The organism is Bartonella sp. AA97HXZ (genome assembly GCF_042196985.1).
Lineage (GTDB): Bacteria > Pseudomonadota > Alphaproteobacteria > Rhizobiales > Rhizobiaceae > Bartonella.
In genome coordinates this window covers 293,482-344,314 of the sequence record NZ_JBHIRC010000002.1, presented here as the reverse complement: position 1 = coordinate 344,314, position 50,833 = coordinate 293,482, and the positions used below count along the sequence as shown (strand labels likewise).

The window sequence follows — 50,833 nt, the reverse complement described above, 5'->3', positions numbered from 1 at the left end:
TCGATCATTCTTATAATTTTGATTGCAAACCTTTTATCGGCTTGTGCATTAGCACCAAAGCTAAAACAGCCCAATGACAGGAACCGCGTGCCTATTAATAAAACAATCCCTGCCGAAATCAAGCGAGGAGACAGATGAAAACAAAACAAGCAAAACCAGTGAAAGCCGAACAACTTAGAAGTTATTATGAAGAAAGCCGTGGCTTAGAACGTGATCTTATCAATGAATTTATAAGGTCGCGCAGAACGGCATGGCGTGTTGCGAGTACTGTGGGTCTTTTTGGCTTATTCGGTATGATATGTGGAGTTGTTGGATTTTCTCAACCAGCTCCAACTCCCTTAGTATTGCGCGTTGATAATACGACGGGTGCAGTTGATGTTATCTCAATCATGCGTGAACACGAAGAAAGCTATGGTGAAGTTGTAGATAGATATTGGCTAAACCAATATGTACTTAACCGCGAAACTTACGACTACGATACTATTCAACTGAACTATGACACAACAGCACTTTTAAGTGCGGCATCTGTTCAACAAGAATATTATAAAATCTATGATGGAGAAAATGCACGGGACAAAGTGCTTTCCAACAAAGCACGTATTACAGTTAAAGTACGATCAATCCAGCCTAATGGACTCGGTCAAGCAACTGTACGTTTTACGACTCAGCAACTTGACAGCAACGGTGCTGCTACTGGACCAAAACAGCACCAAATTGCAACAATTGGTTACACCTATGTTGGTGCACCCATGAAATCATCTGATCGATTGCTTAACCCCCTTGGTTTTCAAGTAACAAGTTACCGTTCTGACCCAGAAATACTGTTGAATGATTAAGGAATTGATTGTTATGAAAAAACTTGCGTTCGTTGTTCTATTGTCTTCGTTTTCTTCTCTTTATACGGTACCTGTGCAGGCGCTCAAAAGTCCATCAAATTCACAATATGATCACCGCATTCGCTATATAACATATAACGAAGCCGATGTGGTTCAAATTGAAACAGTTCTTGGTGTGGCAACACATATTATTCTTGAAGAAGGTGAACAGTACATAACTCATGCCTTTGGTGATTCTGAAGCCTATGCCTTTGCTCATAAAGGGCGGCATATTTTTATTAAACCAAAAGCAGAACTTGCCAATACCAATCTCATCGTTGTAACCGACAAACGGAGTTATAAATTCCGACTACAATTTCGGAATGACCGTGCGGGATCAACATATGAATTGGCTTTCCATTATCCCGATTCAAACGATGAAAAGTCAGAAGAAAACAATCGACGCCTTGCGATTGAACGTGGTTTTCACCAAAGCGTCAACGGCTATAATCTCAGTTATACCATGAGTGGTCACCAAGATATTGCTCCGATAAATGCTTGGGACAATGGGCGTATTACTTACTTTAAATTTCCCGCTAACATGGATATGCCATCGATTTATGTCGTAGATGCTGAAGGTAATGAAAGCTTAATACCACGCACCGTTATCGGCAGTTCTAATGATATTATCGCCGTTCATAAGGTCAATCCTAAATGGCTTATACGGCTTGGTAAACGCGCTCTAGCTGTTTTTAATGAAGCCTATGACCCCAATGGCGTACCAAACACAACAGGGACAGTATCTTCGGTGGTTTATCGTATCAATAAAGGAGGAAAATGATGTTTGACAATAAGGAAGGAGAGGGAAAAGGTACAAAACTGGACAACGTCGAACAAAAACATATTGAAGGTACCTATGGAGGGTCCGAACTAGGTTCTGAACGTCGTCCAACAATTCCAGGTACCCGTGCATTGTTAATGGTAGGACTTATTGTCATAGTAGCGATACCGATTGCCTTGACTTGGAAAGCTTTTAAAATGCGTAATACCGTGGAGGTTGAGGAAGAAAAACCACAACAAATAGTACAGCAAATTATACCAAACTATGTCCCTCGGATTATAGAAGAGCCAAAGATTGTAGAAGAAGCAGAAAAATCAACACAAACAGAAGATTCAAACTTGGATATTCCACCGGCCTTGAGTAAGCTTCTTCAAACAGCCATTCCTCCACATATGCTCCAAGATTCTGAAGAATTAGCACGCAAACGTATGCTCAGTTCTAGCCTTAACAACGGTGGTAGCGAAGGATCTACAGATACAAATAATAAAGCATCGAATAATGATAGAGGTAATGGCGTATTATTTGATAACCTTCAGCCTGTGCGTTTAGGTCAATCACATGCGATGCAACTTCGTAACCGTGACTTTTTGATTACACAAGGAACGCAAATAGATTGTACATTAGAAACAAAAATCATTACATCACAACCCGGAATGACGACGTGTCATTTAACACGCGATATTTATTCCACGAGTGGACGTGTTGTTTTGCTTGACCGTGGTTCTAAAGTCGTTGGTTTTTACCAAAGTGGCATACAACAAGGACAAACGCGCGTGTTTGTGCAATGGTTACGCATTGAAACGCCTTCTGGTGTTGTTGTCAATCTTGACTCACCAGGCACAGGTCCTCTGGGTGAAGCGGGTATTGGTGGCTGGGTTGACAGACATTTTTGGGAACGATTTGGTAGTGCAATTATGGTAAGCATTATCGGTGATTTAGGAGAATGGGTAAGAGGAAAAGTTGGTAAAAGCAGCAAAGAAAATAAAGATAACTCACAAAATAAAGGAGCTCAGAATGCTGAATCTATAGCAATCGATGTTCTTCAAAATTCCATCAATATCACACCAACACTTTACAAAAACCAAGGCGAACGAGTAAATATTTTTGTTGCTCGTGATCTGGATTTCAGCGATGTCTACAGTCTCGTCACACGTTAACCCGATACAAAAAGATCAAGCAGTTTTTCAGCTTCTGCAACCGCTTGATTGTTTTTTAGAAGATCCCACGATCACTGAATTATCGATTTGCCGCCCCTGTGAAGTATGGACGAAAAGCTTTAAGGGTTGGCAAGTACATAGCGTACCAGAGTTAACAACCACTTTTTTGCAAACGCTTATTACAGCTATTATCGTTTATAACGGTATGGCTCCCAGAAGTATTAATTATGTGCTCTTGCCTGGTGGACAACGTGGTACAATTATACAAACACCAGCTGTTGTTGATGGTGCTCTTTCCTTTGTAATTCGTAAACATTCTCTCATAGTTAAAACGTTAGAAGAACTCAAAGAAGAAGGGGCATTTGACGATTTTTCTGATGTAAGTTTTAATAAGCCTTCAGCAAAAGAAGCCAATAACTTGTTATCGAGGCAAGACTTCACACGGTTGGAACCATTTGAAGTTCAACTCTTACAAAGTAAACGTGAGGGAAAAATTCTTGAATTTTTGGAAGAATGCGTCCTTCACAAACGCAACATTATTATTGCAGGCAAAACAGGATCTGGTAAAACAACATTTGCTCGCTCTTTAATTGAAAAGGTCCCTGTAGAGGAGCGTATTATCACAATTGAAGATGTTCATGAGCTTTTTCTACCCAATCATCCCAATCATGTACATATGATTTATGGTAACAATGTAGGTCGTGTTTCAGCTGAAGAATGCCTAGATGCGTGTATGCGTCAGTCGCCTGACAGAATTTTTCTCGCTGAATTGCGAGGCAATGAAGCATGGGAATATCTCAATTCGCTCAACACTGGTCATCCCGGATCGATTACAACAACGCATGCTAACAGCGCTTTGCAGACATTTGAGCGATGTGCCACCTTGATTAAAAGATCAGAAATTGGCCGGCAACTCGAGTTAGAAATGATAAAAATCGTTCTCTATACAACAGTTGACGTAGTGTTGTTCTTTAAAGATAGAAAACTCTCTGAAGTCTTTTACGACCCGATTTTTGCTAAATCAAAAATCGCTTAAGGGGAGCTTCCTCTCTCGGTAATATGAAGCAAACAAAAATAGCCGTAACTAATTGTTACGGCTATTTATTTAACTTTTCCTATTCTCTTTGCTTCTCCGATGGATTTTCTACACTCTTCATGAAGAAAAAAGTTAATAGACAACAACTCTACGAGAAAACCAAATTATACATAAGGCTCTCTTTATTCTCTTGCCTTTGATCATTCTTTCCATTTACCTTTTGAAAAGTATCTTTGATGCAAAAAAGAAAAAATAGCTGCAAAATAAATATTTAAACAAAAGAAAAGAATAAATTTTGATTCGCCTATCAATGAAAGCTTCGTAAAATAGGTACTTTCGATCATCACAAATAATTATCGTCATCAAGACCAAAACTTATCGTTTAAAAATTCTAAGCGCTATTTTCAAGTGATTAATAAATATGTTTTTTAACCAAACAATCTCCAAATACGGAAAACCTCATACGAAATAAATTATCATTTCGATTTAGCATCCATAAACTACATTCTATTTGGTAATAAAAAGTATAGTGGTATATAGACGTCTTCTTCGGACGAAGAAAGATTCTTAACCTCCAATTGTTCGTAAACAACCAAATTTCTCTTAAGCAAGCTTTGCTAACCATATCACGTGGCTTATGTCCCTCTCCTAAAGACGATATCCATAGATTCCATAAGGTAAGCTCTACTCTGAATATTCCTGCTCTCTTCTCTGCACCACAAAAAGCAAAAATTCCTAAAAGAACAGACCTACAATCACTCTTCTTAAGCCACGTCACATTGACTTATAAAGAGTGTTCATTATTTTGCGTGTTGGATAAGAGATCTTAGTACCGTAGGATTCTCTCATTTCAAAGCTGTTTATTAACCAAAACCATGTCTCTTGCACATTATAAGTAAATAAAGCCGTATAGAATGAAACTGTACAAAAAAGCACTAAAAATGCCTTTTATAAACCATCCAAAATGCCAAAAATTGTCACAACATTGGGAGTTTGCAAAGTGTCTAATGGCGCCCAACTTGCTCTTTTATGAAGTGTAAAAATGGAGATGCTCTATAAATTTTATATTATTCATCGAGGCTTTACCATTATACCATCCACGAGCTCTTTAGTGAAATAAGCTTAGGCACCTTAAAGAAAGGTTTCTTAAAAACAAGCTTGCAAATTGACAAGCAAAGTGTATTTGGCTCGGGGCGTTCTGTTTTACATAAGGGTTTTGATCTTATTAAAGAACGAGAGAAACAAAAGCGTGAAGCAATGCGTAATCTCTATTATTTAAAAGACATTACTCTAGATGCTTTTGAAAGTCGTAAAGCAGAATTAAAAAATGATGCTAAAAATGGAAACTGGTTTGCACCTTTACAGCTTCATATTCTCCTCAAATTAGGCGGCTGTATAGCAACTTTCAAAGATTACGCCAACAGAGATACATAATACTCTTAACTCCCATTTGATAAGTAAAAGCTGCAACAGCAAAAGCTCTTTTAGAAAAACAACGCCATAAAGTCATTAATAAACCGGCAATGAATTGGAGAAATGTTCCAGATTTTTATCAAACACTCTGCAAAGCAACAATAATGATACAACTGGCTTTGCGTCTGCTTATTCTTACAGGTGTTCGTACCCATCTCTTGCATCAATTCGTGAAGATCAGATTGAAGAGGATATATGGACAACTCTTGGCTCGAGAATACGAACGGTCTGCGTGATACTACAGGAGATTTCGCATGTCACTATGATCACAAATATTAAAAATTTTAAAACAAGCACGCTTGTTTTTTCGCAATGATTTCTGTTTTCTGTAACCGGTCGTAGTCCTTATTAAGGTGAATTTCCTATCACAATATATAAGAGAGGTTAGGTTAAAAACCTGTCCACGTAGATTTCGCTCTAGTTTACGTAATTGGCTAACAGACTCCACCTATTACACCTCAAAGGACGAAGCCTCTTAACACGCCACTGATCTGCAAACAATCCGCCCCCTCACCTAGCAGATTTCACCTTCTAACCACTCTAATTACCACATCCTAAATAAGATAGTGTTTTACAGCACAACAGAATAAATACCAAAACAATGGCTGATTATACCGTTAATACTTGGACACCTCTCTTTCATGTTAAGAAATATCTTTATGCTAAAAAATAAAATAAAAAACACTTTTACCGCTTAAATAACTTTCTTCAGCATATATACAAGAAAAAATGAAATCCCCTAACATTATAAATAAGACCTAAACCTAGAAATCTCTATTTTTTATAGATAAAAACATATAAAATAAAAACCTACGAAACTCATAAAAATACAACATGTTTTCTTTGATGATTGAATTCATTCAACTCAAACGAACCTATAAACATCCCTATTCCACATTCGCAACATGTGTTCTTAGAATTCTCACTAGTGTTTTCTAAATTTTTAGAAAAAACTATAAATTTGATATTTTTTAAAAACGTCTTATTTGCTCTTTAGTGAATTTAAATCTATGATGTTACAATATTTTTAAATTACTACCCCCTTAACTATATATCTATCTCTACAATAGAGAGGGATTTTACGTTCTCCATTTTTTAAGAACTATAAATTTTGCTTTTTAATGCGATTAACAATCCAATCTTTAAAACAAAAAATATGACCTTTATATATATAATGATATTATCAAAAATTCCTAATCCTTGAATATTAGCAATGTTTTCGATATTACAATAAATGTGTCGTAAAATGACGAATTGTCATAATGATCACTCCTTTGTATTTCATTTAGATAATTTACATGCGTTATAATATTTGTATCAGCATTTATTTTTTGTGCTCTATTTATACAGAGTAATCATTTTTTATAAAAAATGATTACTTGAATCTGCATCAAATTATAAATTATGATGCGAATTTAATAAAAATAAAAACACATGGCATATTGATTTTATTGTTTTTACATAGAACGCTATTTAAAGTATAGTTTACTCGAAAGACTAATGCCTTTTAAAGGCAATAATAACTATACTAACCGCCTCATAGAAGCCAATAAATTTTTAGATATTAAGCCTCAAAGAGGCACAAAAACACGCACAATTTTCTATTTTTCTTTTTACTGTTCGTTAATCGGTCAATTTTCAAAGATAATATTCAACTATGAGTTTTCTGCTCAGCCATTGCAAGGATTGCTTCTACAAGGATTGCTTAAATTTTTAGGGATTACTTCACTTTTAGAATGATTATAGCTACTGCGCCCCCATAAGCAGCCGATCTTCTTTTAGAGATTTAATTGCTAAAAGGAGATACAATTTTCCACCTTGCGCTTTATTTTGATCAATCAGTAAATTTTCAGAGGCGGCGTTCAACCATGAGTTTTTTAATTTCAGCAATTGCTTTCGCTGGATTTAATCCCTTTGGACAAGTTTGCGCACAATTCATAATCGTATGGCAACGATAAAGGCGGAAAGGATCTTCTAAATTATCAAGACGTTCACCACACATCTCATCACGTGAATCCGCAATCCAGCGATAAGCTTGAAGCAAAACAGCGGGCCCCAAATAACGATCACCGTTCCACCAATAACTTGGACATGAAGTCTGACAACACGCACACAAAATACATTCATAAAGGCCATCGATTTTTTGGCGATCGGAGTGACTTTGTAACCATTCTTTTGCAGGTTCAGGAGAAACTGTTTGCAACCAAGGCTCAATGACTCGGTGTTGTGCATAAAAACGCTTTAAATCAGGAACCAAATCTTTAACAACCGGCATGGAAGGCAACGGATAGACCTTAATGGGATGTTTTACATCATCCATCCCTTTGGTACAAGCTAATGTATTGGTTCCATCAATATTCATCGCACATGAACCACAGATGCCTTCACGGCATGATCGACGAAGTGTCAAAGTTGGATCAATATGGTTTTTAATAAACAAAAGCCCATCAAGAATCATAGGACCACAAGCAGAACGATCCACATAATAAGTATCTAAATGAGGATTTTCCTCATCATCAGGCGACCAACGATACACGTGAAATTCCGTCAGCTTTGTAGCGCCTTCAGGTTTAGGCCAAACCTTTCCCGGTTTTACTTGAGAATTTTTGGGAAGCTTAATTTGTACCATATTTTATTCTCCCCTTAATAAACCCGTTTTTTAGGTGCAATGCGCTTTAAATCGATCCCACCATCAGCTTCAGATGTTAACGGGTCCACATGGACAGGTCGATATGATAATGTCACCTTACCCTCTTTTGACAAATGTGAAATCGTATGTTTACGCCAGTTTTTATCATCACGCTCTGGATAATCTTCACGAGCGTGAGCACCACGGCTTTCTGAACGTGCTTCGGCAGAATGAACAGTCATGATTGCATTCGCCATAAGATTTTCAAGCTCTAATGTTTCAACCAAATCAGAATTCCATATCAGAGAACGATCTGTGACTTTGAGATCCGACAATTCCCCCCAGATTTTATTCATCCGTTGACATCCCTGTTTCAAAGAATCTTCTGTACGGAAGACTGCTGCGTCTTCTTGCATCGTGCGTTGCATTTTTTCACGCAATACAGCTGTTGGTATTGCCCCTTGTGCAAAACGTAAACGATCAAAACGCGCTATAATTTCGTCAACAGCTTCTTCATTGATGGGTGGAATTTCTGCATTCCGATCAATAACTTCACCCGCGCGAATGGCAGCAGCACGACCAAACACCACAAGATCAATTAATGAATTTGACCCCAAGCGGTTAGCACCATGAACAGAAGCACATCCTGCTTCTCCTACCGCCATCAGCCCTGGTTGAATACGATCAGGCGAATCAGCCGTTGGATTGAGAACTTCCCCGTAGTAATTGGTAGGAATCCCACCCATATTATAATGAACCGTTGGCAAGATGGGGATAGGCTCTTTTGTTACATCCACCCCTGCAAATATCCGTGCTGATTCTGAAATCCCTGGTAACCGCTCATGCAAGATTGCAGGATCAATATGATTGAGAACCAAATGAATATGGTCCTTCTTAGGTCCAACGCCACGTCCTTCACGAATTTCAAGTGTGATACAACGTGAAACCAAATCACGTGAAGCCAAATCCTTAAAGGAAGGTGCATAGCGCTCCATAAAGCGTTCACCTTCAGAATTGATTAAATAGCCTCCTTCACCACGAGCTCCTTCTGTAATTAAGCAGCCAGAACCGTAAATCCCTGTCGGATGGAATTGCACAAACTCCATATCCTGAAGTGGCAATCCAGCACGTGCGATCATTCCACCACCATCACCCGTACAGGTATGCGCCGATGTCGCAGAAAAATAAGCGCGTCCATAACCACCGGTTGCAAGAACAACCATTTTGGCAGAAAAACGATGTATTGTACCATCATCGAGATTCCATGCCACAACCCCCGTACAAACCCCATCCGTCATGATGAGATCGAGTGCAAAATATTCAATAAAAAATTGCGCATTATGCTTTAAGCTTTGTCCATAAAGCGTATGCAAAATGGCATGGCCTGTACGGTCAGCTGCTGCGCAAGTACGCTGAACAGGTGGACCTTCACCAAATTGTGTCGTATGTCCACCAAAAGGACGCTGATAAATTTTGCCTTCTTGCGTTCGCGAAAAAGGAACGCCATAATGTTCTAATTCATACACAGCAGCAGGAGCATTACGCACCAAATATTCCATTGCATCGGTATCGCCCAACCAATCAGAACCTTTCACGGTATCATATAAATGCCACTGCCAATTGTCAGGTCCCATATTTGAAAGCGATGCAGCAATTCCCCCTTGTGCTGCAACCGTATGTGAGCGCGTTGGAAAAACCTTCGTAATACAAGCTGTCTTTAATCCTTGTTCTGCCATACCCAGTGTCGCACGTAATCCTGCACCACCTGCCCCAACAACAACAACATCAAATTTATGATCCACAGTGCGATAAGGGGCGTTACCTGCTTTAGCACCCAGAGATGATCCTGTACCCGCCATACTTGTTTAACCCCCTAATGCAATTTTCAAAAGAGAAAAAATAATGATACCACCTATGAGAAAACAAAATAAAATATTTAACGTCAAAAAGAATATCCGAAAACCTTCACGTGGAATATAATCTTCAATCACCACCTGCATACCAAGTTTCATATGATAAAGGACCGAAAAAGTCATCAACCCCATCAAAATAGCAACAATAGGATGTGCAAGTCTTGCACGCACAATACTATAATCCTTGCCCACAAGCGAAAGAATAAGAACAATAAAAAATATCAAAAGTGGTAGATTGATAAACCCCGTCAAACGTTCTAGCCAAAAATGCTCTGTTCCTTCATGAGCACTGCCACGCCCCCGTACTTTTCCAAGTTCCGTTCGAAAATCTTTTTTCATGTCTCTTTTCACCCCCAGCTAAACAACGGTATATCCAATAATCCAAATCGCAAAAGTAACAATAAGAGAAATAAACACTGTCGCCCAAGCAGTGACTGTTGCCTTTTCTTTTGCCAAAAGGCAAGGCTTCAGATCCCAAACAATGTGGCGAACACCACCAACCATGTGATGAACCCCTGCCAAAGTATAAAGAAACAAAATACACAATCCAAACCAAGAACTATAAATTTCGTAAACTGTTTTAAATGTCTCCTCGCCACACGCAATAGCAATTAACCAAACAGCAAGAAAAACCGTTCCAACATAAAGCGCCATACCCGTAATTCGGTGTGCAATGGACATGGCCATAGTAATTGTCCAACGATAAATACTTATATGAGGGGAACGAGGGCGCTCTTTTATCCTAGTTGTCTCTATCATAAAATATCCTGACCTGGTTTATCATAAAATATCCTGACCTGGTTTTTGCAACCGCAATGAACGAGAAAGTCGCGCAAAACGACTAAACATACTCTCTCGTTTTTACTTGTTTGGCATCTCAAGATACCGATATTACAGGTCGGTTGTCTCAAATAACGGATTAAAGGTCACGCATAAAAAACCGATTACTCCCTGGATATGATCCGCAAAACTCGCCTTAATCTAATACACTTTTATCTTCACGTCAAAGGTCTAAAATCGTTTCCAAATATAAACAGACATTTTTTCAGATTAAACTTATCCTTTTGAGTATTCACGATATATGCAATAGTCTCTTAAACTGCACCCATAATTAAGAATAAAAAGAGGAAAAATTGATAGATTGAACATTTTTATGTCCACTCCAAGCCTTTTAAAAGGCAAAACGAATCAAGAAAGACACAAATAAGCGGCATAAAAGCCGCTTTTGCATAAAGTTTAGCCGATATAATCTTTACTCAGAAACTTGCTTTTCAACATCTGTGCTGACAGATGCTGCTTCTACTTTCTCAACAACCTTTTCAGCTTTTTTCCGATAATCTCTCTTTTCAGCGATACGTGCAGCTTTACCTCTCAAGCCACGTAGATAATAGAGTTTTGCACGGCGCACTTTACCACGGCGCACCAGCTCAACACCTTCAATCAAAGGAGAATAAACAGGAAATACCCTCTCCACCCCTTCACCATAAGAAATCTTGCGTACTGTAAAGGTCTCATTCAACCCACCGCCTGAACGCGCAATACAGACACCTTCATAAGCCTGAACACGCGTCCGTGTACCTTCTGTCACACGCACCATAACACGGACTGTATCTCCTGGCTGAAATGCTGGAAATTGGCGCTTTTCTTCAATTTTTGCACATTGTTCAGCTTCAAGCTGTGCGATAATATTCATTTCTTTTATCCTTCATGTTCTTTATCGAACAGTCAGAGCGCTCAACTCTTACCAAAAAAGCCTTTATTAAGAATAAGGAGCTCTTTAGGCTATGTCTTACACAGGAGCGAATACACCATTCCTTCATTTTAATTTTGGAACTACAGAAAACCTTTTATAAAAAACTCTCTAAAAAGAGAGCCATGCAATACACCACCTTATCATATGAATCAAGTTTTCTGATGATTTTTATTATAACGTGCATAAAGATCAGGGCGACGTTGACGTGTTAACAATTCGGCTTGGCTTTGACGCCAATCTGCGATCGCTTTGTGATGACCTGAGAGCAATACAGGCGGAATACCCCGCCCTTCGAAAAGAGAAGGGCGGGTATATTGCGGATGTTCCAGCAAGTCATTTTCAAAACTTTCACACCTTGCAGAAGCTGCATTCCCCATCACTCCAGGCAGAAGACGTATAATAGCATCTAAGATAACCAATGCAGCTGTTTCACCCCCTGAAAGAATATAATCACCAATAGAAACTTCTTCTAATTCTCGTGCTTCTATGACTCGCTCATCAACCCCTTCAAAACGTCCACAAACTAACGTTACACCCGTATCACGAGCCAAGCTATGCGCGTAAGCTTGGTCAAAAGGGCGTCCACGTGGACTCATCAACAATCTTGGCGAATCCTGTGGACAGCAATCAAGAGCAGCCGCCAATACATCCGCCCGCATTACCATACCAGCTCCCCCACCAGCAGGTTTATCATCAACGCTATGGTGTTTGTCTAAAGCAAAATCCCTAATCTGTACCGTCTCCAGTGACCAAATTCCACGCTCTAAAGCTTGCCCTGCTAAAGAATACCCTAAAAAACCAGGAAACATTTCAGGATAAAGGGTTAAAACGCGCGCCTGAAATTTCATTTTATTTCTTATCCTTATTTTCTTAAACAGACTCTTAATAGCAAAAATAGCACAAACAAGACTTTTAACGCTATAGCGTTAATCTGAGTCTTCTTGATCTGCGCCATATTCAATACGATCCTTCTAAATACTTGCACTAAAAAAGACTCTAAAAATTCAGGACTATTTCGAGATAAAGTGCTTACAATATCTGCTCAAAAGAGCATTTTTAATATTTTCACACATTCCACTTTTTATTGACGAAATTCATCTGTTGTTTTTTACCTTCATCTTTATTTTTAGATTCAAGCTATTTCCTTTTTATCATTGTCTCCCCCATCAATTAAACCAGCGGCCATGGGATCAACAACAAGAAAACCAGAATCCATACAAATTTCTGGTACCGCCGCCTTACTAAAGGGAATAAGAACTCTTTTACCTGTATTCAAACGTATTTCAAGCAAATCACCAGCCCCGAAATTAAAAAAACCACACACTTCACCTAAGATTTTCCCCCCACAATCTTGGACACACAAGCCTATTAAATCGACTTGATAAAACTCATCCTCCATCAAATCATCAATTAATTGATCACGCGTCACATAAAGGCGAATACCTTTTAAAGACTCAGCCGCATTACGATTTTCTACCCCTTTAAAACGTACAATCGCCTTATTTTTTTGTATGCGAAGAGTTACAATTTCATAAGAACGCCCCATATCATCATAAAGAGTGCTGTAAAACTTGAAACGCTGTGGCTCAGCACTTAGAATTTTAACAAAAACATCTCCCTTTATACCATGAGGCATACCAATAATGGCAAGATAGACTTTATTTTTAAGCTTTTCTTTATTATACTTCATGCAAAAATATTATCTCTCAAAAATGAACCCTTCAATCTTATAGTTTTCTATTCAATCTTGTTGCCATATGAGACAATCTTCTAAAAGACCTTTCTTGGTAACAAAAACAAATTAATAAAGGAGAAAGTCTTATGGCAAATATTATGCTATTTTACAAAGATATCACACCAATCAACAAAATTTCCCATAAAAATCTAAAATTTGCTCCTCCAAGTGATATGTCTTTTGCCAAGGATACTCATTGGGTTCCTTTAGCAAGTACTGAATATTTTCAAGCAGCGCTAGACTATCCTATTTTATTTATGTGCGCTGAAGATGAACAAAAAAAACGGCACTACACATCCGCAGCTCTTGTCGGTCTTTCTAATGACGAAAATGACTATATCGCTTCTGATAAAAGTTGGAAAAACAATACTTATGTTCCAGCTTTTGTCCGTCGCTATCCTTTTGTTTTGGCACAAATTAGCAATGAAAAAGAACTTTCTGTCTGCTTTGATCAACAGTCCGGTATGTTTAATGAAGTTGCAGGAACAGAACTTTTTAATTCCGATGGCTCTATTTCTCCTTTTATGGAAGAACGTATTCGCTTTCTTGAAAGTTTTAAAATCGCTATGGAGAAAACCTCTGAGTTTATTGATGCTCTTGTAGAAATGGATCTCCTAAGCCAAAAATCCATCAATGTGAAAAACGATAAAGGTCTCTCAGCGCAATTGGAACATTTTTGGGTTGTTGATGAAGAAAAATTGAATAAATTATCAGCAAGCCAACTTGCCAAACTTCATAAAAATGGCTTTTTAGGATTAATTTTTGCGCATTTGATGTCAACACACAATCTTGTGAAAATACTCTCTCTCAAAGGTGAAAAGCAACTTATCAATCGTGAAGAGCAACCCCAAAACAAGAATGGTCATTCTAACGATGAAAAATCTAAAAAGAAAGAAACTCTCAACTAGATAATGCCCATCAAAAACGACAAGAGAAAAGATGAAAACATTCCTCTCATTCCAGCAGACCATGCAATTTTAAACGCAAGGAAAAATTGGTTAGAGTGTCTTACCCAAACACGTCGTATGTCAGCACAAACAGTGCAAGCCTATGAACGTGATACGCGGCAATTTTTGTCTTTTCTCTGTCAACACTTAAGCCATACACCAACTCTTACAGATCTTGCTCATTTACGCGTTAGTGACTTGCGTGCTTATCTTGCTTATCGGCGAACAAATAATGTAAGTGCTCGTTCTTTAAGCCGCGGAGTAGCAGGCATCCGTTCTTTTTTCAAATACTTATCACGTGAAGGAATCGTCAATGTTCCCGCAGCTCAACTTATCCGAAGCCCCAAACACCCCAAATTGCTCCCAAAACCTTTAGCGATAAAATCAGCACTTCACATAGTCAAACAAGAAAATCAACTGGAAAATGAACCTTGGATTACCGCGCGTAATGCTGCTGTCCTCATGCTTCTTTATGGCTGTGGAATGCGAATATCAGAAGCCTTAAGCCTCACACCAGAACAATTTTCTGATCCTGAAAAAACAAGTTTATTTATAACAGGAAAAGGCGGCAAAACACGCCTTGTTCCTCTCATCAAAATTGTTTACGAAGCTGTACAAAATTATCTCAAATGTTGCCCATATCCTTTATTGGATAACCAACCCATATTTCGTGGGGCGCGAGGCGGTCCCCTACAGCCCGCCATTATTCAGAAAACTGTACGCAACTTACGAACAAGCCTTGGTTTACCAGAAACTGCAACGCCTCATACACTGCGCCATTCTTTTGCCACCCATCTTTTATCACGGGGGGGAGATTTGCGCACGATTCAAGAACTTCTTGGGCACGCTAGTCTTTCCACCACACAAATCTATACCCACGTCGATACAGACCATTTGTTAAAAATCTATCAAAAGGCCCATCCCCGTTCCTAAAAACGTCTCATCAAAAAATTAGAGTGTTTCAACCTCAAGTGCCAAAGCATGAACACAAGTAGCTAACTCTTCTTGTAAAACTTTATAAATCGCTCGATGTATTTCTACGCGTGTCATATTAGAAAAAGAAGAAGATAAAATTTTCACTCGAAAATGTGTTTCTCCTTTACCATCAAAAGCATGTTCATTATGAGGATGCCCCTCATGAAGATGACTTTCGTTAATCACTTCAAGCTTTTGCGGATGAAAAGCATCCTGAAGCTTTCTCTGAATTATTGTTTCTATAAACATTTTTCATTCCTCAAACAAAATGAACGTGCAAAAATAACCTTTTTCATAATAGAATAAGTGTGAAAACAAATTTTTCAAAAGTCAATTCTTGTAAAATTAATCAATTTTGCATAAACCAATAATATGACAATAACATCTAAATTATTCGATTCAATTCGCATAAGCTCAAATAAAAAACAAAAAGCTGAGCCAGAAGCACAACAGTGTCAGTGGGAAGGTTGTGAAAAAACAGGGTCCCATAAAGCACCAGCAGGTCGAAATCACGAAGGACAATATTTATATTTTTGTATTGAACACGTACGCGCCTACAATAAAAATTTTAATTACTTCTCTGGTCTTAGCAATAAAGATATCGCAAAATTTCAAAAGGATGCTCTCACAGGACATCGTCCGACATGGCCTACAGATCTGAGCAATGGTACATCGAAAAAAACAGCCGCGAATTATGCAAAGATTCGCTCTGGAACAGCTGCCTATCAAAATCGCATGCGCGATCCCTTCACGCTTTTTACTGGGCAGCATTCAAACAATAAGTTCTCACGAAAATTAAAGCCCTTAGAAGCAAAAGCTTTTGATACACTGGGACTACAGGCAAACGCTTCAGCAGAAGACATCAAAATGAAATATAAAGAGTTGGTAAAAAAGCACCATCCTGATTCCAATGGTGGTAATCGTGCTTCAGAAGAGCGCTTTCGTGATGTTTTACATGCTTACAATTTGCTAAAAAAGTCTGGTTTGTGCTGAAAACATGCGCTTATATGAGTCTATTTTCATTTAGACCATCATTATTTGCGCAAAATGTTACTTTTTTTGCAAAACATTATAGAATACGTAAAAAAATCTTTCTTCAATATCTAAGGCTCTCATTATAGAGCATTGCATAAATACTTTAACTCTTGTATCGTTTCTAATGAATAAATAGCGTCCTCTCCCTTCCAGAAACATAATGACAAATCTTACCGTTGAAAATTTGCCCGATATTACACTTTGTGCTCGCGATCTATTTCATATTGAAACAGATCTGAAAGTCCCTGCTTTTAGCACAAAAAGTCCCCATGTTCCTGATATCGATCCTGATTATCTTTTTGATCAGCAAACAACTTTAGCGATTCTCGCAGGTTTTACCTTTAACCGCCGTGTAATGGTTTCTGGCTATCACGGTACAGGGAAATCAACGCATATTGAACAAGTTGCTGCACGTCTTAACTGGCCTTGTCTTCGCATTAATCTCGATAGTCATGTAAGTCGTATCGATCTTGTAGGAAAAGATGCTATCGTTTTAAAAGATGGCTTACAAATCACTGAATTTAAAGAGGGCATTTTGCCATGGGCTTATCAAAATAATATTGCTCTTGTTTTCGACGAATATGATGCGGGGCGTCCCGATGTTATGTTTGTCATCCAACGCGTTCTTGAAACCTCTGGAAAACTAAGCTTACTTGATCAAAGCCGTGTCATCTCTCCACACCCAGCATTTCGTCTTTTTGCAACAGCAAACACCATTGGTCTTGGTGATACAACCGGTCTCTATCATGGTACCCAACAGATCAATCAAGCTCAAATGGACCGCTGGTCTATTGTTACGATACTCAATTATTTACCCCATGATAAAGAGGTTAATATCATTTGTTCAAAGGTCAAATCTTTTCAAACGGCTGAGGGAAAAAAGACAATTTCACAAATGGTTCATGTTGCTGATATGGTACGCCAATCTTTTATCAATGGAGATCTTTCAACTGTCATGAGTCCACGTACCGTCATTACTTGGGCAGAAAATACAACAATTTTTCAAGATGTCGGCTTTGCCTTCCGATTAACCTTTCTCAATAAATGTGATGAACTCGAACGTGCCACTGTTGCAGAATTTTATCAACGCGCCTTTGGACAAGAGCTTCCCGAATCACTCATTCATGGTGTTTCGCCTTAAGGAATCTATCACTCATGGCTACCGATATTGGCGACAACAAAAATCCGGCAAAAGACTCTTCAAACAACACTCTTAATACTGAAGCTTTTAAAAAAGCACTTTCCACCTGTATGCGTGCAATTGCAGGCACAAACAACCTTGAAGTTTCCTTTAGTCATAACCGACCATCTTTAAGCGAAAGTTGTGCGCGTTTACCAGAATTACCTCAATACGCAACGAATAAAGACATCACCATTACCCGCGGATTAGGTGATTCCATGGCTCTGCGCAAAGCATGGCATGACAACCGCATTCACATGCAATTTGCTCCACTAGAATCAGAAGCGCGTGCTATCTTTGAAGTCCTCGAACAAACACGTGTTGAATCAATTGGTACTTTAGCCATGGAGGGACTTGCAAAAAATCTTGATGTCATGCTCGCCGATAAATACAAAAGAGCCCATTATCATAAAATTAGCAACCAAAGTGAAGCCCCCATCCAAGAAGCGATTGCACTTTTATTGCGTGAAAAAATAACAAAGCGCGCAGCTCCAAGAGAAGCGGGTTCTGTCTTAGAATTGTGGCGTAAAGAACTCGAACAAAAAGCAGCATCACAACTCAATGAACTCCCACAACATATTTACAACCAAAAGGCTTTTGCACAGATTGTTCGCCAAATGCTTGTTACACTCAAAATGACAGTGCAACAAGCTGAAGCTTCTAACAGTGAAAACAATAAAAAATTAAAAAATGCGTGTGAACCTCAAGACCAAGCAGAAGAAGAGAGTAAAAACAAAAAACACGCTCAAAGTGAAGAACAAACCAGCACTGAACAAGAAAGTGATGTGCAAGATGATGGAAAAACACAAGCGACACAATCAAACAACAATGATCAAGCTGACGGCGAACAAAAAAATGGACCTTGGCAAGAAAAGCCGAGCAAACCCAAACACCTTTTTTCTGATTCGGAACAAATGGAAAGACTTGGCAATTATAAAATCTTCACCCGTCAATTTGATGAAATTTTGGAAGCAACAGATTTTTGTTCTGAAAACGAGTTAGATCACTTACGCCGTTATCTTGATAAGCAAATCAATCATCTCCAAAACATCGTTGGACGTTTAGCAAACCGTCTCCAGCGCCGCTTGATGGCGCAACAAAATCGCAACTGGAACTTTGACCTTGAAGAAGGATATCTTGATACAACACGGCTTCCACGTCTAATTATTGACCCCATGCAACCCCTTTCTTTTAAAATGGAAAGCAACACCCAATTTCGGGACACAGTTGTTTCACTCCTCATTGATAATTCTGGCTCAATGCGCGGACGCCCCATTAGCGTTGCTGCAAGTTGTGCTGATATTTTGGCACAAACTCTTGAGCGTTGTGGTGTCAAAGTTGAAATTTTAGGTTTTACCACCAAAACTTGGAAAGGGGGAAAATCGCGCGAACAATGGCTTACCCAAAACAAACTCCATAATCCTGGACGCCTCAATGATTTATGCCATATCATCTATAAAAGTGCTGATACCCCATGGCGTCGCGCACGACGCAATTTAGGTTTGATGATGCAAGAAGGATTATTAAAAGAAAATATCGACGGAGAAGCTTTGATTTGGGCTCATCAACGCCTTTTATCACGGCGTGAACAACGTCGCATCCTCATGGTCATTTCTGATGGTGCTCCTGTTGACGATTCGACACTATCGGTCAACTCCAGCAATTATTTAGAAAAACACTTACGCGCAGTGATTCAAGAAATCCAAACACACTCCCCTATCGAACTCATTGCCATTGGAATTGGTCATGACGTCACACGTTATTATCAACGTGCTGTAACAATTATGAATGCTGAAGAACTCGCCGACGCCATAACAAAACAATTAGAAATACTTTTTAGTGATAAAAGAACTCATATTCATAAGAAATAAACCTGCCTTGAATCAGCAACGATTACATTTTAAAAAATTATCTCTATCATTAAACCATCGGAATTTGATGACTAACAACCTGAGAAGATAATCCCACAAATTGAATATCGAACTTTAAGGAAGCTTCTACTTTACTGGATGCATTATGAATCCTAAAAGAAATGCTCCAACCATCTTCAAAAATTATAATGAGTTTGTTTTTACTTTCTGGTTTTAGTGCAACGGATAAAATTTTGCTTGGAATTTTCCATTTACGACCATATCCTAGAGTGCCATTCAAATTAAAAGACTGAATAATAACCCGTTTTTGTTTAGATCTTGTATCTATCATAATCTTATAAAAATCATAAGAACCTATAACATACTGAAACAATAGCTTCACAAATTTATCTTGATAATCTAAACAAAGCCTTTGAAGTTCTTTAGAAAAAGCTTCTAGGATTGGAAGATAAACTCTGCTGTCTTTATCCTCTATATCTCTAAAGAACATCTTCTTATCTCTAAGCTCTGCTAAATAATCAAAAATAGGCCTAACCTCATTGAAATAAACGCTGCTACAAGAATAACCTGTCCATTCTTTACCAAAATCTATTTTACTGGAAAGGCGAGGATGTTTGATAGCGCTATGATTATGTTTTGCAGAAATACCAATAGGATTTTCAGGAACTTTTAAAATAATATCACGGACATCTCCTTTGATCCCAACAAAATCTTCCTGAAGAACAATAGTTTTCGTGTTTCTAATATTTTTATCATGTAACTGTAAAAAAACGGCTGCTTCAATAGAAGCAAGATTTAAAAGCCTTTTTTCAGTATCATTAAATAAATTATAAAAAGACTCCGCTATTTGAAAAGACGAATTAAACTCTATAGAAGCCTTTGTTGCTTTTTTAAAACCCATAGCCAAAGCATATTCAAAGGCTTTTCCATTTTCTACCTGATTCATGCAATTTCCTAAAGATCCTTACTCAAAATTACGAGTTCATTTGATTTTTTATTGTTTCCCATACCGTAAGTCCATTCAGGATTAAGTATTGTATGTCCTTTATAAAGTTCTCTAACTTCCACACAATCATTATAAGATAAAACCCATCCTTGACGCTTTCTCAAAAGTTCAGCAAGAGCTTGATGATCAAAAGAATTATGTTTATCGCCTTTGTGACCGTAAAGTTTTTGATTAATAAGGTACGGAGGATCACAATAAAGAAAATCGTTAGAGTGTTTAGGAATACTTTCTGTAAAATCTCTGTGTTCCACTATGAAGTTTTCAATCTTAAAATCTTTAAGCCGTTCAATAGAACGATAATTGAATCGGGGATGTCCTGGAGACATACCACCAGAAAGTGTCGTTCCGGAAAAAGAAGAACGATTAAGAACAAAAAAAACGGCAGCAATCTCTAATTGATTTTTAATATTCCCAAAAGTTTTTTGGAGATTATAAAACATTACGGGAGTCATATCTTCATATTCTCTCACTTTTTCTGCAAGAGCTGAAGCATCTTTCAAAAGCATCTGCCAAAAAATAACAAGCGGCTTAAAAGCATCATAAGCATAAACCCTTGTTCCTCTTTTTGCTAAGGTTAATTCAATTGAACCGCCTCCCACAAAAGGAGAACATAAAGTTTTCTGTTTCCTTATATAGTTATTAATAATCATAGGAACAGCACGACTTTTCCCTCCCGGATAACGAAGAGGTGATTTTACAATAGGCAACTCCCTAGTCTCTCTCTGTTTTTTCAAGGAAGTTAATACAAAATTATCAAATAAAGCCTCTGTATGATCTGTTTGATTTATCATTTTATTCATACTATCAGCTCCAAGTATCGCATTTCTAACCTACAATTATCTAAAATAAACACTCGAAGCGTTTGCCAAATTCTACAGAGATCGCATTATAACAAATTGTAAATTCATTAACATATCTGCACAAACATTTGTTACTAAAATAATGATAAATATCAGTATAACCAAATTTTAAAACTGTCAAAAAAGACTTGATACCATTGGTATTTATTTTTCTATTTATATACTACCCAAATGTATATCGAAATGTTTTTTCCTTTATAAGAACCAAGTTTCTTATAGCTCAAATAATCATAAGTAAGACATCACAACTCTTAACAAAACATTTTTGATCCTTTATAAGAGCTTTATTATCTGTTTTTAATGCTGATAAGATGCTCTTATCCCATACTGAATCAGTCAAAACCATTTCCTTACACATCGTAAGCATAGATGATGTATGGATAAATACAACTTGAGAAAAGAATCAAAATACCTCTTATAAATCCGCTTAAATTCTGCCCTTATAGGACATAACTCCCCTCCCCTCTTCATTTAGCAAAACAAAAGAACAAAGACCATTATTTGTTACAAACAAAAGAAGAATCATCCTTTGAAGGACTTTGATAAAGAGGAAGCTTTACAATATTAAGAATTGTTCCATAAGGAATCAACATAAACAGGCTCATAATAATTTTTACCGAAAAATCACCAAAAGTAAGCGATAGCCAAACTGGCATGCCTATCCCTCCCAAAACAGTACTCTCCACCAGTGAACTATCTGCATACCCTGTTATCTTATCAAAAACAGCAAACGAGCTAGAAAAAGCAAGAGCAAAAAACAGCACTGTATCCAAAGCTGAACCAACCAACGCTGCTGCTAAAGGTGCTTTCCACCATGTTTTACGTCGCAAAGGAGTAAAAACCACAATATCAAGGAGTTGCCCAAATAAAAATGCAAAACTAGAAGCAAGTGCAAGCCGTGGTGTCGCCAATATCCAAGAAACAAAGACACCCGTAAAAAAACCAGCATAAACCACACGCCGCGCAGCAAATGGACCATAAAAACGATTGGTCAAATCATTGATTAGAAAAGCAAATGGATAGGTAAAAGCCCCATAAGTCAACAGCGCATTCAAATCAAACCAATAGACAGGATATTGAACTAAAATATTAGAAGCCGTGACAGCAAGGCACATTGCAAAAATAGAAAAAACAACATACCTTTTCTTTTGCTGTTCTAATAAAAGACCGCTTGAAGACATTTTTTTTAACCTGGGATATGGAACCAATAAAATGAAACGATCAACCTGCAAAAAACTTAACTTCTAGAAAAGAAAACCGAAATCAAAGCGTTAATAAACCAAAAAGAATGGCGGCGTTGATAAACCAAAAAGGATGGCGCTAACAATTATGCTGCCTGTTCAGCCTTTTGCTCACCTTCTTGCTCAGCTTTTTTCTTAATGATTTGGCGTTTTAGCAAACGCGCACGTTGCGACAACTCTTTATCGTCTGCTTTAATCAAAAAACCATCAAGACCACCGCGGTGCTCAACAGAACGCAATGCATTTGCTGAAATACGCAAGCGATAACTTTGCTGTAACACCTCTGAAATCAATGTCACATTGCAAAGATTTGGTAAAAAACGACGCCGAGTCTTATTATTCGCATGGCTAACATTATTACCATACAGAACCGTCTTCCCTGTCAATTCACATGCACGAGACATAAACTTCACCCTTAAACTCTAAGAAACTTTCAAATCCCCATACCCAAAGGACACAATGAACGCAAAACACGCGCAATGCAACCTTGAACGGGCATCATTGGGAAGTTTCTTTCTAATAGGGGGTCGACAACAAAAGGTCAAGTCTTTTATAAAACCTTTTTCATCTCTTGTTGGCTCATTTTTCATCTTTTTCCTCAATAAGGCGTGCAAATTCTGCCAAAAAGCGTACAAAATGTTTCTTTTAATATATACCATGTTAGAATAAAAGCCTATTGTCCCGAAAGGAAGCACAAATCATGAGCAAAAAAGACCCCCCCATGACAAAGCTTCAGGGAAATTCTTGCCGTTTTTCTTCTTTTTTATTTGGAACTTTATGTATTTGTTTTTTTCTTCTCTTCAGTGCATTAGGTATATGGCAAGTACAACGGTTAAACTGGAAAACAAATCTTATCACCAGTACCAATCAGCGCATTCATTTGCCCCCCATAAAAGCCCCTCCAAAAAATCAATGGTCAGATGTTACTTTTGAAAAATATGAATATCAACCTGTTATTATCACAGGAAAATTTTTAACAGATAAAAATATTTTAGTCACTGCTGCCGCTCAAAATACTACAGGCTATTGGGTTTTGACTCCCTTACAAACTGCTGATAATACACTGATCTTTATCAACCGTGGCTTTATCCCCATGGATGAACGTAACAATTTTCAAAACACAGAGCAATCGCATACAAATGCCTTATCTCAGCAAAATTCTACCACAGACACAGAACAAACAACGATTATAGGTTTATTACGCATGAGTGAAAAAAATGGATTTTTCCCGCGTAAAAATAATCCTGACAAAAATTTATGGTATACGCGCGATCTCCCCGCCATGGCACAAAAACTTGGTTTGTCCACTGTTGCCCCTTATTTCATTGATGCCAGAAAAACATCTCCACAAGCAAAACTTCCCGTCGTTGGTCTTACGATTATCCATTTTCGAAATAATCATCTCGTTTATGCAATCACGTGGTTTATTTTAGCTGCTGGTGTGTTAGGAGGTTTTCTTTTTCTGCTACGGCAAAAAAACTAAAAAAATACCTCTTCCATCTCAAGTAACAAAAATTTTTAGAATCTTGAAAACTGATAAAGAGAATAAAATCTACCAACTTGCGCCTTTGTTAAATTAAAGATCATAGGCATACAATGAACTTTATACCATCCACAAAAGATTTACGCGACACTCTTAAAAAAACATCATAAAATAGGGTTGATTCATTAAAAAAGATGTAATGCCCTAAAATGTGAAGAAATGCATTATCTTCACTCTTAAAAAGAATTGTCATAAACGCTTTTGAAAAACATAAAGTCAAATTTAAAAATAATAGGAAAGATGAGCACTCATTTTTGCCTTTATAATTTTATATCCTTGCTTCATTAGATTGGTTCCCATTTCAGAGATTACTCCAATTCATATACGCAATACTTTCGCCTTCATCTAGTATAAAGGCTAATATAGCAGAGAACATACGGATGCATTTTTTGTTTCAAAACTGCTATGAAGATGAGATATTGAGTTATAAGCAACAAAAAACATTTAATGTCTCAATGAGACTTTTATACCTATCACCACACCTCAAATGAGAGGTTTTTACAGGATAATAGAAAAAGGTGAATCATCCTATATTCTAAAAAGACAGTTTATCCTTTCAGTGTATTTTGCTAAAGGCTTATGCTATAAATGTATAAGCTTGTTTTACTAGAATTTTAACTCTTTCATTTTTAAGGCTGCTGTTATGGGTGTTGTTGCCAAAAATTTTCCCATACCTGATCTTCATCGGGTTCGTCGTGTTCTCTTTTCTGTGTCTGATAAAACGGGTGTGGTTGCTTTTGCACAAGCTCTTAACGCTACTTACAATGTTGAATTAATTTCAACAGGAGGAACAGCAAAAACCCTCATAGCGACTGGTTTACCCGTAAAAGATGTTGCTGAAGTTACTGGATTTCCTGAGATAATGGATGGGCGTGTAAAAACACTCCATCCTTTGATTCATGGTGCTTTGTTGGGGGTAAGAGAAGATCCTAGCCATAGGGAAGCTATGGAAAAGAACAGCATTTATGGAATTGATCTTTTGGTGGTGAATCTTTACCCTTTTGAAGAGACGATCCTTTCTGGAGCTGATGGACAAACGATTCTTGAAAATATTGATATCGGTGGACCGGCGATGATTCGCGCCGCGGCAAAAAATTATGCTTATACCGGTGTTGTAACAGCGATAAAAGATTATGATTCGATTCTAGCTGAATTAAAGCAGCATAATGGATGTTTAAGCTTATCTATGCGTCATCAGCTAGCAATGCGCGCTTATGCACACACCGCTGCTTATGATACGGCAATAGCATCGTGGTTTGCAAGGGATTTAGAAATTGAAACTCCATCGTGGCAGAGTTTTTCTGGTCATCTTGAAAGTGTTATGCGCTATGGAGAAAATCCACATCAACAGGCAGCATTTTATCGCAATAATGAAAAACGTTTTGGTATTGCAACAGCAAAACTTTTACAAGGCAAAGCGCTTTCTTATAACAATCTGAATGATACAGATGCAGCCTTTGAACTTGTGGCAGAATTTGATCCGCAAAAAACCGCTGCTGTCGCTCTTATTAAACATGCCAATCCTTGTGGTGTTGCGGAAGGAGAAAATTTGAAAGAAGCTTATTTGAAAGCTCTTATGTGTGATAATGTATCGGCATTTGGTGGAATTGTTGCTTTAAATCAAACCCTTGATGAGGAATGTGCTGAAGAGATTGTTAAAATTTTTACAGAAGTGATTATTGCTCCTGATGCCACAATGGCGGCACGTGAAATTATTGCCAAGAAAAAAAATCTTCGTTTGCTCATTACAGGTGGAGTTCCTGATCCACGCTGTGGAGGACTTCTTGCGAAAACACTTGCAGGAGGCATTTTAGTGCAATCACGTGATAACGTGGTAGTCGATGATCTTAAATTGCAAGTAGTGACAAAGCGGGCCCCAACTCAAGATGAAATGCGTGATCTTCAATTTGCTTTTCGTGTAGCAAAGCACGTTAAATCAAATGCTATTGTGTACGCGAAAAATAGTGCAACAGTTGGAATTGGAGCTGGACAAATGAGCCGCATCGATTCAGCCAAAATTGCTGCAAGTAAAGCAGCAGAAAGTGCGCAAAGAGCAGGCTTAACAGAAACTCTCACAAAAGGATCTGTTGTTGCATCAGATGCATTTTTTCCTTTTGCAGATGGTTTATTAGCAGCAGCTGAAGCAGGGGCAACAGCAGTTATTCAACCAGGAGGCTCCATGCGTGATGAAGAAGTTATCGCCGCTGCTGATGCACAGGGGTTAGCGATGGTTTTTACAGGAACACGTCACTTCCGCCATTAATAATTTTGCTGCTTTTCTTTTCGTATGAGACAAATGTTTCAAGGAATTTTTCATAATTATCGTATGACTATTGATAAATGTTGAAATGGAAGCAGTTATTCAATCCAAAGAAGCTACACGTGAAAAAGTTTATCACCGCAGAAAATGCACATAATTTAGCCATTGGTTAGGGATAAGATGTTCTTGTTGATGTTTTTAATGGTTACCCTTTCGCATGAGAAAAATGTTAAAGGGACATTATCTTGTATTAGATGCATACCTGCTATGATATTATAACACAACTCTTTTTAGTAATATACTCTATTCTTAAACTAAAGAGTGTAATGAAAAGTTTGAGTAGGGGATATGAATATTCTACGTTTTTATAGTAATTGGCGCCGTTATCGTCGAACCGTTAATGCGTTAAGTCGTCTTTCAACATATGAACTCAGCGATCTTGGAATTTGTCGAGGTGATATTGATTCAATTGCACGACGTTATTCGCGTAAATCTTTATGAAAGTTGTTTGAAATATTTGAGAGAATGCTTTGCTATGAAAAAGCATGCATTTTGTGGTTTGTTATTATAACTTCATTTTTAGTATAATAACAAAGAGCAGAAGAGTTGTTTTTCTCGACCATTGTAATGTATTGTTTCTCAAATTTTCAGTGCTTCTGTAATGTACAACATTTGATTTATAATGATAATTTAGCGTTATTCATATTAAATTAGAACCCCGAACACCGTAAGATTCTTCCATTTCAAATCTATGTATGTTGAATCAACCAAAACCATTCGCCTGCACGTTACAAGCGGGGGAGCTGTATGGATAAAAGCTATTAAGAAAAAGCTAAAAATGCCTCTTATGAACCATCTCTAGTGCCAAGAACTGTTACAAACATTGGCACTGATCAATAGTGTGATAGTGCCGAACTGCTCCTTCATAAGCATAAAGATGGGGGGCTTAATGGATTTACCGTTATACCCATCACGGGCATCGTCGCAAAATAGCTTGGAAGCGTTAAGGAATTTTTCTTTAAAATAAGTTCGTGAATATACAATACAATAGCGCTCTGTTTTTCGTGAAGAACGTAATCCTATTAATGCAACTCTCTCAGAGAGAAATATTGATCCCAACAGCACACTTAAAAATTTATCGAAGATAAGAACGACTTAATTTTCTCTCTATATCTTTAAAGGATCAAAATCCTTAACTAGTACTCATCTGTCAACAATGGTCTTTCAAAAACCTTTTTTTCTGAAGCCAATTCCTTTAGCATCACCTCATGAGATTCTATGAGCAAACCTTGCCTAAAAACATCCAACCCATACTCCCAAAAAATGCTTCGTGTATAAAATTGATATGATCTTCAAATTTTGAGAATATTACCACAATAAACAATAATGTTTTGCGACACGCAAAATAAAACGCAATATACTATGGGTTGGAACAATGTTCTAATTTTTTATCAAACGCTTTACGGATAAAACGCCAACGAACTTTTTCCTGAAATGCAGGACGAAAATATAAAACAATCTGTTGTGTCCGTTGTGGACCTGTTAATTCTGCAAAATCAATCGAATCTTCAAGACAAATATCTGCGTCAGGCGATATAAAATACCATATTTGTTCACTCTTCACGTTCTCGTTCTTTACGGCTAAACACACACGTTTGCCATCATAGTTAACTTCAACTTGTGGATGAAGATGAAACCGAACAGCAACATGATTTTGTTCATTTTGCACACTCTTGTGTCTCTTTCCCCCTTTATTTGGCATAAAAAAGCGATCAAAACCTTCAATCGTATCTCCATTTGTCGCCAAAATAAGACCACGCTCATGAATAAGATTAAAGGGTCGCATATAACCATTATGACTCGCAATAAAACCCGTCTTCTCTGAATCCTCTATACGGCACACTTGAACGTCTGTTGGTCCATCAAACAAAAATGGCGCGCCATTTTTGTTTTTATGATAAAAAGCACCCACTGAACAATCATTAAGCGTAGCTGTTGAATGTGCTGCAGTAACACGCCCTAAATGTCGATACTCTTCCCGCCCATCAGGATTAACACCGGCATTGATAATAAAACGGTGCCCTTGTGAAGACATTTCAAAAGACAAACACCCCGAACAAGCCTGCTGTGCTACAGAGCGGGGTGGAAACTTTCCTGTATCTGCAAGCACTGTTGTTTGATTGGCTTTTAAGCGCTGAAATCCTGAATAACGGGCATAACTAAAAGGATGTCCTCCTGTTTCATCAAGCTCCAAAAGTGATGATAATCGTTCCGATACAAGGGGACCAACCCCATTAAAATGGGCCAACGTTTGATCCTCATGGATAAAGAATCGTAAAGCTGGCAACATACGCTCAACAGAATCAATCAAAATACGGGGTGCTGTTTCATTGCTACGCATAAAAAGATGCCGTAACGACAATAAATCCGATAACAAATTCAGCAAAATAACAGGACTACGGGAAATATGCCCACCATCAACTAAGATTTGACGGGAAAGCTCCTCTATAAGTGTGGTTTGTACCTTTTTTTTCACTGCCGCAGAAACAGGCAAAGCAAGAGATGCGAATGTCAAAGCTACTGCTGCTTGTAAACGTTGATCATTGTGCTCCATACTACAAATTGTTACGCGCAAATAACGAAATTGCAAACCAAGTGCACGCAAAAAGCGTTTTTCAAACCGCTCACTTGCCCCTTCTAACAACATTTTCGAATGACAAATCCATGAAATCAAGCGCCGCGCCACAACAGGACTACTCCAAGCAAGCCCTTTTACCTTCTTGCCAGCATGGTCAAACCAGTCTTCTAAAAGAGAGCGTGCATGTGCAGAAGCTAAATCACTTCCTGCTGCCTCCATATGGCGCAACCAATGAAAATCATGTAGAGCCGCTTCCCATTCTAGCGTTGGTGGAACCAATGAAAACGGCGAAACAGCACCAGAATGAACAATGTGACCAGCAAAAGCAAAACGACCATGATAAAATTCATGCGCCATCATCGGATCAGCTACATGCAAATCCATGGGATGCGCTAAAATTTTATGAGGACGAAACCCTGAAAATCGCCAACGAAACAATGGTCCAACCCATAAACGCCGCATAACATTCTGTATCGTATCGATACAGGCTGCCACTTTTACCTGAGGAGCTTTTACCGCAACCGCCAAAATTTCATCTCCATTTATGCTGAATCAAATACAATTTCGACCATTTTTGTAAATGAAGCGTTAATTAAGCAATTTTTCGTAAGCGCGCAGCAAAAAAACCATCCATTCCTAAAAATACGGTTTTCTCAGCATCAAAATTTTTATGACAAAAATCCGCAGGCGTTGTCCGTAACATCCCCCCACAAAGCAAATGTTCCAGTGCTCCCATTTCCTCTGGATAAATAGGGTCTAAAACAATGTCATTGCGTGTCGATAAAATTTTCTCAATAAGATCTTCACCTTCTTCTCTTGCCAATGAACAATTGGAAAAAACAATCCGTCCCCCCTCCTTTACCAAAGAAATTGCTGCGACAAGCAAATCATATTGCAACGCCGCTAACTTGACGATATCTTCCCTCGATTTCGTCCATAAAATATCTGGATGACGACGGATTGTTCCTGTAGAAGAACAAGGAGCATCAAGAAGAACCGCATCAAAAAGCTGTGTGGGATAGAAATTTCTCACATCGCCCTGCCAAATGTGAACTAAAAAATGAAGCCGTTCCATATTTTCTTTTAAACGCTTTATACGGTTAGCAGAAAGCTCAATTGCTGTCACTTCTGCCCCTTGCAAAGCCAATTGTGCTGTTTTTCCTCCAGGGCTCGCACAAAGATCAGCAACGCGTTTACCCTCAATACTCCCAAGTAAACAAGCAGGCAAAGCTGCTGCAAAATCTTGAACCCACCAAGACCCTTCACGATAGCCTGGTAAATCAGAAACAGAGCACTCCAGACGCTTCAATCGAACAGAACCATTGGGCAATACCACACCGCCAAGCCTTTCAGCCCATCCACCACTATCAGATTTCACTGTCAAATCGAAAGGAGGTTCCACACTTTGAATTGCGATAATCTGATATGCCTTTTCTGTTCCATAAGCTGATATTAAAAGCTGTCCAAACCACGCTGGCACACCTTCAATGGTAGGAACTTGTTGGCATAAAAGCTCTGCCTCACGTGCAACATTGCGCAAAAGAGCATTCACCATCCCTGAAAAACGGCGCATTCGAGGATCAAGTTTCGCCACACGCACAGCTAAATCAATAGCCGCATGATCGGGAATATCAAGATAAAGAATTTGTGCAACACTGATATGCAAAAGATGCTGAAGTGAAAGTGCTTGTGAAGGCAAAGGACGCGCCAAAAAGCGTGAGAGAGCCGCCATAATCTGCCCTCGATGACGCAATGAAGCTGTTAAAATAGCCCGACACAACAAACGATCTCGTTGTGAAAGCTTCAAATATTGTGGATGTCCGTGTTCATTATCCGTCAAACCAGACAGAGGCGTGTACTTATCAACTACCGCCCCCAAAAGACGCACACAAACCTGTCGAACAGCTAATCCTGGAACATTTTTTTCAGACACATGCCCCGCTTTTTTGTGTTTCAAAACACCACCTTTATATCACAGTTTTCTCAAAATCTCCCTCAATAACTCTATGAACGAGATCTTTTTGAATTTTCATAACGAAGCCAAGAAGGACGTTTTGTAACACGCTGAAAAGAACTGTTTTCTTGTTCACCTAATACATGAGCCTGACCACTATGAAAATCTCCATAGTTCATCCCGCTGCTTTTTTCATGTATAGCGTCCTCTTTATTCCATCCCACACTTTTGGCAAGAGCCCCTTTCATCTCTTCTGCTTGCCGATAAAGAGCAGCGATACGATTTGCAGTTGCTGGATGTGTCGAAAAAAGACTATCCGCTCCCTCACCGCTCAAAGGATTAATAATAAACAGATGCGCGGTTGCTGGATTATGCTCTGCTTCTTCATTATATACCCCACGTCCCCCATCAGCAATCTTATGCAATGCCGAAGCCAACCATAAAGGATTACCACATATTTCAGCCCCTCTACGATCCGCAGCATATTCCCGTGTACGGCTAATCGCCATTTGCACCAGCATCGCTGCAAAAGGCGCCACGAGCAATGCAATAAATCCTCCAATTGCCCCAGCGCCATGAGAATCTTCTGAAGAATTACGCTGTCCTCCCATAAAGAAAGCAAAATTACCAAGCATTGAAATTGCCCCTGCAATCGTTGCGGTTAGAGTCATTGTTAACGTATCGCGATGCTCAATATGTGCGAGCTCATGCGCCATAACGCCGGCAATTTCCTCAGCGCTTAACCGCTCTAACAACCCAGTACTTGCAGCAACAGCTGCATTTTGCGGATTACGTCCCGTTGCAAAAGCATTTGGCTGTGCATTCTCAATAACATAAATTTTTGGTTGAGGAAGAGAAGCTTTTTTAGCTAAATCGCTTACAATCTTATAATAAACTGGTGCTGAATGCTGATCAACTTCACGCGCCCCGTACATGCGTAAAACGATTTTATCTGAATTCCAATAAGAAAAAAAGTTTAAACCACTTGCCATTAAAAGAGCAATGACCATGCCACCACCCCCTCCAACAAGATAACCAACTCCCATAAAGAGAGCAGTTAAAAAAGCCAAAAGCATAGCTGTACGCATTATATTCATTACTCAAAAAACTCCATGATAAAAGTCAATCAATACTATATGATGGTGTTTTCTTTCTACTTCTTCAATGGAATAGGTGTAAAATGAATAAAAAAGATGAGAAAACAAGCAAAAAAAATACAACTGTCATTAAACAGCAATCTCTTTCTCCCGCAGCACAACGCGCCCTTAAAGAAGCTGAAGAAAGACGAAAACGCGCAACAAAAAAAGAACAACCTTTAGAAAACGGCGGACGCGGCGGCAAAGACCCTTCCCGCTATGGAGACTGGGAAATTAAAGGCCGCGCCATTGATTTTTAAAACCATTGATTAAAAAAAACAGCGCGGATTTAAACAAGCAGCTTTTTAAAGAAAATCCGTTTTTGATAGACAAAAACGGATAATATTTATTTTTCTAAAGCTTTTAAAAACACGTTGATTAAACAATCATGCTTCTTATGCTGTAGCAGATTCTGCTTCAGCCGCTGCTGCTGCTTCTTCTGCCGCTTGCTTTGCTGCTGCTATACGTTCTTGTGCTTTTTTACCCGGTTCACCTTTATGTGGATTATTACGAGTTGGACGCTTTTTCAAGCCAGCTGCATCTAAAAACCGTAAAACGCGATCTGTTGGTTGAGCCCCTTGCCCAAGCCAATATTGGATACGTTCTTCATTAAGTTTCACCCTCGGTCCATCTTTAGGCAACATTGGATCCCATGCACCAACACGTTCAAGAAACCGCCCATCGCGCGGACTACGAACATCTGCAACGACGATATGATAGTAAGGACGTTTTTTTGAACCTCCACGGGACAAACGAATTTTCAATGCCATATTTTATCTCCTATTGTCAGCTCTGGCTTTCGTTTAAATTGACTTTTTTGTTTTTTGCTCTTCAGCAATAACTTCATGATGACTCACAACTTCTTTAATAATAAATTTTAAAAATCTTTCAGCAAAATCAGGATCAAGATGACTATCTATAGCCAATTGCCGCAAACGCGCTACCTGATATTGCTCACGCAGAGGATCTACTTTAGGCAAATCATAACGGGCTTTTAAGCGCCCAACAGCTTTCGTACAACGAAACCGCTCTGCTAAGATATGAATCAAGGTTGCATCAAAATTATCAATGGATGCTCGTAAATGTGCTAATTCGTTTAATACTGTTTCCTGCATTATATCCCTTTCCCTCTTTACATCTTATTTTTTCTTAGGATGCTGAGGAAAATTTCCCCCATCGACAATGCCATTGGAAAGACCAGGAAATGTAGGTCCACGCTTAGGAAGTCCGGGCAAGAGCTTCCCTCCATTACCATTTTCAATTTGCTTTTGAAGCATTGAGAATTGCTTTGGATCCAATCCCGACAAATCCGGTATAGCTGGAGAATCCCCTCCCAAGTTTCCCATACCACCAAAACCCATTTTGGAACCAAGGCCTCCCAACATTTTTCCCATAAAACCACTTTTTCCTTTACCACCCATGGCTTTCATCATATCAGCCATTTGGCGATACATTTTCAAAAGTTTATTAATATCAGCCGCTGTCGTACCAGACCCCTTAGCAATTCGTTGTTTGCGGCTATGTTTTAAAAGCTCTGGATTCGCCCGCTCTTTGGGTGTCATAGATGAAATAATGGCCAATTGACGATCAAACAAACGATCATCAAACCCCGCAGCCGCAATCTGCTCTTTGACCTTCCCCATTCCTGGCAACATGCCCATAATACCGCCCATTCCACCCAGTTTTTTCATTTTCTGCAACTGTTCTGCAAGATCATTCAGATCAAATTTTCCGGCTTGCATTTTTTTTGCAAAAGCAGCAGCTTTCTCGTGATCCATTGTTTCAGCAGCTTTTTCAACCAAAGAAACAATATCCCCCATTCCGAGAATACGATCAGCAATACGACTGGGATGAAATTCTTCTAAAGCATCTATTTTTTCACCAGTTCCAATTGCTTTAATTGGTTTACCTGTAACAGCACGCATAGAAAGAGCAGCGCCACCACGCCCATCACTATCCATCCGTGTTAAAATAATCCCCGTAATCCCTACACGCTCATCAAAAGAACGAGCAAGATGAACGGCATCTTGCCCCGTCAAACTATCAGCCACCAACATAATCTCATGAGGAAGGGAACATGCTTTAATTTCAGCCAATTCGAGCATCAAAGCTTCATCAATATGATTACGTCCTGCTGTGTCAAGAAGAAGCACGTCATAACCACCCAATTTAGCAGCCTGTACGGCACGTGATGCAATATCAACGGGCAGCTGACCCGCAATAATAGGCAAGCTTGCAAGTTTTGCCTGTTCTCCCAATTGGCGCAATTGCTCCTGTGCAGCAGGACGGCGTGTATCTAATGACGCCATGAGAACTTTTTTATTGTGCTTATCAGTAAAACGTTTTGCAAGCTTTGCTGTTGTGGTTGTTTTTCCCGAACCTTGCAAACCAGTCATCATGATAACAACTGGAGCTGGTGCATTTAAATCACTCAGAACGCTTTCACTTCCAAGAATATGAACCAATTCATCATGAACAATTTTAACCACCATTTGGCCTGGTTTAATTGATTTAACGATTTCGGCCCCAACAGCTTTTTCCCGAACTCTATCGGTAAAAGAGCGCACAACATCAAGAGCAACATCAGCTTCCAATAAAGCGCGACGAATTTCACGCAGCGCCTCTACAACATCCTGATCCGATAAAGCGCCACGTCCCGTCAAATGAGACAGGATAGAACCAAGTCGCTCTTGCAAGGATTCAAACATCATTTACCTCATTGTTGCATAACAAACAAACCAAAATAGCATCCGAGAACGCATCGCGCCGTCGGATGTTGACCTCTGAGATCTCTTTATACCCTTAAACTGGGGTCTCAGTCGGTGGCTCCAAGTTAATTTTGTCACTGAAAGCTTGCTCCTTCAAACAATAAAACCCCAGCTTTGTCAAGTTTTATCATAAAATATCTTTTTATACGAAGAAATAAAAACAACAAATACTATACTTCAAAACTTTCAACTTCAACACGCATAAAACAACCTGTTTCCTGTTCCATGCTCCATAATTTCCCGCTAGAGATATCAAACCAAACACCATGCAATGTCAAAAAACCTTGATCTTTGCGAAGCTTTATCCACGGAAACGTCTCTAAATTTCTCAACGAATGGCGAATAGAAAGCTGCTCTAATGCCGTCTGTTTTTCTGGCCAAGACAGCGACTTATTATTCAAAACGATTTCTGCTGCTGGTGCTAAGAGACTTATCCATTGACCGATAAAATCATTTGATAATAAAGATTTATATGTCTCATTAAGAGCAGTACGAATGCCTCCACAATGGGCATGACCAAAAACGACAATATGTCTCACCTCAAGCAATTGCACAGCATATTCAAGAGCTGCTGATGTTGCGTGATATTGGTCATCAGGAGAAAAAGGAGGAACCACATTCGCCACGTTGCGCAGGGTGAAAATTTCCCCTGGCTTAGCATCAAAAATCATTTCTGGTACTGCACGCGAATCACAACAAGCAATGACCAAAACTTCAGGTTTCTGCCCCTCAATCGCCAATTGCTGATAATCTGCTATTTTATATAAAAAATGATTGTTTATAAAGTTTTGGTAACCACTTAAAAGTCTTTCTGGTAAATGCGCCATTCTCTCTTTACTTTTGCTTCTTTTTTTACTTTCATTTTATATATTTTAAAAAACAAACTATTAACATACAAAAATACTAAAAGTGCCCTTTCCTTGAAGCAAAATATTTCTTTAAAGTACAAAATATTACTAAAAAATAGCAAAAACAAACTCATTCTTTCCAAATAAAGAGCTATTTTCTTTAGAAAGAAGGTGTTACAGTATATAAAAAATATAATGGTCTGCTTTTAATAAAGACCCCTTAAGAGCAAAAAGGGAGAGTGAATGTGTTGCAACAAAAAAAAACAGAGACAAAAAACACCCAAGATAAAATAGAACAAATCCTTTTTGCCCAAACCGATAAAGAAGATATTGCTTATTATGAAAATGAAGAACTTCAAAAAGCCACAGCCATCGCGGTAAAAGCTTTTAATCTCCATCAGACGGGAAAAAATACCATCTTCTTTGAGCAAAATTTAACCCGCAGTAACAGACCTATAACCGTTATCACGCTTGTCAATGATAACAAACCCTTCCTTCTGGATTCTATTTTAAATGTTTTTAATCAACACAAAAACCATATCTATTTGATTGCACACCCCATTATTGATTGTGCTTCTGGAAAACGCATCAGTCTGATGCAAATTCACATCGAGTCATTAAACAAACAGCAAATACAAAAACTTGAAAATGAACTCACCTTAGTTCTTGAACAGGTTAATGCTGCTGTACAAGACTGGAAACCTATGCTTGAAGAAGTTGAAAAGCATATTCATGCCTACCAAATAAGTCTTCCCCCGCACTACAAACAAGAAGGCGAAAAGGCCATTGAGTTTCTTCACTGGCTAATGGACGATAATTTCATTTTCCTTGGTATGCGCACTTACAACTTCATTAAAGACCAAAAACCCCTAAAATCCTTTACGGCAAGTAATATTGAACTTGGTATACTCACGGATGCTTCTATTCATATTGTTGACGATAAAAGTATGAAAGAACCTCCTCAAGAAGTTTTATCCTTCATGGAAAGCGATAATCTGTTTATCGTGACAAAAGCGAACAGCCGCTCCAAAATTCACCGTTTTGTTTGGCTCGATTATATTGGTCTTAAAATCTTTGATAAAGAAAACCAACTCTGTGGAGAATTACGCATTGTAGGGCTTTTTACCTCCTCAGCTTATACACGTTCTATTTTGAAAATTCCTTTCTTAAAAGAAAAAGCCCGAACTATTATTCAACGTCTTGGACACAATCACGCCGATTATTCAGGAAAAGCACTCATCAGTGCTTTAGAAACCTATCCAAGAGATGAAATGTTTCGCTCTGATGTTGATACATTGACAGAAAACACTAAGCTTATTCTACAATTAGATGAGCGCCCACGTTTACGGGTTCTTGCCCACACTGATTCTTTTGGACGCTTTGTTTCTATCCTTGTCTACGTACCGCGTGACCAATATAGCAGCAGCCTGCGTGAAAAAGTTGGCGAACATTTTGTAGAGCTTTATAAAGGTGACTTTTTTGAATCTTATCCGCTATTTTTGGAAAGCACCCTTATACGTGTCTATTATATCATCCATCGCAAAGGAAACGAAACTGTTCCCCTTCACGAGCGCTCCACACTTGAACAACATGTACGTTCGATTGCACGAAGTTGGGAAGACAGGGTTCAAGCCATCGCTCTTAACAAGAAAATAACAGAGCAACAAACACGTCTAGCCAGTGAATTCCCCAACAGCTATCGTGATTTATTTTCAGCTGAAGACGCTATTAACGATGCCGGACATATTCTAAGTCTTCATGATGAAAAGCCCCTTTTCGTGATCTTTTATCACGCACAAAACAAAGAAAAACAGTGCATTTCTCTTCGGCTTTTTCACCGCCATGAAGCACTTGCCCTTTCCAAACGTGTACCACTCCTTGAAAATATGGGGTTTCGCGTTATTGCTGAACAAACCCTTGAATTACCAGATGGCAATGGGCGCTCTGTGTATCTTCATGATATGCAGCTAGAAAGTACTTTCCAACGCTGTATCGATTTTGAAAAAGACGGTCAAAAACACGCCGAAACCTTTGAAGCCATTTGGGCACAAAATGCTGATAATGACGGCTTTAATGCTCTCACCCAAACAGCTGAGCTTGATTGGCATGAAATTGTTATTTTGCGCCATTATGGGCGCTATCTCCAACAAGCTGGAATTCCTTATTCGCAAGATCGCGTTGCCCAAACTTTAAATGCTTATCCTGACATTACCCAAGATCTTTATGCTTTATTTCATTTAAAATTTCATCAAAGCCATACAGAAAAAGAACGGAAAAAAAACCAACAAGTTATTCAAAAGCGCATTGAAGAAAAATTACGGAAAGTCTCTGGTTTAGACGATGATCTCATTTTACGCCGTTATTGTAACCTTATCGAGGCGAGTTTACGAACGAATGCCTTTACGACTCTTCCTGATGGAAGTCCACGGCGTATTTTAGCCACCAAATTAAATCCACGCCAGATTGAAGGTTTGCCTGAACCGCGCCCTTACCGAGAAATTTTTGTTTATGGACCAGAAGTTGAAGGGGTCCATTTGCGTTTTGGACCTATCGCTCGTGGCGGCATTCGTTGGTCTGACCGTGCATTAGATTACCGCACCGAAGTGCTTAGCTTAGTCAAAGCCCAACAAGTTAAAAATGCGGTTATCGTTCCTGCAGGTGCAAAAGGTGGATTCTATCCCCATCGGCTTCCCCAAACAAATGACCGTGCTGTCATCATAGAAGCAGCACGACAAGCTTATACAGACTTTATAACAGCTTTGCTCTCCATTACAGACAATCTGATTAACGGCAAAATAAGTTCTCCCCACAATGTCATCTGTCATGATGACCCTGATCCCTATTTTGTTGTTGCAGCGGACAAAGGAACAGCAACTTTTTCTGATACAGCCAACGCCATCAGCCAAGCAAACCACTTTTGGCTTGATGATGCTTTTGCCTCTGGAGGTTCAGCAGGTTACGACCACAAAGACATTGGTATTACAGCTAAAGGTGCATGGGAAGCCGTCAAAAGACATTTTAGAGAGTCATTTAATCACGATATTCAAACAACGCCCTTCACCTGTGTCGGTGTTGGCGATATGTCTGGTGATGTCTTTGGCAATGGAATGCTGCTTTCCAAACAAACAAAATTGATTGCCGCTTTTGATCACCGCGATATCTTTATTGATCCAGATCCGAACATAGACGAAAGCTATGCAGAGCGTACGCGTCTCTTCAGACTACCTCGCTCAAGCTGGCAAGATTATGATAAAACCAAATTATCAAAGGGCGGTGGTATCTTCTCACGAAAAGAAAAAACCATTACCCTCTCACCTGAAGCAGCACAAGCCATTGGTTTCGAAAAACAAACAGGAACACCCTTTGAAATTATCTCTGCTCTTCTCAAAGCCCCTGTTGATCTTTTATGGTTCGGTGGCATTGGTACTTATATCCGTGCTGCAACAGAAAATGATGCCCAAGTAGGTGATCGCGCAAATGATGCAATACGCATTACCGGAGAACAAGTGCGTGCAAAAATTATTGGTGAAGGAGCTAATCTTGGTGTTACACAACGTGGACGGATTGAATATGTCTTAAATGGTGGTCGATGCAATACGGATGCCATTGACAATTCTGCTGGTGTGAATTGTTCTGATATTGAGGTCAATCTCAAAATTGTTCTTGCATCAGCACTACGTGCCAAAACGTTAACTCGCGAAGAACGCAATAAGCTCTTGAAAAAAATGACGCCTCAAGTCGAGCAACTCGTCTTGCGCAACAATTATCTACAACCTCTTGCGCTTTCTTTGGCGGAAAACCAGAGCACTGCTGATTTGCCCTATCAAATACGCTTTATGCACGACTTGGAACAAAAAAAGCTTCTAGATCGCAGAGTTGAAATACTCCCTGATGAGCAAATTTTACGACAAAGAACAACCCAAGGCAAAGGTCTTCTCCGTCCAGAACTCGCCGTTATTTTTGCCTATGCTAAATTGACCTTAAAAGAAGAAATTGCTAATAGCCCCATTGTTGATGATCACTATTTCAATACAACCTTGCTGAACTATTTTCCAACCCAAATTCAAGAAAATTTTAAGAAGGAAGTTATTAACCATCAATTGCGTCGTAATATTATCGCAACGCTGATTGCCAACGATATTGTAAATCGTGGAGGCCCCACTTTTGTTAATAGACTACATGATGCAACAGAACAAAAGACTGAAAATATTATTCGCGTTTTCATTGCCATCCGCGATGGTTTCGAAATTCCTCAATTGTCTGAGCAAATTGATAAGCTTGATAATAAAATACTCGGTCTTGTCCAAAATAAATTCTACGCAACAATGACCCCAATGCTCTTTGAAACAACCAATTGGGGTTTGCACAACATAGATCTCTCACGTCCATTAGAAGAAATTGTAAAAACAATAAAACAAGCCCGTAGCGTTATTGAAAAAGAGCTTATGCATTCTCACGGCAACGATATTAAGCAAAAGATTGAAGAAAAAGCATTACACTACAGCGAAGAGGGAGCACCAAAAGCATTAGCGAAACAATTAGCTCTCTTGGAAGCTGCTTCAACAATCTGTGATATTTCTTTGATTGCAAAACAAAGCAACAGTGATCTTATTAAAACCGCAGAGATCTACTTTTCACTTGCGCAAATCATTCGTATAAACCGCATTAACGAAGCAAGTCGTATAATTCCTGTAGTAGATTATTATGATAGTATGGCTTTAAGCCAAGCCAAAGAAAATGTTTCTGAAAGCTTTCGGCAAATCGTTATGAAAATCCTCAAAAATTATGGAAAGAAAAAAGATCCTTTTGACACTTGGAAAAAAACAGAAGAAGATCATATTCACAACATTACAAACCGCATTAGCGCCCTTATTGAAAATGATCTCAATATTTCTCGTTTTACTTTTGCAGCAGGATTGATTTCTCAACTTCAAAATATTGGCTTTCAAACCTAAAGAAAATACAAAACGACCCTCTCAATCTCCCGTTCTATCCCACCACCATAACAAACCAACTAAGACAGAACAGAAGTTTGCATTTTAGACATAACACCAAAAATAAAAATCTCGCTATTTATCACAATAGAATTGTTTGCAACAATTTCAAAAAAACAACAGGATTGATTTCTCACCCTAAAAATATAAACTTTCAGACTTAAAAGCAGTACAAAACAGCTAAGCTTTTGCTCCGTTCTATCCATCCATGACTAATCAACAAGGGAAGAACGGAAACCCTATCCCGCATTTTTAGATAGAGCACTCAAAATAAAAAATAAATTCAAATTTTACTGTTAAATATCCTTCATCATAAAAATATAATATATTGATTTACAATCATAATTTTATCATTTTTATGATAATCCGATATTCTAAATTTGTCTCATTTAAAATCTATTTATATTCAATTAATTAACCCCATTTCCCCTTGCATATTGCAAATGGGAAAGCCGAATAGATAAAAACAGTAAAGAAAGGACTAAAAATGCCCCTCATAAACCGCCTCAAGTGTCAAAAGCTGCAGTAAGATTGAGAATTAGCAAATATAAGCAAATATAATATGATGATGTTTTCCCCTAGCTTGTTACTCCGTAACCGAAAAGATGATGGTGCTTAATGGCTTTATCCTTATACCATTCACAGGCGACATCGTGAAATAGGAAGCACTGAGAAATATTTTTTTAACAAATGCGTAAATATGCAATACAAATATATTCTGTTTTACGTGGAAGACATATAGCTTCATTAAAAAATATCAGAAATAAAAGGATAAGCTTAATCCGTTTATTTAAAAGATATAACTGTAATTGCTTTTGAAATGCGTAAAATCGAATAAAAAATGACAGTAAAGATGGATGTTGATTTTCCCCTTTACAACTTCATATCTTCCTACAACTAGGCTATTTACTTGTTTTAAGAGGTTACACCCAAACAGATATATGCAATATGCTCATTCCATATATAAAGACAAAGGTTCCTAAAAAGAACCACACCACCTGTATAAAAAGGCAATTCAGCATACTTTAAAATACCACTTTTCCATACAAACACTGTTGCTATATGTAGTTTGACATAAGATTTTGTACTAAGTGAAAAGAGGTTGGACGGGTTAGGAGTAGGTGGTAATTTTTTATTTTTATAGCTATTTTTTTACCATTAAATACGCATTTTGTTAAAATAAATTTTTAACACTCTAAAATTGCAAAAAAGTGTGAAAATCAGAAAAAGTCGAAATTTGGTAGTAAAGATGAAAAAAGGCTTCGGTACAATACCTAAAGTGGAGCAAGACGACCAAGTTTTAAAAAGCCTAATTTTACCCACCCATTGTTAATGAGCAAGGAAAGAACGGGAGCGCCATCCGCATTTTTAGGCAAAGCACCCAAAATAAAAAATAACGCTTGAAGATTATTGGCTTGCCCAGGAAATAAGCGCTGCAGAGTGTCAAGAAGCTTCATAGACTGAATAAGGACAAGTTCAAATTTTGCTGTCAAATATCCTTCATCATCAAAAGAAAAAGGTCCACTAATACGCACTGCACCACCTGTATGAAAAGTCAATTCACCTTGCTTTAAAAGTCCACTTTTTCCATACAGTCGTTGTTGCCAATTTTTTTCTTCATCTTCAGACAGAAAAGACATGTCATTTAAAATCCATTTCAAATTGCCATCAATTTTAGGAATATCAACAAAAGAAGATTTTAAAAAGGGAGAAGCATCAAAACCGTCAAAAGTTATATGTCCCGATAAATTATTCTTTTCATGTTTTAGATCAAAACGCAAAAATTCTGCCGTTATTTTTTGAAGCATATCTTGTGGCTCTAACGGCTGAATAATCACGTCATGCGTATTTTGCAAAGATGCCGGATCTTCAATATTTTCTTGTGTCGTTTTTTTATCTGTCGTTGGTGCTCTTAATGCTTCTTGAAGCTTTTGATCTTCAGGGGAAGAGGAAAAAGATGAAATCTCAAGCCCTTCAGCTATAAACTTCAATGTTTTACCCGTTTTCCAATAAGGCTCTGTTTCAATCACCAAATTGCGCCAATGCGATACTATGGGAGTTTTTCCGGAAAAAACAATTAATGCAGGAGAATGAACATTAAACTCAACCAAATGAGGTGCGTAAATTGGTGCACCAGCTGTCAAACGCCCCGTCGATACAGAAACCCCATGTAAAGGCCAAGAAAATTGAAACTTGTCACAAACAACACCGACACGTAAAGGATAACCATCCTTGTGCACATTCTCACATACCGCCGCCATATTATGGGAAGATACTTTTGTGAATATATTAGAAACATAGTCTTCTATTTTACGCGAAAAAAAAACCAGAGTGCGCTATAAATAAATATCAGAGCAAGACAAAAGAGCCCACAAATTAAATAACTCAAAGAAAAACTTTTTTGTGATGATGGTATTTGAAAGGATTTAGACAATATTCAAACTTTCTTTATCTCTTAACTTCCTCCCCACCCTAAAAAGGATAAAGATTCCCAACCACGTTCAGTTTATACACAATCCAACTTCTTAATCGACCGGATTTTATCTACTGATCACTTCAAGAAGTCCCTATACACGTTCTAAAGTACAGTATCTCATAAGCTCAATAAACAAGATTTTCTTAAAAAAAACCCATTACACCCTTTAACAAAAAACACCTCATGTGTAAAGTTTTACATAGATTTTCTACCTCTAGTTTAAACCATACTGTTTTACAGCACAACAAAAATGATAATGAATAGTGTTTCTTAACGATAAAGCCATTGAGCCCCCCATCTTTACGCTTATGGAGACCCCAAAGCCAGCACCATCATTATATTTGGCTAGCCCCCAAATGTTGCGACAGCCCTTGGCACTTAAGACAGTTCATAAGAAGCATTTTTAGTCTTTTCTTATACAGTTTTTGCCCACACGCCAGCCCTACTTGTGACATGCAAACAAGAGGTTTTTATTGAGTCAACATACACAGGTTTGGAATGAAAAAACCTTACTATATTCGGGGTTCTCATTCAATATACAAAACCGTGAATTACCTATATAAATCAATTCGTTGTCAACAATCACACAAGTACGAGCGGTGTACAAAAAATCTGGTGTAATGCGCTTTCAAACCATTGGCTCAAAGCTCGATCATAGATTAAACGACCTTTCAAATGTGCACAAGCAGGTTGAGCACCTTTTTCAGTCAATTTATGTGCCGAACGCACGACCAAACGCCGCATCATAGCGCGTGTAAATTCAGCATGAAACTGCAAGCCCCATGCATTGTTTCCATAACGAAAAGCTTGTGTAGGATATGTATTCCCTGTTGCCAAAAGCATTGCCTCTTTCGGTAAATCATAAATACCTTCATCATGGAAATGGTAGACCATCTCTGGCCAATTCATCAATTCCTTCCCTTGTGGGGTTGCTTCTAGTGGATACCAGCCGACTTCAACAGTCCCATCACTTCTTGTACCAACGCGCCCCCCTAGATTTCGCGCTAACATTTGTGCTCCAAGACAAATACCCAAAAAAGGCTTATTTTCCTTTAGTGATAACGAAATCCAATCAATTTCCTCACCAATATAGGCTTCGCTGTCATTCACACTCATCGGTCCCCCTAAAATAACAACGCCGGCATAATGCTCTAATGTATCAGGGAGTTTTTGTCCAAAAATAGGACGATAAATATCAAGAACAAAACCATTTTGTTGTAAAAATTTTCCCAACCGACCAGTATAGGTAGAGCGCCGATGAATAACGACAGCAATCCTTGGTTTGTTATTTTTTTGTTTTTTATCAAGACATCTCTGATTTAAAAACATTTTTTAACCAATCACCTCTGCTACCAAGCAAAACTTTATTTTTAAAGCATAAGAGAATAATTTTATTGGACAAGACTAACGATATTTTTTCTTCTAGGTCAATTGTTTCTTCTGAGAAAACATTCGTATTATCACATTGGTGCAATTTAAAATAAACGAAATTTTTTCCTCGATAAAGATGTTTCTTCTTCTGTTTTAACCCCTGGATCATCAACATTTAAGTGAGTTTGACTGAACATTTTTACATCTTTTTCTTTTATATCTTGTTTCTCCACCTGCACATTATGCAAAAGAGAATCATCTATAGGTGTTAATTTTTCAAGCTTCTTATCTCCAACATCATCACTTTTTCCCATAACATACTCTTTGTCTTGCCTTTTCGACACAATATTGTCCGCCTCTAATGTGAGAGAAGGCATACAAGGAGGCGCCTTCCATTCAAAACAGCCCAAATGTCCACTGATTGGAGAAACCGCTGACCAAGAAGAAAAAATGGCCCCATCACACATCCACACTGGATCACGTTCAGCACGAAGTGCTAAAGAAAGCCATTGACGCACAGCACCTTGATTGTTTCCCTGTGCCTCTTCAATATCTGCCAACAATAAATAAACACTTTCCCGTGGATGACATTGTAATGCTTTTTGTGCCTTCTCTCTTGCTAATGCTGTTTCACCAGCATCCAAAGCTGCTTTAGCAATAAGGAAAGCCGACTCAAATGCATCTTTATTATAAGAAGCAAGTGTCTTAGCCCTTTTCAATCGCCCAATGGCTCCTTCTTCTCTTTCAAGATAAAGCGCTCCCAAGTCAGGATGAGGCTCCTTTTGCCAAGCCGCTATAATCATTTTATCCGCTTTACGCGTTTCGTTTAATTTATAAAGAATATCAGCAGCAATAACTATTATTGGAACAAAATCAGGCGCCAATTTATGGGCTTTCAAAATAGCTTCACGTGCTTGTACAGGATGTGTATCAAACAAAGAAAGTGCCTGCCCACTTAGTAGTAAAACCTGTATATGCTGCCGCTCTGGAGTCGCGCGAACAGAACGCGGGAGAGCTTTTTGCGTTCTTTCAAAAACAGTAAGTGCCTTATCCCATTTACCCTCAGTACTTAATCGATCAAGCACCGCCTGATGCGCCCATAAAAGTGCTGGCGATAAAGTCAGTGCCTCTTCGGCATATTGTTGCGCTGCTTCATAAGCTTTACTCTTCATCGCTTCACGAAACAAACCATAAAGTCCAACCAGTTTTGTCGGATCTTCCTTTCTCATCTCTTCATAAAGACCGATGGCGCGAACAGAGTCATTTTGTAAAGACAAGGTTTGCGCTTGTAAGAGTTTTACCAATGGCTCTTGTTTTCCTGCAAGATATTTAGTAACCCGTGCTTCCATTTTTTGCGCAACCATACTATCACCAGCAAAAGTTGCAAGAATCCCCTTTGAAAGAGCTTCGTAACCACGCTTTTGATGGCGTTTATAAAAATAATTGCAAAGAGCATTCGGTATGGAAAAAAAGAAAGCCAATAACCACCATAAAAGCACCAGCGTTACAAAAAACAAAATAAGCACACTTAACACTGTAAGAAATGAAGCAGAAAATCTGAAATGCAAAAATGTGAGAACAAAAATACCATTGTGATTAGCAACCCACGTGAAAGCTAAACCGAGGATACAAACAACAAAAATATAAATAAAAACACGTATCATCTTGGGCCTATTTACATCTTTGTTGCTTTAAAAGATCCTTGTTGCACAGACAATAACAATTGCTGCAACAACTGTTGAATAGCAATATGTCTTTCAAGCTGCTTAACAAAATCCATTGAAACATCTTTTGCACTTTGGGGCAATGATTGCCATTCGCTCAAAGCCTTTTCGTAATCACCAGCTTGAATGGCAACTTCCATGCGTGCCGCAATAGCCCCCAGCGTTGTCCCTTCAACATTTCCAATCGGTCGCGAAACAATGAGCCCTTTTATCCACGCTAAAATTCGGTCAAAAAAACCAGCATCTGACGCAACAAGATTTTGCGTACCAACAATTGCATCAGCAACATGAGCAAAATCAACTGAAAGTTGTGCTGAACTTGGAAGACCCACAGTAGCTGTTTTTTGCAACACATCAAGTCCATTAATCGAAGGCGATAATTGCCGCAACAGCTTTAATTCATTATTATAAGATCCACCACGCTCTACAGCATTTTTTAATGAACTAATTGCAGTAAAGAGCGCGGTATCTATTTCTTTTTTCTCACTATTTTTAACAGCAGTTTCTTCCTGTAGTGCTTCTAACTGTTGTTTTAACGCAGCAAGATCATTTGCATTGCTCTGCCCAACAGACAAAGCCGTCTCTATCTCTTTCGACTTTCTAACAAAAGTTTGTACAATTTCTTCAAGAGCTTTTACTTTTTCCTCTAAAATCGCAAAAGCTTTTTTGCTTTCTTCTTTCGATAGTTCATCATTTTTCGTTGTTTTAAACTGTTGTGATGAAAAAGAAGAAAACTCTGTTTTTAACGTATCAATTTCTTGAAAGACCCGCCTCAATTGTTCCTTTGTGTCTTCACCTTGACTTTTTGCGGCTTCAGCAATCTGCAAAGCTTTTTCTCCTCTAGCAGAATTTTCCACAAAAGGAGAAGGAAAAAAACCAGCCCATTGAAGCCCCATAAAAATTCCCAAAGCAATGAATCCCCCCAAAATCCCAGAAAGGGATAAGAAAAGCCAAGTTGTACTAGAGATACTTTTATCCTGACCTTGCATATTCTGTTCTTCTCGCGCTTGAGATTCTACAGAATTATGGATTTTTTCCTCTGAATCATGGGGAACAGCTTCATGTTCAATAACTGGTTTCTTACGGCGCGTACCAGCATAATGTGGTTTAACTTTTGGTTTTGAAGAATCGACCATCTCTGTCACTTTTCGTGCACACTTTTTTTAATGATAAAATAATAAAATGAAAAAAGTTTTAAAAACGCAGCTTTTCTCAATAATATTTACAAGTATCGCCTTTAATAGACAAGTTTTTAAAAAACATTTGCATTTTATACTCGAAAATACAGCTTTATTTTTTAATCAACGATATCATAAAATTCAAAGAAAATGCCAAAACACATATTTTTCATAGAAAAAACAATTCTAAGAGAAATACTTTGCATCTTTTTCTGTTCATGGTACGCACGCAGGAAAGAAGCTTCAATATAAGGTTTTGTTTAAAATGCGTCTGCTGGGAATAGAAACAAGTTGTGATGAAACGGCAGCGGCTGTCATTGAATATAACAATGAATCAAACAGCCTAATTCTTTCCAATGTTGTTTGGAGTCAAATTGATCACCATGCACCTTACGGCGGTGTTGTTCCTGAAATTGCTGCTCGTGCCCATGTTGAAGTTCTTGATCATTTAATTCTGCAAGCACTAACAGAAGCAAACACAAAATTAAAAGATATTGATGGCATTGCAGCCACCAGTGGGCCTGGTTTGATAGGAGGATTGTTGGTAGGCGTTATGAGCGCAAAAGCACTCTCTCTTGCCACTGGCAAACCATTTATTGCGGTAAATCACTTAGAGGGACATGCTTTAACAGCCGTGTTAACGCACAACGTCAGCTTTCCTTATTTATTACTTTTAGTTTCAGGAGGTCATACACAAACAATCATTGTTCATGGAGTAGGCAACTATCAACGTTTAGGAACCACTATTGATGATGCATTAGGAGAAGCCTTTGATAAAACAGCAAAACTTTTAGGTCTTCCTTATCCTGGTGGACCAGCACTTGAAAAAGCAGCTTTATTTGGTGATAAAAATCGCATCCCTCTTCCACGACCTTTAAAAGGTGAAAAACGGTTAGACTTTTCTTTTTCAGGACTCAAAACTGCTGTTCGACAAGCGGCAACAGCCATAGCTCCTCTTACAGAAAATGATATTGCTGACATTGCCGCAAGTTTTCAAGCCGCCGTGACCGATACAATACATGATCGTATTCACCTAGCCCTACAACACTTTGCCCACCAATATCCTCTCTCTGATAATCAAGAAAAGCGTTCTCCTGCTTTGGTTGTCGCAGGCGGTGTTGCCGCAAACCAAGCCATTCGCTCTACGTTGCAAGAACTTGCCCATCAACATGGTTTTGAATTTATAGCCCCTCCTCTTTCCTTGTGTACCGATAATGCTGCAATGATTGCTTTTGCCGGTGCACAAAAACTCGTACGAGGAGAAACAAGCTCTCTTGACATTGCACCCCGCTCACGCTGGCCATTAGATGAAAAAGCCCCGCCCTTGATCGGGATGGGACGCCGTGGAACAAAAGCATAATAAAATTGACGTCCTACACACATCTTAAAGAACGAAGATTTCTACTCAATCCGGTCTATAGATAGTCCGAATTCTCTATCGAGCAGATTCCATCTGCTTCCCACTCACACAATTCACTTAACCCAAAGATCGACACGTAAACCTAAATATTCACCACACATTCTTAAAAACTTCATGTTTCAAAAAACTGCCTTATATCATTACACTTCAAATGACGGTATTTTACAGCATAATAAGACGCACTCTATCCCACAAAGCATAGATATGAATGCCATTCGTTGACCTCATCATCTTTGACCATTTATTCGTTTCATTGTCATTGTAATTTTAAAGCTTTTTAGAACCAATTTTCTTGCTAAATTCTCTCCAACGCAATGCTCCAATGATCCTATAGTAACTACATTTCAAACAGCAGCTGAAAAGATGATTAAGCTTCCACATGGCTGAGCAATTTTAAGTCTATTACTTCGCGATACACTGATATATTTTTCTGCTACAAGATAAGCAAAATACCTTTATACAACATGAAATATCAATGGAGCGCATTTTTCTATATACAAGTTATTTTGAAATAAGAAAAAACAGATAATGCCCGTTCTTTACTCCATTTTAAAAATCACCCTTGATGATATTACAAAGATACTTATAAAAAATTGGACACGACGAATGCATAACAATCTATGAAAAAGGTGAACACATGGCTTATTGGCTTTTTAAATCTGAACCCCATAAATGGTCATGGGAGATGCAAAAGAAAAAAGGAGCTGATGGCGAACAATGGGATGGTGTACGCAATTATCAAGCCCGTAACAATATGCGCGCTATGAAATATGGCGATAAAGGTTTTTTTTATCATTCAAATAAAGGTTTAGAAATTGTAGGAATTGTAGAAATATGTGCTGAAGCACACCCTGATTCTACAAGCTCTGATCCACGCTGGGAATGTGTGGATATCCGTGCACTTTGTGACATGCCAACACCTGTTTCATTAAAACAAATTAAAGCCAATCCCAAACTAGCAAATATGGCGCTGGTCAAAGCCAGCCGCTTATCAGTGCAACCCGTGACAGAAGATGAATGGAAAGAAGTCTGTTTGATGGGCAACCTTAAGAGGGAAATGCTTTTATCTTAAAACAATAATTTTTATTCATTAACTCATATAAAAAGATGCTTCATAACGCAGAAGAATAAGCACAACACCTCCTTCTGTTGAGGTATTCTCATGCTAAATGCATAAATATGATATTTTTCTTTGTCATTTTTTATCCTGCACTCTTTCTCAATACAGTCTCCTTCCAAATTACACAAAAAACCTCTTTATGATGCATCTTTTCGGCATTGTTAAAAGCAAGGCTTACTCAACAATTATAATAAGCAACACCACGAACATAACACTCAGCCCCTTCACACACAAATGCAACGAAAAAACAAAACTGAACGTGGATAAAAAAACAATAAAAATGATCGTGAAATTCTCCTAAACAGTGCATATGTGCTAGGTGTTGCACAATTCTCTTCACACTTAAAAAACGCATCATATTGCGTGTTTATTGTTTTGCATGTTGGACGAGTGCGCCTCATACCGCAGGATTCTCTCATTCCCAACCTGTTTTATATTGAATCAATCAAAAGCTATTTGCTTGCACATTCTAAGCGGAGAAAGTCCCATATAGATAAAAAACGTGAAAGAAAGGACTAAAAATTCCTCCTATGAATCGTCTCAAGTGCCAAGGACTGTCCGCAACACCCACGAGCTGGCAAAGTGAATGATAGTGGCAGCTTGTTTCTCCATAAGCGTAAAGATGATGACACTCAATAGCTAAAACACCTTCTAGAACATAAAAAACGCTTCCAACCAATACGTAAAATACCCTGCAGACGGAATACCTTCTTTTCAGCAAGCAACCATTAGAAATTATAAAAGTTTATTTTTTAGAAGCACTCTTTTTTAATTTTCCTCTTTTAATTTTTCTTGCATGAAATCTCATTTTTCATGAAACTATATCAATCAGTGCATCAACATGCCTATAAGGAAAAACATGAACCACTATACTCTTTTAATCGTTGAAGACGATGATCTACGCCCCATTTTAGTAGAACAATTGCAAATGCATCA

General features: G+C 38.4%; 41 protein-coding genes and 1 pseudogene (1 of these 42 cut by a window edge). 19 read left to right on the top strand and 23 right to left on the bottom strand.

Features of this window, described 5'->3' with window-relative positions; all coding sequences use genetic code 11:
* The 6 genes from ACFINE_RS02775 to ACFINE_RS02750 all read left to right on the top strand — a co-directional run.
* Positions 1 to 138 (top strand): TrwH protein (locus ACFINE_RS02775; RefSeq protein ID WP_375620961.1); only part of this gene is annotated, 138 nt, incomplete at its 5' end.
* Positions 135 to 836, top strand: a complete 702-nt coding sequence (locus ACFINE_RS02770) for a virB8 family protein (protein ID WP_375606007.1) — start codon at positions 135 to 137, stop codon at positions 834 to 836. The genes ACFINE_RS02775 and ACFINE_RS02770, both read left to right, overlap by 4 nt.
* A 13-nt stretch (positions 837 to 849) precedes the next feature.
* A complete protein-coding gene (virB9, locus tag ACFINE_RS02765) occupies positions 850 to 1,656 on the top strand; it encodes a P-type conjugative transfer protein VirB9 (RefSeq protein WP_375606008.1) in 807 nt (268 codons plus the stop codon).
* Positions 1,656 to 2,813 carry a type IV secretion system protein VirB10 gene (gene virB10, locus ACFINE_RS02760; RefSeq protein ID WP_375606219.1) on the top strand — a complete coding sequence of 386 codons (1,158 nt, stop codon included), beginning with the start codon at positions 1,656 to 1,658 and terminating at the stop codon, positions 2,811 to 2,813. Before virB9 ends, virB10 begins: the two co-directional genes overlap by 1 nt.
* On the top strand, positions 2,788 to 3,849 hold the full coding sequence (virB11, locus tag ACFINE_RS02755) for a P-type DNA transfer ATPase VirB11 (RefSeq protein WP_375618302.1): 1,062 nt from the start codon (positions 2,788 to 2,790) through the stop codon (positions 3,847 to 3,849). The genes virB10 and virB11 overlap by 26 nt, the downstream gene beginning before the upstream one ends.
* 1,158 nt (positions 3,850 to 5,007) lie before the next feature.
* Positions 5,008 to 5,283, top strand: a complete 276-nt coding sequence (locus ACFINE_RS02750; RefSeq protein ID WP_375612248.1) for a hypothetical protein — start codon at positions 5,008 to 5,010, stop codon at positions 5,281 to 5,283.
* A gap of 1,888 nt (positions 5,284 to 7,171) precedes the next feature.
* Here ACFINE_RS02750 and ACFINE_RS02745 read toward each other — a convergent pair.
* The 7 genes from ACFINE_RS02745 to rimM form a co-directional block, all read right to left on the bottom strand.
* Entirely contained in the window at positions 7,172 to 7,951 is a 780-nt protein-coding gene (locus tag ACFINE_RS02745) for a succinate dehydrogenase iron-sulfur subunit (protein ID WP_005774220.1), read from the bottom strand.
* Between the two features lie 14 nt (positions 7,952 to 7,965).
* Entirely contained in the window at positions 7,966 to 9,810 is a 1,845-nt protein-coding gene (gene sdhA / locus ACFINE_RS02740) for a succinate dehydrogenase flavoprotein subunit (RefSeq protein ID WP_375620955.1), read from the bottom strand.
* A gap of 6 nt (positions 9,811 to 9,816) precedes the next feature.
* On the bottom strand, positions 9,817 to 10,203 hold the full coding sequence (sdhD, locus tag ACFINE_RS02735) for a succinate dehydrogenase, hydrophobic membrane anchor protein (RefSeq protein WP_375612246.1): 387 nt from the start codon (positions 10,201 to 10,203) through the stop codon (positions 9,817 to 9,819).
* Between the two features lie 18 nt (positions 10,204 to 10,221).
* Positions 10,222 to 10,623 carry a succinate dehydrogenase, cytochrome b556 subunit gene (gene sdhC / locus ACFINE_RS02730; protein ID WP_375620954.1) on the bottom strand — a complete coding sequence of 134 codons (402 nt, stop codon included), beginning with the start codon at positions 10,621 to 10,623 and terminating at the stop codon, positions 10,222 to 10,224.
* A gap of 493 nt (positions 10,624 to 11,116) precedes the next feature.
* A complete protein-coding gene (gene rplS / locus ACFINE_RS02725) occupies positions 11,117 to 11,557 on the bottom strand; it encodes a 50S ribosomal protein L19 (RefSeq protein ID WP_375612245.1) in 441 nt (146 codons plus the stop codon).
* A 209-nt stretch (positions 11,558 to 11,766) separates the two neighbouring features.
* A complete protein-coding gene (gene trmD, locus ACFINE_RS02720; RefSeq protein WP_375612244.1) occupies positions 11,767 to 12,465 on the bottom strand; it encodes a tRNA (guanosine(37)-N1)-methyltransferase TrmD in 699 nt (232 codons plus the stop codon).
* A 284-nt stretch (positions 12,466 to 12,749) separates the two neighbouring features.
* The gene (gene rimM, locus ACFINE_RS02715) at positions 12,750 to 13,307 is read right to left on the bottom strand and encodes a ribosome maturation factor RimM (RefSeq protein ID WP_375618306.1); all 558 of its coding nucleotides are present in this window, start codon (positions 13,305 to 13,307) and stop codon (positions 12,750 to 12,752) included.
* Positions 13,308 to 13,438: 131 nt separating this feature from the next.
* Here rimM and ACFINE_RS02710 point away from each other — a divergent pair, with 131 nt between their 5' ends.
* The gene (locus tag ACFINE_RS02710; RefSeq protein WP_375620953.1) at positions 13,439 to 14,260 is read left to right on the top strand and encodes a SapC family protein; all 822 of its coding nucleotides are present in this window, start codon (positions 13,439 to 13,441) and stop codon (positions 14,258 to 14,260) included.
* 3 nt (positions 14,261 to 14,263) lie between these two features.
* Positions 14,264 to 15,232 (top strand): tyrosine recombinase XerC, encoded by a 969-nt coding sequence (locus ACFINE_RS02705; protein WP_375620952.1) that lies wholly within the window; start codon positions 14,264 to 14,266, stop codon positions 15,230 to 15,232.
* A gap of 18 nt (positions 15,233 to 15,250) precedes the next feature.
* Here ACFINE_RS02705 and ACFINE_RS02700 read toward each other — a convergent pair whose 3' ends face one another.
* Positions 15,251 to 15,523 carry a BolA family protein gene (locus tag ACFINE_RS02700; protein ID WP_375612716.1) on the bottom strand — a complete coding sequence of 91 codons (273 nt, stop codon included), beginning with the start codon at positions 15,521 to 15,523 and terminating at the stop codon, positions 15,251 to 15,253.
* A gap of 123 nt (positions 15,524 to 15,646) precedes the next feature.
* On the opposite strand from ACFINE_RS02700, the gene ACFINE_RS02695 reads away from it, so the two are divergent.
* The 3 genes from ACFINE_RS02695 (at position 15,647) to cobT (ending at position 19,360) form a co-directional block, all read left to right on the top strand.
* Complete coding sequence (locus ACFINE_RS02695) at positions 15,647 to 16,267, top strand: J domain-containing protein (RefSeq protein WP_375612239.1); 621 nt, start codon at positions 15,647 to 15,649, stop codon at positions 16,265 to 16,267.
* Between the two features lie 202 nt (positions 16,268 to 16,469).
* Positions 16,470 to 17,450: a cobaltochelatase subunit CobS gene (gene cobS / locus ACFINE_RS02690; protein ID WP_375612717.1), complete on the top strand. Its 981-nt coding sequence runs from the start codon at positions 16,470 to 16,472 to the stop codon at positions 17,448 to 17,450.
* A 14-nt stretch (positions 17,451 to 17,464) separates the two neighbouring features.
* Positions 17,465 to 19,360, top strand: a complete 1,896-nt coding sequence (cobT, locus tag ACFINE_RS02685) for a cobaltochelatase subunit CobT (protein WP_375620951.1) — start codon at positions 17,465 to 17,467, stop codon at positions 19,358 to 19,360.
* A 49-nt stretch (positions 19,361 to 19,409) separates the two neighbouring features.
* On the opposite strand, the gene ACFINE_RS02680 is transcribed toward cobT, so the two are convergent.
* The 4 genes from ACFINE_RS02680 to rpmB all read right to left on the bottom strand — a co-directional run bounded on the left by ACFINE_RS02680 (position 19,410) and on the right by rpmB (position 22,871).
* Positions 19,410 to 20,306 carry a HaeIII family restriction endonuclease gene (locus ACFINE_RS02680; RefSeq protein ID WP_375620950.1) on the bottom strand — a complete coding sequence of 299 codons (897 nt, stop codon included), beginning with the start codon at positions 20,304 to 20,306 and terminating at the stop codon, positions 19,410 to 19,412.
* Positions 20,307 to 20,314: 8 nt separating this feature from the next.
* On the bottom strand, positions 20,315 to 21,166 hold the full coding sequence (locus tag ACFINE_RS02675; protein ID WP_375620949.1) for a DNA adenine methylase: 852 nt from the start codon (positions 21,164 to 21,166) through the stop codon (positions 20,315 to 20,317).
* Positions 21,167 to 21,723: 557 nt separating this feature from the next.
* Positions 21,724 to 22,407: a VUT family protein gene (locus ACFINE_RS02670; protein WP_375620948.1), complete on the bottom strand. Its 684-nt coding sequence runs from the start codon at positions 22,405 to 22,407 to the stop codon at positions 21,724 to 21,726.
* Positions 22,408 to 22,553: 146 nt separating this feature from the next.
* A complete protein-coding gene (rpmB, locus tag ACFINE_RS02665; RefSeq protein WP_375612235.1) occupies positions 22,554 to 22,871 on the bottom strand; it encodes a 50S ribosomal protein L28 in 318 nt (105 codons plus the stop codon).
* Positions 22,872 to 23,167: 296 nt separating this feature from the next.
* On the opposite strand from rpmB, the gene ACFINE_RS02660 reads away from it, so the two are divergent.
* The 3 genes from ACFINE_RS02660 to ACFINE_RS02650 all read left to right on the top strand — a co-directional run bounded on the left by ACFINE_RS02660 (position 23,168) and on the right by ACFINE_RS02650 (position 26,771).
* Entirely contained in the window at positions 23,168 to 23,950 is a 783-nt protein-coding gene (locus tag ACFINE_RS02660; RefSeq protein WP_375620947.1) for an SURF1 family protein, read from the top strand.
* A 703-nt stretch (positions 23,951 to 24,653) separates the two neighbouring features.
* Positions 24,654 to 26,273, top strand: a complete 1,620-nt coding sequence (gene purH / locus ACFINE_RS02655) for a bifunctional phosphoribosylaminoimidazolecarboxamide formyltransferase/IMP cyclohydrolase (RefSeq protein ID WP_375620946.1) — start codon at positions 24,654 to 24,656, stop codon at positions 26,271 to 26,273.
* 345 nt (positions 26,274 to 26,618) lie between these two features.
* Entirely contained in the window at positions 26,619 to 26,771 is a 153-nt protein-coding gene (locus ACFINE_RS02650; RefSeq protein ID WP_273790070.1) for a DUF1127 domain-containing protein, read from the top strand.
* Between the two features lie 919 nt (positions 26,772 to 27,690).
* On the opposite strand, the gene ACFINE_RS02645 is transcribed toward ACFINE_RS02650, so the two are convergent.
* The 3 genes from ACFINE_RS02645 to htpX all read right to left on the bottom strand — a co-directional run bounded on the left by ACFINE_RS02645 (position 27,691) and on the right by htpX (position 31,959).
* Positions 27,691 to 29,436: a heparinase II/III family protein gene (locus tag ACFINE_RS02645; RefSeq protein WP_375620945.1), complete on the bottom strand. Its 1,746-nt coding sequence runs from the start codon at positions 29,434 to 29,436 to the stop codon at positions 27,691 to 27,693.
* A 64-nt stretch (positions 29,437 to 29,500) separates the two neighbouring features.
* Complete coding sequence (locus tag ACFINE_RS02640; protein ID WP_375620944.1) at positions 29,501 to 30,865, bottom strand: RsmB/NOP family class I SAM-dependent RNA methyltransferase; 1,365 nt, start codon at positions 30,863 to 30,865, stop codon at positions 29,501 to 29,503.
* Positions 30,866 to 30,912: 47 nt separating this feature from the next.
* Positions 30,913 to 31,959 carry a zinc metalloprotease HtpX gene (gene htpX, locus ACFINE_RS02635; protein WP_375620943.1) on the bottom strand — a complete coding sequence of 349 codons (1,047 nt, stop codon included), beginning with the start codon at positions 31,957 to 31,959 and terminating at the stop codon, positions 30,913 to 30,915.
* Positions 31,960 to 32,042: 83 nt separating this feature from the next.
* On the opposite strand from htpX, the gene ACFINE_RS02630 reads away from it, so the two are divergent.
* The gene (locus ACFINE_RS02630; protein WP_375620942.1) at positions 32,043 to 32,258 is read left to right on the top strand and encodes a DUF1674 domain-containing protein; all 216 of its coding nucleotides are present in this window, start codon (positions 32,043 to 32,045) and stop codon (positions 32,256 to 32,258) included.
* A 135-nt stretch (positions 32,259 to 32,393) separates the two neighbouring features.
* Here the strand turns inward: ACFINE_RS02630 and rpsP are convergent, their stop codons facing one another.
* The 4 genes and pseudogenes from rpsP to ACFINE_RS02610 form a co-directional block, all read right to left on the bottom strand.
* On the bottom strand, positions 32,394 to 32,768 hold the full coding sequence (gene rpsP / locus ACFINE_RS02625) for a 30S ribosomal protein S16 (RefSeq protein ID WP_375612227.1): 375 nt from the start codon (positions 32,766 to 32,768) through the stop codon (positions 32,394 to 32,396).
* A gap of 16 nt (positions 32,769 to 32,784) precedes the next feature.
* A pseudogene (locus ACFINE_RS02620) lies at positions 32,785 to 33,113 on the bottom strand (chorismate mutase).
* A 24-nt stretch (positions 33,114 to 33,137) separates the two neighbouring features.
* On the bottom strand, positions 33,138 to 34,706 hold the full coding sequence (gene ffh / locus ACFINE_RS02615) for a signal recognition particle protein (RefSeq protein ID WP_375612251.1): 1,569 nt from the start codon (positions 34,704 to 34,706) through the stop codon (positions 33,138 to 33,140).
* Positions 34,707 to 34,936: 230 nt separating this feature from the next.
* Positions 34,937 to 35,593 carry a carbonic anhydrase gene (locus ACFINE_RS02610; protein ID WP_375612226.1) on the bottom strand — a complete coding sequence of 219 codons (657 nt, stop codon included), beginning with the start codon at positions 35,591 to 35,593 and terminating at the stop codon, positions 34,937 to 34,939.
* A gap of 266 nt (positions 35,594 to 35,859) precedes the next feature.
* Here ACFINE_RS02610 and ACFINE_RS02605 point away from each other — a divergent pair, with 266 nt between their 5' ends.
* Positions 35,860 to 40,569, top strand: coding sequence for an NAD-glutamate dehydrogenase (locus ACFINE_RS02605; protein ID WP_375620941.1), 4,710 nt, complete (start codon positions 35,860 to 35,862; stop codon positions 40,567 to 40,569).
* Between the two features lie 1,313 nt (positions 40,570 to 41,882).
* Here ACFINE_RS02605 and ACFINE_RS02600 read toward each other — a convergent pair.
* The 4 genes from ACFINE_RS02600 to ACFINE_RS02585 all read right to left on the bottom strand — a co-directional run bounded on the left by ACFINE_RS02600 (position 41,883) and on the right by ACFINE_RS02585 (position 47,315).
* Complete coding sequence (locus ACFINE_RS02600; protein WP_375620960.1) at positions 41,883 to 42,938, bottom strand: DUF2125 domain-containing protein; 1,056 nt, start codon at positions 42,936 to 42,938, stop codon at positions 41,883 to 41,885.
* Positions 42,939 to 43,666: 728 nt separating this feature from the next.
* Positions 43,667 to 44,413 carry a glutamine amidotransferase gene (locus ACFINE_RS02595; RefSeq protein ID WP_375620940.1) on the bottom strand — a complete coding sequence of 249 codons (747 nt, stop codon included), beginning with the start codon at positions 44,411 to 44,413 and terminating at the stop codon, positions 43,667 to 43,669.
* A gap of 146 nt (positions 44,414 to 44,559) precedes the next feature.
* On the bottom strand, positions 44,560 to 46,119 hold the full coding sequence (locus ACFINE_RS02590) for a heme biosynthesis protein HemY (RefSeq protein WP_375620939.1): 1,560 nt from the start codon (positions 46,117 to 46,119) through the stop codon (positions 44,560 to 44,562).
* A gap of 11 nt (positions 46,120 to 46,130) precedes the next feature.
* Positions 46,131 to 47,315 carry a hypothetical protein gene (locus ACFINE_RS02585; protein ID WP_375620938.1) on the bottom strand — a complete coding sequence of 395 codons (1,185 nt, stop codon included), beginning with the start codon at positions 47,313 to 47,315 and terminating at the stop codon, positions 46,131 to 46,133.
* A 307-nt stretch (positions 47,316 to 47,622) separates the two neighbouring features.
* On the opposite strand from ACFINE_RS02585, the gene tsaD reads away from it, so the two are divergent.
* The 3 genes from tsaD to ACFINE_RS02570 all read left to right on the top strand — a co-directional run.
* A complete protein-coding gene (gene tsaD, locus ACFINE_RS02580; protein ID WP_375620937.1) occupies positions 47,623 to 48,717 on the top strand; it encodes a tRNA (adenosine(37)-N6)-threonylcarbamoyltransferase complex transferase subunit TsaD in 1,095 nt (364 codons plus the stop codon).
* 697 nt (positions 48,718 to 49,414) lie between these two features.
* Positions 49,415 to 49,849 (top strand): EVE domain-containing protein, encoded by a 435-nt coding sequence (locus ACFINE_RS02575; protein ID WP_375620936.1) that lies wholly within the window; start codon positions 49,415 to 49,417, stop codon positions 49,847 to 49,849.
* Positions 49,850 to 50,756: 907 nt separating this feature from the next.
* Positions 50,757 to 50,833, top strand: partial view of a response regulator transcription factor gene (locus tag ACFINE_RS02570; protein WP_375620935.1) — the start only. It continues 604 nt past the right edge of the window; the window shows 77 of its 681 coding nt (coding positions 1–77); the start codon lies at positions 50,757 to 50,759; the stop codon falls past the right edge of the window.

What these genes read in the sequence shown, in the direction of transcription:
- ACFINE_RS02770 (WP_375606007.1), top strand. Translation starts at nt 135, where the DNA reads ATGAAAACAAAACAAGCAAAACCAGTGAAAGCCGAACAACTTAGAAGT.
- virB9 (WP_375606008.1), top strand. Translation starts at nt 850, where the DNA reads ATGAAAAAACTTGCGTTCGTTGTTCTATTGTCTTCGTTTTCTTCTCTT.
- virB10 (WP_375606219.1), top strand. Translation starts at nt 1,656, where the DNA reads ATGTTTGACAATAAGGAAGGAGAGGGAAAAGGTACAAAACTGGACAAC.
- virB11 (WP_375618302.1), top strand. Translation starts at nt 2,788, where the DNA reads ATGTCTACAGTCTCGTCACACGTTAACCCGATACAAAAAGATCAAGCA.
- ACFINE_RS02745 (WP_005774220.1), bottom strand. Translation starts at nt 7,951, where the DNA reads ATGGTACAAATTAAGCTTCCCAAAAATTCTCAAGTAAAACCGGGAAAG.
- sdhA (WP_375620955.1), bottom strand. Translation starts at nt 9,810, where the DNA reads ATGGCGGGTACAGGATCATCTCTGGGTGCTAAAGCAGGTAACGCCCCT.
- sdhD (WP_375612246.1), bottom strand. Translation starts at nt 10,203, where the DNA reads ATGAAAAAAGATTTTCGAACGGAACTTGGAAAAGTACGGGGGCGTGGC.
- sdhC (WP_375620954.1), bottom strand. Translation starts at nt 10,623, where the DNA reads ATGATAGAGACAACTAGGATAAAAGAGCGCCCTCGTTCCCCTCATATA.
- rplS (WP_375612245.1), bottom strand. Translation starts at nt 11,557, where the DNA reads ATGAATATTATCGCACAGCTTGAAGCTGAACAATGTGCAAAAATTGAA.
- trmD (WP_375612244.1), bottom strand. Translation starts at nt 12,465, where the DNA reads ATGAAATTTCAGGCGCGCGTTTTAACCCTTTATCCTGAAATGTTTCCT.
- rimM (WP_375618306.1), bottom strand. Translation starts at nt 13,307, where the DNA reads ATGAAGTATAATAAAGAAAAGCTTAAAAATAAAGTCTATCTTGCCATT.
- ACFINE_RS02710 (WP_375620953.1), top strand. Translation starts at nt 13,439, where the DNA reads ATGGCAAATATTATGCTATTTTACAAAGATATCACACCAATCAACAAA.
- ACFINE_RS02705 (WP_375620952.1), top strand. Translation starts at nt 14,264, where the DNA reads ATGCCCATCAAAAACGACAAGAGAAAAGATGAAAACATTCCTCTCATT.
- ACFINE_RS02700 (WP_375612716.1), bottom strand. Translation starts at nt 15,523, where the DNA reads ATGTTTATAGAAACAATAATTCAGAGAAAGCTTCAGGATGCTTTTCAT.
- ACFINE_RS02695 (WP_375612239.1), top strand. Translation starts at nt 15,647, where the DNA reads ATGACAATAACATCTAAATTATTCGATTCAATTCGCATAAGCTCAAAT.
- cobS (WP_375612717.1), top strand. Translation starts at nt 16,470, where the DNA reads ATGACAAATCTTACCGTTGAAAATTTGCCCGATATTACACTTTGTGCT.
- cobT (WP_375620951.1), top strand. Translation starts at nt 17,465, where the DNA reads ATGGCTACCGATATTGGCGACAACAAAAATCCGGCAAAAGACTCTTCA.
- ACFINE_RS02680 (WP_375620950.1), bottom strand. Translation starts at nt 20,306, where the DNA reads ATGAATCAGGTAGAAAATGGAAAAGCCTTTGAATATGCTTTGGCTATG.
- ACFINE_RS02675 (WP_375620949.1), bottom strand. Translation starts at nt 21,166, where the DNA reads ATGAATAAAATGATAAATCAAACAGATCATACAGAGGCTTTATTTGAT.
- ACFINE_RS02670 (WP_375620948.1), bottom strand. Translation starts at nt 22,407, where the DNA reads ATGTCTTCAAGCGGTCTTTTATTAGAACAGCAAAAGAAAAGGTATGTT.
- rpmB (WP_375612235.1), bottom strand. Translation starts at nt 22,871, where the DNA reads ATGTCTCGTGCATGTGAATTGACAGGGAAGACGGTTCTGTATGGTAAT.
- ACFINE_RS02660 (WP_375620947.1), top strand. Translation starts at nt 23,168, where the DNA reads ATGAGCAAAAAAGACCCCCCCATGACAAAGCTTCAGGGAAATTCTTGC.
- purH (WP_375620946.1), top strand. Translation starts at nt 24,654, where the DNA reads ATGGGTGTTGTTGCCAAAAATTTTCCCATACCTGATCTTCATCGGGTT.
- ACFINE_RS02650 (WP_273790070.1), top strand. Translation starts at nt 26,619, where the DNA reads ATGAATATTCTACGTTTTTATAGTAATTGGCGCCGTTATCGTCGAACC.
- htpX (WP_375620943.1), bottom strand. Translation starts at nt 31,959, where the DNA reads ATGAATATAATGCGTACAGCTATGCTTTTGGCTTTTTTAACTGCTCTC.
- ACFINE_RS02630 (WP_375620942.1), top strand. Translation starts at nt 32,043, where the DNA reads ATGAATAAAAAAGATGAGAAAACAAGCAAAAAAAATACAACTGTCATT.
- rpsP (WP_375612227.1), bottom strand. Translation starts at nt 32,768, where the DNA reads ATGGCATTGAAAATTCGTTTGTCCCGTGGAGGTTCAAAAAAACGTCCT.
- ffh (WP_375612251.1), bottom strand. Translation starts at nt 34,706, where the DNA reads ATGTTTGAATCCTTGCAAGAGCGACTTGGTTCTATCCTGTCTCATTTG.
- ACFINE_RS02610 (WP_375612226.1), bottom strand. Translation starts at nt 35,593, where the DNA reads ATGGCGCATTTACCAGAAAGACTTTTAAGTGGTTACCAAAACTTTATA.
- ACFINE_RS02595 (WP_375620940.1), bottom strand. Translation starts at nt 44,413, where the DNA reads ATGTTTTTAAATCAGAGATGTCTTGATAAAAAACAAAAAAATAACAAA.
- ACFINE_RS02590 (WP_375620939.1), bottom strand. Translation starts at nt 46,119, where the DNA reads ATGATACGTGTTTTTATTTATATTTTTGTTGTTTGTATCCTCGGTTTA.
- ACFINE_RS02585 (WP_375620938.1), bottom strand. Translation starts at nt 47,315, where the DNA reads ATGGTCGATTCTTCAAAACCAAAAGTTAAACCACATTATGCTGGTACG.
- tsaD (WP_375620937.1), top strand. Translation starts at nt 47,623, where the DNA reads ATGCGTCTGCTGGGAATAGAAACAAGTTGTGATGAAACGGCAGCGGCT.
- ACFINE_RS02575 (WP_375620936.1), top strand. Translation starts at nt 49,415, where the DNA reads ATGGCTTATTGGCTTTTTAAATCTGAACCCCATAAATGGTCATGGGAG.